The organism is Geodermatophilus sp. TF02-6 (genome assembly GCF_003319115.1).
Classification (GTDB): Bacteria; Actinomycetota; Actinomycetes; order Mycobacteriales; family Geodermatophilaceae; genus Geodermatophilus.
Genome location: NZ_QOHF01000005.1, coordinates 1 through 56,199, shown reverse-complemented (window position 1 = coordinate 56,199; position 56,199 = coordinate 1). Strand labels below are relative to the sequence as shown.

56 protein-coding genes and 1 pseudogene (1 of these 57 only partly in view) are annotated in these 56,199 nt (G+C 74.6%); 27 read left to right on the top strand and 30 right to left on the bottom strand.

What is annotated here, in order from left to right; all coding sequences use genetic code 11:
• A protein-coding gene (locus tag DQ238_RS23600; protein ID WP_233495758.1) for a hypothetical protein crosses the window boundary here: on the top strand, positions 1-361 show its 3' portion. It extends 185 nt beyond the left edge of the window; 361 of the gene's 546 nt are visible here — the last part of the coding sequence; the start codon falls outside the window, past its left edge; its stop codon occupies positions 359-361.
• A pseudogene (locus DQ238_RS06300) lies at positions 285-1,205 on the top strand (YihY/virulence factor BrkB family protein); the annotation flags it as partial. The gene DQ238_RS23600 and the pseudogene DQ238_RS06300, both read left to right, overlap by 77 nt.
• A gap of 23 nt (positions 1,206-1,228) precedes the next feature.
• Here the strand turns inward: DQ238_RS06300 and DQ238_RS06295 are convergent.
• The 5 genes from DQ238_RS06295 to DQ238_RS06275 all read right to left on the bottom strand — a co-directional run bounded on the left by DQ238_RS06295 (position 1,229) and on the right by DQ238_RS06275 (position 8,382).
• The gene (locus DQ238_RS06295; RefSeq protein ID WP_113780458.1) at positions 1,229-3,754 is read right to left on the bottom strand and encodes a transglycosylase domain-containing protein; all 2,526 of its coding nucleotides are present in this window, start codon (positions 3,752-3,754) and stop codon (positions 1,229-1,231) included.
• 245 nt (positions 3,755-3,999) lie between these two features.
• Complete coding sequence (locus DQ238_RS06290; protein WP_113780457.1) at positions 4,000-4,662, bottom strand: acVLRF1 family peptidyl-tRNA hydrolase; 663 nt, start codon at positions 4,660-4,662, stop codon at positions 4,000-4,002.
• Entirely contained in the window at positions 4,659-5,075 is a 417-nt protein-coding gene (locus DQ238_RS06285) for a rhodanese-like domain-containing protein (RefSeq protein ID WP_113780456.1), read from the bottom strand. The genes DQ238_RS06290 and DQ238_RS06285 overlap by 4 nt, the downstream gene beginning before the upstream one ends.
• 18 nt (positions 5,076-5,093) lie before the next feature.
• A complete protein-coding gene (locus tag DQ238_RS06280) occupies positions 5,094-6,308 on the bottom strand; it encodes an MFS transporter (protein ID WP_113780455.1) in 1,215 nt (404 codons plus the stop codon).
• A 259-nt stretch (positions 6,309-6,567) separates the two neighbouring features.
• Positions 6,568-8,382 (bottom strand): phosphoenolpyruvate carboxykinase (GTP), encoded by a 1,815-nt coding sequence (locus DQ238_RS06275; RefSeq protein WP_113780454.1) that lies wholly within the window; start codon positions 8,380-8,382, stop codon positions 6,568-6,570.
• A 414-nt stretch (positions 8,383-8,796) separates the two neighbouring features.
• On the opposite strand from DQ238_RS06275, the gene DQ238_RS06270 reads away from it, so the two are divergent.
• Together DQ238_RS06270 and DQ238_RS06265 are read left to right on the top strand one after the other, a co-directional pair.
• Positions 8,797-9,045, top strand: a complete 249-nt coding sequence (locus DQ238_RS06270) for a hypothetical protein (protein WP_233495757.1) — start codon at positions 8,797-8,799, stop codon at positions 9,043-9,045.
• A 78-nt stretch (positions 9,046-9,123) separates the two neighbouring features.
• Positions 9,124-9,366 (top strand): acyl carrier protein, encoded by a 243-nt coding sequence (locus DQ238_RS06265; RefSeq protein ID WP_113780452.1) that lies wholly within the window; start codon positions 9,124-9,126, stop codon positions 9,364-9,366.
• Positions 9,367-9,432: 66 nt separating this feature from the next.
• Here the strand turns inward: DQ238_RS06265 and DQ238_RS06260 are convergent, their stop codons facing one another.
• Positions 9,433-10,455, bottom strand: coding sequence for a cation diffusion facilitator family transporter (locus tag DQ238_RS06260; protein WP_113780451.1), 1,023 nt, complete (start codon positions 10,453-10,455; stop codon positions 9,433-9,435).
• Between the two features lie 56 nt (positions 10,456-10,511).
• A complete protein-coding gene (locus tag DQ238_RS06255) occupies positions 10,512-10,892 on the bottom strand; it encodes an FKBP-type peptidyl-prolyl cis-trans isomerase (protein ID WP_113780450.1) in 381 nt (126 codons plus the stop codon).
• A gap of 90 nt (positions 10,893-10,982) precedes the next feature.
• Between DQ238_RS06255 and DQ238_RS06250 the strand changes: the two genes are divergently transcribed.
• The 5 genes from DQ238_RS06250 (at position 10,983) to DQ238_RS06230 (ending at position 16,584) form a co-directional block, all read left to right on the top strand.
• Entirely contained in the window at positions 10,983-11,372 is a 390-nt protein-coding gene (locus DQ238_RS06250; protein WP_113780449.1) for a VOC family protein, read from the top strand.
• A 91-nt stretch (positions 11,373-11,463) separates the two neighbouring features.
• Positions 11,464-13,170: an alpha-glucosidase gene (locus tag DQ238_RS06245; protein WP_113780448.1), complete on the top strand. Its 1,707-nt coding sequence runs from the start codon at positions 11,464-11,466 to the stop codon at positions 13,168-13,170.
• Positions 13,171-13,274: 104 nt separating this feature from the next.
• Positions 13,275-14,684 (top strand): ABC transporter substrate-binding protein, encoded by a 1,410-nt coding sequence (locus DQ238_RS06240; protein WP_113780447.1) that lies wholly within the window; start codon positions 13,275-13,277, stop codon positions 14,682-14,684.
• A 104-nt stretch (positions 14,685-14,788) separates the two neighbouring features.
• Complete coding sequence (locus tag DQ238_RS06235; protein WP_113780446.1) at positions 14,789-15,637, top strand: carbohydrate ABC transporter permease; 849 nt, start codon at positions 14,789-14,791, stop codon at positions 15,635-15,637.
• Positions 15,637-16,584 carry a carbohydrate ABC transporter permease gene (locus tag DQ238_RS06230; RefSeq protein ID WP_113780445.1) on the top strand — a complete coding sequence of 316 codons (948 nt, stop codon included), beginning with the start codon at positions 15,637-15,639 and terminating at the stop codon, positions 16,582-16,584. The genes DQ238_RS06235 and DQ238_RS06230 overlap by 1 nt, the downstream gene beginning before the upstream one ends.
• A 10-nt stretch (positions 16,585-16,594) precedes the next feature.
• On the opposite strand, the gene DQ238_RS06225 is transcribed toward DQ238_RS06230, so the two are convergent.
• The 5 genes from DQ238_RS06225 to DQ238_RS06205 form a co-directional block, all read right to left on the bottom strand.
• Positions 16,595-16,996 (bottom strand): hypothetical protein, encoded by a 402-nt coding sequence (locus DQ238_RS06225; RefSeq protein WP_199506167.1) that lies wholly within the window; start codon positions 16,994-16,996, stop codon positions 16,595-16,597.
• Between the two features lie 27 nt (positions 16,997-17,023).
• The gene (locus DQ238_RS23595; RefSeq protein ID WP_113780444.1) at positions 17,024-18,268 is read right to left on the bottom strand and encodes an acyl-CoA dehydrogenase family protein; all 1,245 of its coding nucleotides are present in this window, start codon (positions 18,266-18,268) and stop codon (positions 17,024-17,026) included.
• Positions 18,268-19,026: an alpha/beta fold hydrolase gene (locus tag DQ238_RS06215; RefSeq protein WP_113780443.1), complete on the bottom strand. Its 759-nt coding sequence runs from the start codon at positions 19,024-19,026 to the stop codon at positions 18,268-18,270. The genes DQ238_RS23595 and DQ238_RS06215 overlap by 1 nt, the downstream gene beginning before the upstream one ends.
• 50 nt (positions 19,027-19,076) lie before the next feature.
• Positions 19,077-20,351, bottom strand: a complete 1,275-nt coding sequence (locus tag DQ238_RS06210) for a cytochrome P450 (protein WP_233495756.1) — start codon at positions 20,349-20,351, stop codon at positions 19,077-19,079.
• A 76-nt stretch (positions 20,352-20,427) separates the two neighbouring features.
• Positions 20,428-22,428 carry an acetoacetate--CoA ligase gene (locus tag DQ238_RS06205; RefSeq protein WP_113780441.1) on the bottom strand — a complete coding sequence of 667 codons (2,001 nt, stop codon included), beginning with the start codon at positions 22,426-22,428 and terminating at the stop codon, positions 20,428-20,430.
• 217 nt (positions 22,429-22,645) lie between these two features.
• Here DQ238_RS06205 and DQ238_RS06200 point away from each other — a divergent pair, with 217 nt between their 5' ends.
• Positions 22,646-23,053, top strand: coding sequence for a DUF2237 family protein (locus DQ238_RS06200; RefSeq protein WP_113780440.1), 408 nt, complete (start codon positions 22,646-22,648; stop codon positions 23,051-23,053).
• A 168-nt stretch (positions 23,054-23,221) separates the two neighbouring features.
• Entirely contained in the window at positions 23,222-23,941 is a 720-nt protein-coding gene (locus DQ238_RS06195) for a hypothetical protein (protein WP_113780439.1), read from the top strand.
• 104 nt (positions 23,942-24,045) lie between these two features.
• On the opposite strand, the gene DQ238_RS06190 is transcribed toward DQ238_RS06195, so the two are convergent.
• Together DQ238_RS06190 and DQ238_RS06185 are read right to left on the bottom strand one after the other, a co-directional pair.
• Positions 24,046-24,879, bottom strand: a complete 834-nt coding sequence (locus DQ238_RS06190; protein WP_113780438.1) for a mycofactocin-coupled SDR family oxidoreductase — start codon at positions 24,877-24,879, stop codon at positions 24,046-24,048.
• Between the two features lie 53 nt (positions 24,880-24,932).
• Positions 24,933-25,889, bottom strand: a complete 957-nt coding sequence (locus DQ238_RS06185; protein WP_113780437.1) for a DMT family transporter — start codon at positions 25,887-25,889, stop codon at positions 24,933-24,935.
• A gap of 181 nt (positions 25,890-26,070) precedes the next feature.
• Here DQ238_RS06185 and DQ238_RS06180 point away from each other — a divergent pair, with 181 nt between their 5' ends.
• From DQ238_RS06180 to DQ238_RS06140, 9 genes are all read left to right on the top strand, one after another.
• The gene (locus DQ238_RS06180; protein WP_113780436.1) at positions 26,071-26,445 is read left to right on the top strand and encodes a hypothetical protein; all 375 of its coding nucleotides are present in this window, start codon (positions 26,071-26,073) and stop codon (positions 26,443-26,445) included.
• Between the two features lie 23 nt (positions 26,446-26,468).
• A complete protein-coding gene (locus DQ238_RS06175) occupies positions 26,469-27,263 on the top strand; it encodes a thioesterase family protein (protein WP_113780435.1) in 795 nt (264 codons plus the stop codon).
• A gap of 51 nt (positions 27,264-27,314) precedes the next feature.
• Positions 27,315-28,205, top strand: a complete 891-nt coding sequence (locus DQ238_RS06170) for a mechanosensitive ion channel family protein (protein WP_113780434.1) — start codon at positions 27,315-27,317, stop codon at positions 28,203-28,205.
• The gene (locus DQ238_RS06165) at positions 28,202-28,693 is read left to right on the top strand and encodes a hypothetical protein (RefSeq protein ID WP_113780433.1); all 492 of its coding nucleotides are present in this window, start codon (positions 28,202-28,204) and stop codon (positions 28,691-28,693) included. The genes DQ238_RS06170 and DQ238_RS06165 overlap by 4 nt, the downstream gene beginning before the upstream one ends.
• A 179-nt stretch (positions 28,694-28,872) precedes the next feature.
• Positions 28,873-29,829, top strand: a complete 957-nt coding sequence (locus tag DQ238_RS06160) for an ABC transporter substrate-binding protein (protein ID WP_113780432.1) — start codon at positions 28,873-28,875, stop codon at positions 29,827-29,829.
• Between the two features lie 17 nt (positions 29,830-29,846).
• Positions 29,847-30,812: an amino acid ABC transporter permease gene (locus DQ238_RS06155; protein WP_113780431.1), complete on the top strand. Its 966-nt coding sequence runs from the start codon at positions 29,847-29,849 to the stop codon at positions 30,810-30,812.
• A 29-nt stretch (positions 30,813-30,841) separates the two neighbouring features.
• On the top strand, positions 30,842-31,594 hold the full coding sequence (locus tag DQ238_RS06150; protein WP_113780430.1) for an amino acid ABC transporter ATP-binding protein: 753 nt from the start codon (positions 30,842-30,844) through the stop codon (positions 31,592-31,594).
• A 115-nt stretch (positions 31,595-31,709) separates the two neighbouring features.
• Entirely contained in the window at positions 31,710-31,940 is a 231-nt protein-coding gene (locus tag DQ238_RS06145) for a ribbon-helix-helix domain-containing protein (protein WP_113780429.1), read from the top strand.
• Positions 31,927-32,274, top strand: coding sequence for a type II toxin-antitoxin system PemK/MazF family toxin (locus tag DQ238_RS06140; protein ID WP_113780428.1), 348 nt, complete (start codon positions 31,927-31,929; stop codon positions 32,272-32,274). The genes DQ238_RS06145 and DQ238_RS06140 overlap by 14 nt, the downstream gene beginning before the upstream one ends.
• 294 nt (positions 32,275-32,568) lie before the next feature.
• Here DQ238_RS06140 and DQ238_RS06135 read toward each other — a convergent pair whose 3' ends face one another.
• Positions 32,569-33,147 (bottom strand): gamma carbonic anhydrase family protein, encoded by a 579-nt coding sequence (locus tag DQ238_RS06135; protein WP_113780427.1) that lies wholly within the window; start codon positions 33,145-33,147, stop codon positions 32,569-32,571.
• A 62-nt stretch (positions 33,148-33,209) separates the two neighbouring features.
• Here DQ238_RS06135 and DQ238_RS06130 point away from each other — a divergent pair, with 62 nt between their 5' ends.
• Positions 33,210-34,244 (top strand): uroporphyrinogen decarboxylase family protein, encoded by a 1,035-nt coding sequence (locus DQ238_RS06130; protein ID WP_113780426.1) that lies wholly within the window; start codon positions 33,210-33,212, stop codon positions 34,242-34,244.
• A 13-nt stretch (positions 34,245-34,257) separates the two neighbouring features.
• Here the strand turns inward: DQ238_RS06130 and DQ238_RS06125 are convergent, their stop codons facing one another.
• From DQ238_RS06125 to DQ238_RS06105, 5 genes are all read right to left on the bottom strand, one after another.
• Complete coding sequence (locus DQ238_RS06125) at positions 34,258-35,283, bottom strand: C40 family peptidase (protein WP_113780425.1); 1,026 nt, start codon at positions 35,281-35,283, stop codon at positions 34,258-34,260.
• A gap of 183 nt (positions 35,284-35,466) precedes the next feature.
• Positions 35,467-35,865, bottom strand: coding sequence for a hypothetical protein (locus tag DQ238_RS06120; RefSeq protein ID WP_113780424.1), 399 nt, complete (start codon positions 35,863-35,865; stop codon positions 35,467-35,469).
• 87 nt (positions 35,866-35,952) lie between these two features.
• A complete protein-coding gene (locus DQ238_RS06115; RefSeq protein WP_113780423.1) occupies positions 35,953-36,252 on the bottom strand; it encodes a hypothetical protein in 300 nt (99 codons plus the stop codon).
• A gap of 157 nt (positions 36,253-36,409) precedes the next feature.
• Positions 36,410-37,798, bottom strand: coding sequence for a metallopeptidase TldD-related protein (locus DQ238_RS06110; protein WP_113780422.1), 1,389 nt, complete (start codon positions 37,796-37,798; stop codon positions 36,410-36,412).
• Positions 37,795-39,306: a TldD/PmbA family protein gene (locus DQ238_RS06105; RefSeq protein WP_113780421.1), complete on the bottom strand. Its 1,512-nt coding sequence runs from the start codon at positions 39,304-39,306 to the stop codon at positions 37,795-37,797. Before DQ238_RS06105 ends, DQ238_RS06110 begins: the two co-directional genes overlap by 4 nt.
• A gap of 135 nt (positions 39,307-39,441) precedes the next feature.
• Between DQ238_RS06105 and DQ238_RS06100 the strand changes: the two genes are divergently transcribed.
• The gene (locus tag DQ238_RS06100) at positions 39,442-40,257 is read left to right on the top strand and encodes an MBL fold metallo-hydrolase (protein ID WP_113780420.1); all 816 of its coding nucleotides are present in this window, start codon (positions 39,442-39,444) and stop codon (positions 40,255-40,257) included.
• 187 nt (positions 40,258-40,444) lie between these two features.
• Here DQ238_RS06100 and DQ238_RS06095 read toward each other — a convergent pair whose 3' ends face one another.
• On the bottom strand, positions 40,445-41,740 hold the full coding sequence (locus DQ238_RS06095; RefSeq protein ID WP_113780419.1) for an amidohydrolase family protein: 1,296 nt from the start codon (positions 41,738-41,740) through the stop codon (positions 40,445-40,447).
• 51 nt (positions 41,741-41,791) lie between these two features.
• Between DQ238_RS06095 and DQ238_RS06090 the strand changes: the two genes are divergently transcribed.
• The 3 genes from DQ238_RS06090 to DQ238_RS06080 are packed head-to-tail and all read left to right on the top strand — an operon-like array spanning position 41,792 to position 43,799.
• Positions 41,792-42,484, top strand: coding sequence for a DedA family protein (locus DQ238_RS06090; RefSeq protein WP_113780418.1), 693 nt, complete (start codon positions 41,792-41,794; stop codon positions 42,482-42,484).
• Complete coding sequence (locus tag DQ238_RS06085; protein ID WP_113780417.1) at positions 42,481-43,152, top strand: HAD-IA family hydrolase; 672 nt, start codon at positions 42,481-42,483, stop codon at positions 43,150-43,152. Before DQ238_RS06090 ends, DQ238_RS06085 begins: the two co-directional genes overlap by 4 nt.
• Positions 43,149-43,799: an alpha/beta family hydrolase gene (locus tag DQ238_RS06080; protein WP_113780416.1), complete on the top strand. Its 651-nt coding sequence runs from the start codon at positions 43,149-43,151 to the stop codon at positions 43,797-43,799. The genes DQ238_RS06085 and DQ238_RS06080 overlap by 4 nt, the downstream gene beginning before the upstream one ends.
• A 2-nt stretch (positions 43,800-43,801) precedes the next feature.
• Here DQ238_RS06080 and DQ238_RS06075 read toward each other — a convergent pair whose 3' ends face one another.
• The 4 genes from DQ238_RS06075 to DQ238_RS06060 all read right to left on the bottom strand — a co-directional run bounded on the left by DQ238_RS06075 (position 43,802) and on the right by DQ238_RS06060 (position 48,825).
• On the bottom strand, positions 43,802-44,815 hold the full coding sequence (locus DQ238_RS06075; RefSeq protein WP_113780415.1) for an SRPBCC family protein: 1,014 nt from the start codon (positions 44,813-44,815) through the stop codon (positions 43,802-43,804).
• 92 nt (positions 44,816-44,907) lie between these two features.
• Positions 44,908-45,765, bottom strand: a complete 858-nt coding sequence (locus tag DQ238_RS06070; protein ID WP_113780414.1) for a xanthine dehydrogenase family protein subunit M — start codon at positions 45,763-45,765, stop codon at positions 44,908-44,910.
• A 28-nt stretch (positions 45,766-45,793) separates the two neighbouring features.
• Complete coding sequence (locus DQ238_RS06065; RefSeq protein WP_113780413.1) at positions 45,794-48,286, bottom strand: xanthine dehydrogenase family protein molybdopterin-binding subunit; 2,493 nt, start codon at positions 48,284-48,286, stop codon at positions 45,794-45,796.
• On the bottom strand, positions 48,283-48,825 hold the full coding sequence (locus DQ238_RS06060) for a (2Fe-2S)-binding protein (RefSeq protein ID WP_199506166.1): 543 nt from the start codon (positions 48,823-48,825) through the stop codon (positions 48,283-48,285). Before DQ238_RS06060 ends, DQ238_RS06065 begins: the two co-directional genes overlap by 4 nt.
• A 317-nt stretch (positions 48,826-49,142) precedes the next feature.
• Here DQ238_RS06060 and DQ238_RS06055 point away from each other — a divergent pair, with 317 nt between their 5' ends.
• Complete coding sequence (locus DQ238_RS06055; protein WP_199506179.1) at positions 49,143-49,280, top strand: hypothetical protein; 138 nt, start codon at positions 49,143-49,145, stop codon at positions 49,278-49,280.
• An 80-nt stretch (positions 49,281-49,360) separates the two neighbouring features.
• Here the strand turns inward: DQ238_RS06055 and DQ238_RS06050 are convergent, their stop codons facing one another.
• The 5 genes from DQ238_RS06050 to DQ238_RS06025 form a co-directional block, all read right to left on the bottom strand.
• Entirely contained in the window at positions 49,361-50,686 is a 1,326-nt protein-coding gene (locus DQ238_RS06050) for a GAF domain-containing protein (RefSeq protein WP_113780411.1), read from the bottom strand.
• Positions 50,687-50,708: 22 nt separating this feature from the next.
• Positions 50,709-52,367 carry a mycofactocin biosynthesis glycosyltransferase MftF gene (mftF, locus tag DQ238_RS06045; protein ID WP_113780410.1) on the bottom strand — a complete coding sequence of 553 codons (1,659 nt, stop codon included), beginning with the start codon at positions 52,365-52,367 and terminating at the stop codon, positions 50,709-50,711.
• A gap of 49 nt (positions 52,368-52,416) precedes the next feature.
• Entirely contained in the window at positions 52,417-53,142 is a 726-nt protein-coding gene (gene mftE / locus DQ238_RS06040; RefSeq protein ID WP_113780580.1) for a mycofactocin biosynthesis peptidyl-dipeptidase MftE, read from the bottom strand.
• Between the two features lie 104 nt (positions 53,143-53,246).
• The gene (locus tag DQ238_RS06035) at positions 53,247-54,137 is read right to left on the bottom strand and encodes an ABC transporter permease (protein WP_113780409.1); all 891 of its coding nucleotides are present in this window, start codon (positions 54,135-54,137) and stop codon (positions 53,247-53,249) included.
• 219 nt (positions 54,138-54,356) lie between these two features.
• Positions 54,357-55,352 (bottom strand): ATP-binding cassette domain-containing protein, encoded by a 996-nt coding sequence (locus tag DQ238_RS06025; protein ID WP_113780407.1) that lies wholly within the window; start codon positions 55,350-55,352, stop codon positions 54,357-54,359.
• Positions 55,353-55,389: 37 nt separating this feature from the next.
• Between DQ238_RS06025 and DQ238_RS06020 the strand changes: the two genes are divergently transcribed.
• Entirely contained in the window at positions 55,390-56,076 is a 687-nt protein-coding gene (locus tag DQ238_RS06020; RefSeq protein ID WP_199506165.1) for a TetR/AcrR family transcriptional regulator C-terminal domain-containing protein, read from the top strand.
• The last annotated feature ends 123 nt before the right edge of the window (positions 56,077-56,199 follow it).

The following is a 56,199-nucleotide window of genomic DNA, read 5'->3' as shown; positions in this document are numbered from 1 at the left end:
GTTCCGGGACGACCCGACGGTCACCCGGGAGGAGGCGGTGCGCCGGGTGCTCGCCCAGCTCGACGCGCACCTCGAGGAGCCGCTGCGCGACTGCCTGGCCCGCGACTCCTCCGGCGAACCGTGCCTGCAGGCGGCGTCCCCGCTGGACGTCGAGGCGTCGCTGGCGATGCCGGGCGGCCACATCTTCCACGGCGACCTCTCCTGGCCGGTCGCCGCGACGCCGGAGGAGGTGGGGACGTGGGGGGTGGCCACGGCACACCCGCGCGTGGTCGCGGCGTCCTCCGGTGGCACGGTGCGCGGCGGAGCGGTCAGCGGCCTGGGCGGTCACGCCGCGGCCCGGCACCTGCTCGACCGCTGCTGACCGACCGGGGCGGACGCCGCTGGAGCGGCGGGATCCGGCCGGACCTGGTGCCATTGACGGGGTGGACCTACGGCGGGAGACCGGAACGCTGCTGCGCGGGGTGGCACGGCGGCTGCGCGGCCGGGACCTGGCGCTGATCGCGGCCGGGCTGACCTTCTACGCCGGCGTCGCCGTGGTGCCGCTGCTCCTGACGGCGATCTCGCTGACCACGCTCGTCACGTCGCCGGACACGGTCCGCGAGCTCAGCGACCGGCTCGCCGACCTGCTGCCGGCAGAGCTCGGGGCGCCCGAGGCGCTGCGCGCACTGGTCGACGCGGGGATCGGCCTGACCCCGGTGCGCTTCCTGCTGGCCCTGCTGCCGATGTCCCTCTACGGCGAGGGGTTGCGGCGGGCGCTGCTGCGGTTCACCGGGCACCGGGAGACGCTGACCAGCTGGCGGGGGCGGCTGCTGGCGCTGCCGCTGGTGGCGGCTACGCCGCTGCTGGTCTACCTGCTGCTGCAGGCGGCGTCGGCCATGGCGGAGCTGTCCGAGCGGGGCAACTGGCTGGGCAGCCTGGCCGTGGGCTACTACTCGGTGCTGTTCGCGCTGACCGTGCCGCTGCTGTGGGGCTTCGGCGTGGTCGCGGCCGGGCGGCTGCGCTGGCCGGCCCTGGTGTCGGGCGTGCTGTTCACCGCCGCTTGCCTGTCCGGCTTCCTGCAGGGCTTCGTGCTGTTCCTGTCCCTGCCCCTGCCGCTCGGGGCGCCCTTCGGTGGCCTGAGCGCGGTCGGCGCGGTGGTGGCCATCAGCTTCTGGCTGTTCCTGCTGCACCTGGTGGTGCTCGTCTGCTGGCTGCTCACCCAGTCCCTCGACGAGCGGATCCGCTCGGGTCAGCGGCCCGGCGCCCCGGGCGCCCCAGGGGCTCCGGCCCCCCCGAACCCTCCGGGAGCTCTGGGTGCCCCGGCCGGCGGCCCGGCGGGAGCCGGCGCAGGCGCCGGCTCCGGCGCGGGTTCGGGCGCGGGCGCCGGAGCGGGCTCAGGGGCGGGCTCGGGCTCAGGGGCGGGCGCCGGAGCGGGCGCGGGTTCGGGCGCGGGTTCGGGCGCCGGCGCCTCCTCCGTGCGCGGCGCGGCCGGCGGCTCCGGAGCCACCGTGGACGGCGCGGGGCGGGGCTCCGGTGCCGGTCGGGGGGTCGGCTCGACGTAGTCGGCTCCGTTGCTGACCAGGATCGACACGACCTGCCCCGGCACCGCCCGGCCACCGCTCGGCGGGCTGGTGCCCAGCAGCGTGCCGGCCGCGCGGACGCTGTCCACCCGCACGACCGAGGACTGGAAGCCGGCGTCGGAGAGCGCCGCCTGGCAGGCCCGCACCGACGAGCAGCCCGGGACGACGCGGGTGTTGCCGTTCTGCACCACCTCGTCGGCCGGGAGGAACTCGCCGCTGCCCCGCGCCTGCAGGATCGGCGCCATCGCGTCGTGCCAGACCGTGGCGGCCTTCCCGCCGCCGAAGCCGCCGACGTCCTGCTTCTCCTTGGGGTTGAGCACCATCACGCTGGCGGTGGTCTCCGGCGTGTAGCCGACGAACGCGATCGAGTCGTTGTCCTGCGCCGTCCCGGTCTTGCCGGCGATCTGGTGGCCGGGGACGAAGGCCCGGGCGCCGGTCTGGCCGGGGTTGCCGGGCTCGACGTCCTTGCGCAGCATCTGGTTGAGCGTGTTGGCGACCCCCGGGGGGATGGCCTCGGACGTGCAGCGGTCGCCGAGGGCGAGCGGTGCGCCGTCGGGGCCGACCGCCGGGTCCCCGTGCCGGTCGAGGACGGCGGTCACCGGGACGACGTCGCACCGGGTGCCGCCGGCCGCCAGCGTGGAGTAGGCGCTGGCCAGGGCCAGCGGGCTGGTCGCCTCGGCGCCGAAGGTGAACGAGCCGCGGTTCTCGTCGACGATCTGCTGCGGCAGAGCGGGGTCGCTGAACTGGAACAACCCCATCCGTTCGGCCATCCGCACCGGCTCCTCGACGCTGCCGAGCGCGTCCTCGAGGGCGAGGAAGTAGGTGTTCGACGACTGGTAGAGGGCCGTCGTGAGGTCCAGCGTCGACTGGTAGGAACCGACGTTCTCGACGTCGTAGCTCCCGGTGCCGTCGCGGTAGACCCGGGAGACGTAGGGGTCGGACGCGGTGAGCGTGTAGTAGCTGGAGTAGCCGCGGGCCAGCGCGGCGGCCGCGGTGAACACCTTGTAGGTCGACCCGGAGCCCTTGCTGGGCGCCACGTTGAGGTTGAACGACTCCTGCGCGGGGTCGTCCTTGTCGTAGCCGAAGACCCGGTTGACGCTCATCGCCAGCAGGTGGCCGGTGCCCGGCTCGACCGCGGTGAACACCGCGGCCAGGGGGTCGCCCGTCGGCAGCGTCTCGAGGACGGCGGCGTCCCCGGAGCGCTGCAGGTCGGCGTCGAGCGTGGTGCGGACGACGTAGCCGCCGGAGTCCAGCTGTTCCTGGGTCATCCCCAGCTCCTGGACCAGGTAGCGCTGGACGAAGTCGCAGACGAAGGCGCCGACGCCGGCCTCGGCGCACCCGCGCGGCGGCGCCGGGGCGGGCGCGAGGCCCAGCGGCTCGGCCTGCGCCGAGGCGGCCTGCGTCCGGTCGATGTAGCCCTGCTCGGCCATCCGGGACAGGACCTCGTTGCGCCGGGCGGTGGCCGCCTCGGGGTCGGTGAACGGGTCGTCGGCGGCCGGGCTCTGCGCCAGTCCGGCCAGCAGCGCGGCCTGCGGCAGGGTGAGGGCAGCGGCGTCGACGCCGAAGTAGGCCCGGGCGGCCGGCTGGACGCCGTAGGCGTTCTGCCCGAAGTACACGGTGTCGAGGTAGCGGGTGAGGATGTCGTCCTTGGAGTAGGCGTCCTCCAGGGCCAGGGCCAGCCGGGCCTCCCGCAGCTTGCGGCCCAGCGTCTGCTCGGTGGCCGCACGGCGCTCCTCGGGGCTGTCGGCGGTCTGCAGCAGGGTCTGCTTGACCAGCTGCTGGGTGAGCGTCGACCCGCCCTCCTCCACGCCGCCGGCGGCGATGTTGGTGACCAGCGCCCGCAGGGTGCCCTGCAGGTCCAGGCCGTGGTGCCGGTAGAAGCGGGCGTCCTCGATCGCGACCATCGCCTGCTTCACGACCTCGGCGATCTGGTCGGAGCGGACCGGCTGGCGGTTCTCGTCGTAGAAGTACGTGATCGGCTCGCCGCCCGCGGTCAGCAGCACGGTGTTGGCCGGGGGCGGGTCGGCGGTCAGCTCGGTGGGCAGGTCACCGAGCAGGCCGGTCGACCGCTGCGCGGCCACCGCGGGGCCGCCGACCCAGGGGAGCAGGAGCGCGGCGAGGAGCGCTCCGGCTGCCACGACCGTGGCAGCGAGCTTGAGCAGCGTCGCGACCCGTGCGTCGTTGCGCAGGTCCATGGGCCCCCTTCCGTGGAGGCCCCCCACTGGAACAGACGACGTCACCGTCCACAACACCCTGCACCGGACCCCCCGCCGACCGGTGCACGAGCGTGATCACCCGGCCACCACGGGTCGCCGGAGGACGCAGACCGCCTCACGACCAGTGGCTGACCGTCGTCCCGATCGACGGGGCCGGAGGCCTCGCCGAGGAGGGACGGGACAGGCCGCTCAGCGCCATCGGGCAGGGCACGCGGCCGCGGTCGTCATCGGTCGGCGGGCTCCACGACGTGGACCCGCACGGCGCGGAACTGCTGCGGGGTGGCCTGCAGGGCCGCCTTCGTCGGCTCCCCGACCTCCAGGGCCGGCTCCCGGCGCAGCGCGGCCAGCGCCCGCAGCCGGGGGTCGGCCAGGACCGCGTCCACCAGCCCGCGGTCCCCGCCGGGAAACAGCGCCTCGACGCCGCCGCCGTGCGGCAGCAGCACCCGGACGGCGGTCTGCGCGGCCGCGGCCACGACGGCGTCGGTCTGCGCGGCGCGGCGGCGGGCGAAGCGCTGCTGGCTCCAGCCGCCGGCGGCGGTCCGGCCCTGCACGAGCCGGGTGTCGACCTTGGAGACGACGAGGTCGACACCGGCGAAGACCCCGACGGCCCAGCGGCCGCGGCGCACCAGCAGGACGGCGGCGCGGTGCGGGCGGCGCGCCGCGGCGGTGAACGAGGCCAGCAGCGGCGGGCCGGGCCGCCAGTCGAACGGTGCCCGGAGGGTGACCTCGGTGGTGTCCGGGCAGGTGATCCGCAGGGCGCCGTCGGCGAGCTCGACCCGGGTGAAGGCGCCGTGACGCGCGGCGACGCCGTCCAGCCAGCGGCCCAGCCGTTCCGGCGCCACCCCGAGCCGCCTGCCGCCGCCGGCGGCGGGTCGGGCTCGGGTCACCCGTCGCGGGTCGTCGGCAGCCCGGCCGCGGCCCAGGCCCGGTAGCCGCCGACGACGTCGGTGGCGCGGTGCAGGCCGAGGGCCCGCAGCGAGTCGGCGGCCAGGCTGGAGGCGTAGCCCTCGTTGCAGAGGACGATCACCTCGACGTCGTAGCCGGTCGCCTGGGGCAGCCGCGCGTCGCTGGCCGGGTCGAACCGCCACTCGAGGACGTTGCGCTCGACGACGAGGGCCCCGGGCACCTCCCCGTCGGCCTCGCGCTGGGCGGCCGGGCGGGTGTCGACGAGGACGGCGCCGGCGGCCACCCGCACCGCGGCCTCCGCCGGCTCCAGCCGGTCGAGCCGGCCGCGCACCTCGGCGAGCACCTCGTCGATGCTGCGGGGAGCGGGCGGCCGCCCGCCCTCGGGAGTGCTCACCGGGCCGTCACCGGGCCGTCACCGGGCCATCGCCGGGACGGCGGCGTGCTCGGCGGGCACGTGCAGCACCCGCTGGCCGGCCGCGACGACGACCGCGGCCGCCGCGGCGGCGAGGGTGGCCACGAGGAAGGCGGAGTTGGCCCCGACCGCGTCGACCACCCGGCCGGCGACCGAGGCGCCGATGGCCACGCCGAGGCCCAGTGCGGTGCCGATCCAGGTGAACGCCTCGGTGACCGCCGACCGCGGGACGAGCACCTCGGCCAGGGTGAAGGAGCTGATCAGCGACGGGGAGACGGCGACACCGGCCACCACCACGAACGGGATCATCACCCAGATCTCGTGGACGAACAGCAAGGGCGTGCTCAGCACGGTCAGCAGCACCAGGACGACGGCCAGCCGGTGCCGCAGCGGCTGGCGCCAGTGCACCGTCCCCCAGCCGATCCCGCTGGCCATCGAGCCCACGGCGAGCGCGGCGATGAGGACGCCGGACAGCCCCTTGGCGTCCACCTCGTCGGCGAACGCGACCAGCGCGATCTCCAGCGTGCCCAGCACGGCGCCGACCGCGGCGCCGACCACGAACAGCACCCGCAGCCCCGGGCTGCGGATGGCCGAGGGCCCGCTGCGGGCCGCGTGCCCGTGCGGCGGCGGCTCGGTGCGCGACTGCGCGGCGAACAGCAGGCTGCCCACCACGGCGAGGGTGAAGGCGGTGACCACGCCGCTGGTGGCGTGCCCGGTGGTGGACAGGAAGGTGACCAGCACCGGTCCGACGATGAAGACGAACTCGTCGACCACCGACTCCATGGCCAGCGCGGTCGGCAGCCGGTGCGTGCCGCGCAGCAGGTGGGTCCAGCGGACCCGGATCATCGAGGACACCGGCGGGATGCACGCGCCGGCCAGGCCGGCGGAGGCGAAGAGGATCCAGCGCGGCCAGTCCTCCTTGACCGCGGGCAGGAACAGGCAGCCGGCCGCGACGAAGACGGCCAGCACCGGTAGGAGCGTGCGGCGCTGGCCGTGGGTGTCGGCCCAGCGGCCGATGAGCGGGCCGGCGACGGCGGTGGTGACCGCCCCGGTCGCCGCGACCGCGCCGCCGAGGCCGTACGAGCCGGTCTCCGAGGCGATCAGCAGGACCGAGCCCAGCCCGACCATCGACAGGGGCAGCCGCCCGATGAACGCGGCCAGCACCATGGGCAGGGCGTGCGGTGTGCGCAGCACGGACAGGTAGGGGTTGGGCACGGAAGTGGACCCGTCGTCTCAGGTGGGTGTCGGCTCCGGTACGTCGGGTCACGCTAACCGATGTCCCTGCCACCGGCCCGGCAACACCCGCAGCCTCCCGGTGACGAGGCGAGGAGGACGGCGCAGGGACCCCGCACCGGTCGCCGTTGGAGAAGGACCACCCTTCCCCCGCCTCGCAGGCTCAGGCGGAGGGCCCCTGAAGGGCGGCCGATCCTGAATCTCGCCGACGATGGACGAGAACCGGGTCCGGCCGCCCCGCTCAGGTGAGTCGGTGCTCGAGGATGGCCAGTTCGTCCCAGAGCGTGCTGGGGAGCTTGTCGCCGAACCGCTCGAACCACTCGGTGATCTGCGGGACCTCGGCGCGCCACTCGTCCCGGTCGACGGCGAGGGCCCTCTCCACCTGCTCACGGGTCGTGTCCAGGCCGGAGACGTCGAGCGAGTCCGGCGTCGGGACGTGGCCGATCGGGGTCTCCTCGGCGGCCGCGGTGCCTTCCAGCCGCTCGACGACCCACTTGAGGACCCGGCTGTTCTCGCCGAAGCCCGGCCACAGGAAGCCGCCGTCGGCGTCCCGGCGGAACCAGTTCACGTAGAAGATCCGCGGCAGCTTGGTGGCGTCGTGGGCCTTGCCGGTCTCCACCCAGTGCCGGAAGTAGTCGCCGGCGTGGTAGCCGATGAACGGCAGCATGGCGAACGGGTCGCGGCGGACGACGCCGACCGCGCCGGTGGCCGCCGCCGTCGTCTCCGAGGAGAGCGTGGCGCCCATGAACACGCCGTGGTTCCAGTCCCGCGCCTCGGTGACCAGCGGGATGGTGGTCTTGCGGCGACCGCCGAAGAGGATCGCCGAGATCGGCACGCCCTTCGGATCGGCGTACTCCGGCGCCAGGATCGGGCACTGGGTGATCGGCGTGCAGAACCGGCTGTTGGGGTGGCTGGAGGGCTCGTCGGACCCCGGCGTCCAGTCCTGGTGCTTCCAGCTGGTCAGGTGCGCGGGCGGCTCCTCGGTCATCCCCTCCCACCAGACGTCGCCGTCGTCGGTCAGGGAGACGTTGGTGAAGACCGAGTTGCCGCGTCCGATGGTGCGCATCGCGTTGGGGTTGGTCTGCCAGCCGGTGCCCGGGGCGACGCCGAACAGGCCGTACTCGGGGTTGAGCGCGTAGAGCCGGCCGTCCTCGCCGAAGCGCATCCAGGCGATGTCGTCGCCGAGGGTCTCGACCTCCCAGCCCGGGATGGTGGGCTCGAGCATCGCCAGGTTGGTCTTGCCGCAGGCCGACGGGAAGGCGGCGGCGATGTAGTAGACCTTCTGCTGCGGGCTGGTCAGCTTGAGGATCAGCATGTGCTCGGCCAGCCACCCCTCGTCGCGGGCCATCACCGAGGCGATCCGCAGCGAGAAGCACTTCTTGCCCAGCAGGGCGTTGCCGCCGTAGCCCGAGCCGTAGGACCAGATGGCCCGCTCCTCGGGGAAGTGCGAGATGTACTTGGTGGTGCTGCACGGCCAGGGCACGTCCTCCTGGCCCGGTTCGAGCGGGGCGCCGAGGGAGTGCATCGCCGGCACGAACGGGCGGTCGTCGCCCATGGCCTCGAGGATCGCGCTGCCGATGCGGGCCATGACGCGCATGGAGACGACGACGTACTCGGAGTCGGTCAGCTCGACGCCGAACATGGGGTCCTCGGCCTCGACCGGGCCCATGCAGAACGGGATGACGTACATCGTCCGGCCGCGCATGCACTCGCGGTACAGCTCGGTCATGATCGACTTCATCTCGTTCGGGTCCATCCAGTTGTTGGTGGGACCCGCGTCGGCCTCGTCGACCGAGCAGATGAACGTCCGGTCCTCGACCCGCGCGACGTCACTCGGGTCGGAGGCGCACCAGAAGGAGTTGGGCTTCTTCTCCAGCCGGGTGAAGGTGCCCGCGTCGACCAGCTGCTGGGTGAGCCGCGCCCACTCCTCGTCGCTCCCGTCCACCCAGACCACCTGGTCGGGGGTGGTCAGCTCGGCCATCTCCCGCACCCAGGCCAGCAGCCTGGGGTGCGTGGTGGGGGCATTGTCGAGACCGGGGGTGGCCAGGAAAGTCACGGCGTCTCCATCCTCTGGGTACACCGGGGATGACCCACCGGCGCTGGGGCTCGTCCTTCGTGTCCGACGTCCGGACCGCCCGGTGCCGCCGGCGCCGGGCGGGGAGTCCGGAGTCCGGTCAGCCTACAAGCGCGGAACGCCGCTGTAACCGTGAGAGATGTTACGTATAGGACGTCTACCCAATGGGTCGGAAGACCCTGGTGGAGCGCGGATCCCTCCGGTCCGGTGAACGCCGCACCCCTGGACCGACCCGGTGCCGGTGGTGGGGGCACCGGACGCGGGGACGCCCCGGGAGCCCGGTCGCGGCTGCCAGCCCGCGGGGGCACGGCCGTAGAGCGGGCCGACCTCGGCCCAGAACGGGTCCCCCTCCCCCGGCCCGTCGGTCCCGGCGACCTCGGCGTCGAGCCCGTCGAGGTGTCAGTGCCAGCCGCCGGCGAGCTCCCCCGCGGCGAGCTCGCCCCGCGCGAGCAGGCCGACCCCGGTGCCTACGGGCAGGGCGAGGACCTCGCCTCCACCGCGGACGACCCCTCGGTCACCGGCGAGGAGGAGCTGACCACCGGACGGGACGCCGCCGACGACGCCGGGGGTGGCGACCTGACCGGCGGCGGCGTGGACGGACCCGGCGTGGTCGGCGGCGCCTTCTCCGAGGCCCCGGTCGACTGACACGCGCCGGTCGGTTTCAGGACGTGGCAGCCGGGCAACTGTGAGGACCCCCACAGCCGATCAACGAGGAGGTCAGTCATGGCCACCGGTGAGACCGGGTTCGAGGACGTCTTCTACGACCTGATCTCGGTGCAGTACCACTCCCTCAAGGCCGGGCACGACTACGGCCAGTACGTCCGTGACGCCGAGAACGCCGGGCTCGACGACATCGCCAGCTTCTTCCGCGAGGTCATGGAGCAGGACTCCGCACGTGCCAAGCGCTGCCACGAGTTCCTCGGCAAGCTGCAGGGCACCGAGCACGGCGGCCCCGCCACCCAGTAGCAGAAGGCCGTACACGACGGCCGCCTCCCTCTCGGGGAGGCGGCCGTCCGCACGTGTGGGACCGGGTCATCCCGGCCGGTGCGCCTCCGCCCGGGCGCGCCCGTCGCCGGTGGTGGGGTCGAGGAAGACGTAGCGGACGCCGGGGTGACGGGCGACCAGTCGCCGCTCGGCCTCGTCGGAGGTGCGCTCGATGTCGCCGGCGGTCACGTCGTCGGCGAAGTCGACCTTGGCCGCCACGGCCAGCTGCCCCGGCCCGATCACCGACGTGAGCAGGAACGGCACGTCCTCGACGTGCTCCAGCGCGGCGATCTCCTGCCGCAGCTCCTCCTCGATGCGCGGCGAGGCCGCCTGGCCGATGAGCAGGGAGACGTTGGCCCGGGCGAGGACGCCGGCCACCACGAGCAGCAGCACGCCGATGGCGATCGCCGCGACACCGTCCCACAGCGGGTCGCCGGTGACGTGCTCGAGGAACAGGCCCAGGGCGGCCAGCACGAGGCCGACCAGGGCGGCGCTGTCCTCGAAGGTCACCGCCTTGACCGTGGTGTCGGTGGTGGCCGACAGGTAGCGCCCCGGGCTGACCCGCCACCTGCGGGCCGCGCCGCGCACCTGGCGGACCGCCCTGAGCCAGGAGGCGCCCTCGAGGACGAAGGAGACGGCCAGCACGACGTAGGAGACGAACGGGTTGCCCTGCTCCTCGCCCTCGATGATGGTCGTGACGCCCTGCCAGACGGAGAACCCGGCGCCCAGCGCGAAGGTGGCCAGCGACGCCAGAAAGGCCCAGAAGTAGGTCTCCCGGCCGTAGCCGAACGGGTGCCGGTCGTCGGCCGGCCGGTTGCCCCGCTTGAGCGCGACGAACAGCAGCACCTCGGTGATCGTGTCCGCGACCGAGTGCGCGGCCTCCGACAGCATCGCCGAGGAGTGGCTGATCAGGCCGCCGACCAGCTTGGCGATCGCGATCCCGAGGTTGGCCAGCCCCGCGACGACGACGGTGACGGTCGACTCCTCGCCACCGCCGTGCTCGGGGCTGCCGATCTCACCCTGCGCGGACAGCGGGGTGGACGGCTGGCGGGCGGTCCCCGGCTGTGTCATGCGCCGACCCGTGCCCCGCGGCCACGGCGTCCAACCGCGGGGAGCGTCCCGGGCGGCTACCGCACGCCGACCAGGTCGACGACGAAGACCAGGGTGGCGCCGGGCTCGATGACCCCGCCGGCACCGCGGTCGCCGTAGGCCTTGTGCGCCGGGATGGTCAGTCGGCGGCGGCCGCCGACCCGCATGCCGACGATCCCCTCGTCCCAGCCCTGGATGACCATGCCGACGCCGAGCCGGAACTCCAGCGGGTCGCCGCGGTCCCAGGAGGCGTCGAACTGCTCGCCGCCCTCGTGGGTGACGCCGACGTAGTGGGCGCTCACCAGGTCGCCGGCCTCGGCCTCGGGGCCGTCGCCGACGACGAGGTCCTCGATGACCAGATCGTCGGGGGCCGGGCCGGTGGGCGGGTCGACGTCGGGGCGGCTCAGCGGCTGGGCCATCGGTTCTCCTCGGGGTCGCGGGTGCCGGGGGGGGCGCCCTCATCCAAACAGCGGTTCCCCGGGGTCGCCGCCCCGGCTACGGTCCGGCGCGTGATCGACCACCTGGCGCTGCAGGTCACGGACGTCGCCGCCTCGGAGGCCTTCTACACCAGGGTCTTCGCACCCCTCGACGTCCGGACGGTGATGCGCTACGAGACCCCGGGGGGCCTCGTCGTGGGCCTGGCCGGCCCCGAACGCTTCCCGCGGCTGTGGCTCGGCGCGCTGGTGGACGACGGGGTGCGGCCGGTGCACCTGGCCCTGCAGGCGCACTCCCGCGCGGCCGTCGACGAGGTGTACGCGCTGGCCCGGGAGGCCGGCGCGGAGATCCTGCACGAGCCGCGGGTCTGGCCGGAGTACCACGCGGGCTACTACGGCACCTTCTTCCGCGACCCCGACGGGAACAACGTCGAGGCGGTGCACCACACCTGGCACTCCTCCTGAGGAAGGACCCCCTTGCCCCACCGGAGGTCGTGCCGCGGACGGCGCCGCCTGACCGGGTGCGGGGCCGCCGCGCCCGTGCTGGGCTGGGGACGTGCCCGACCAGCCGGCATGGTGGACCCGCGCGGTCGTCTACCAGGTCTACCCGCGCTCGTTCCAGGACTCCGACGGCGACGGCGTCGGCGACCTCGGCGGGGTCCTGCAGCGGCTGGACCACCTGGCCGACCTGGGCGTCGACGTCGTCTGGCTCTCGCCGGTCTACCCCTCGCCGCAGGCGGACAACGGCTACGACATCAGCGACTACGAGGGCGTCGACCCGACGTTCGGCTCGCTGACGCAGCTGGACGAGCTGATCGCCGCGCTGCACGACCGCGGGATGAGGCTGGTCATGGACCTGGTGGTCAACCACACCAGCGACGAGCACCCGTGGTTCGTCGAGGCGCGGTCGTCGCGCGACTCGTCCACGCGGGACTGGTACTGGTGGCGGCCGCCGCGGGAGCACATGGCTGCGGGGCAGCCGGGCGCCGAGCCGACCAACTGGCACTCGTTCTTCTCCGGCCCGACCTGGACGCTGGACGAGGCCAGCGGCGAGTACTACCTGCACCTGTTCTCCCGCAAGCAGCCGGACCTGAACTGGGAGAACCCGCAGGTCCGGCAGGCGGTGTACGCGATGATGCGGTGGTGGCTCGACCGCGGGGTCGACGGCTTCCGCATGGACGTCATCAACATGATCAGCAAGGAGGTCGCCCCGGACGGGCACCTGCACGACGGCCCACCGTTGCCGGGACTGCCCTACGGCGACGGGTCGGCGTCCTTCCTGTGCGGGCCGCGGATCCACGAGTTCCTGCAGGAGATGCACCGCGAGGTGTTCGCCGGACGACCGGACCGGCTGCTCACGGTCGGGGAGATGCCCGGGGTGACGATCGAGCAGGCGCGGCTGTTCACCGACCCGGCGCGGGCCGAGGTGGACATGGTGTTCCAGTTCGAGCACGTGGGGCTGGACTTCGACGAGTCCAAGTGGCACCCGCGGCCGCTGCGCATGCGCGACCTCAAGGCCTCCTTCGGCCGCTGGCAGGCCGGCCTGGCCGACGTCGGCTGGAACTCCCTCTACTGGGACAACCACGACCAGCCGCGGGCGGTGTCGCGCTTCGGCGACGACTCCCCCCGGTTCCGGCGGGACTCGGCGACCTGCCTGGCCACGCTGCTGCACCTGCACCGGGGGACGCCCTACGTCTACCAGGGCGAGGAGCTGGGGATGGCCAACTTCCCGTTCACCTCGCTCGAGCAGTTCCGGGACGTCGAGTCGCTCAACCACCACGTGCAGGCGGTGGCGCACGGAGCCGACCCCGGCGAGGTGCTCGCCGCGCTGCGGCGGATGAGCCGGGACAACGCCAGGACGCCGGTGCAGTGGGACACCTCGACGAACGCCGGGTTCACCACCGGCACGCCGTGGATCGCGGTCAACCCCGACCACCTCGAGTGGAACGCCGAGGCCCAGCGGGCCGACCCCACCTCGGTGTTCGCCCACCACCGGCGCCTGATCGCGCTGCGGCACGAGGATCCGGTCGTGGCGCTGGGCGACTTCACCATGCTGCTGCCCGAGCACGAGGACGTGTACGCGTTCACCCGCAGCCTGGACGGCGAGACGCTGCTCGTCGTCTGCAACGTGAGCGGGCACGAGCAGGCCCTCGCCGAGCTGCTGCCGCAGGCGGGAGCCGCCGAGCTGGTGCTGGGCAACCTGCCCGAGGACGACCCGGCGCTGCTGCGCCCGTGGGAGGCGCGGGTCCTGCGGGTGCGCTGACCGCCGGGCCGGCCCGCGCCTGCCGCGGCCGGGACGCGCGCCGGGTGCCCACCGGCTACTGTCCGGGTCCGGCAGGGGCGCCGGTCGACTCCGAGGAGAGCACAATGCGAGCAGCGAAGCGACGGGTTCGCGTCTCGGTGGCGGCGGTCGGAGCGACGGCTCTGCTCGCCGCCTGTGGTTCCGACGACTCCGGAGGAGGGGGTGGCGGCGACGACGCCGGCGGCCCGCTGGTCGTCTGGACCCTGGAGAACCTCCCCGACCGCGTCGCCGCCCAGGAGCAGATCGCGGCCGCCTTCACCCAGAGCAGCGGGATCGACGTCGACCTCGTCGCCATCGACGAGAACCAGTTCAACCAGCTGCTCACGTCCTCGGCGGCCGCCGGCGAGCTGCCCGACGTCGTCGGCGCCCTGCCGCTGGCCGGCGTCCAGGCGCTGGCGGCCAACGAGCTCCTCGACCCGGACGCGGCCGCAGCCGTGGTGGACGACCTGGGCGCCGACACGTTCTCCGAGCGGGCGCTGGAGCTGACCAGCGACGACGACACGCAGCTCGCCGTCCCCAGCGACGGGTGGGCGCAGCTGCTCCTGTACCGCAAGGACCTCTTCGACGCCGCGGGGCTCCCGGCTCCGGCGACCTACGACGACATCCTGGCGGCGGCGCAGAAGCTGGACACCCCGCAGCTGGCCGGCTTCACCGGGGCGACCGTGCCGAACGACGCCTTCACCCAGCAGACCTTCGAGCACCTCGCCCTGGGCAACGGGTGCCAGATGGTGGACGACGGCGGCGACGTCACCCTCGACAGCGACCAGTGCGTGGCCGCGTTCGACTTCTACGACCGGCTGATCAGCGACTACTCGGTGTCGGGGGCGCAGGACGTGGACACCACCCGCGCCGCCTACTTCGCCGGCCAGTCGGCCATGGTGGTGTGGTCGTCGTTCATCCTCGACGAGATGGCCGGCCTGCGGGCCGACGCGAAGCCGACCTGCCCGGAGTGCGCGGCCGACCCGGCCTTCCTCGCGAAGAACAGCGGCGTGGTGACCGCCATCTCCGGCCCGGACGGGGACGAGCCGGCGCAGTTCGGCGAGATCGTCTCCTGGGCCGTGACCGCCGACGCCCAGACCGACGCGGCGACCCGGTTCGTCCAGTACATGATGAGCGACGGGTACGAGCAGTGGATCGGCTTCTCGCCCGAGGGCAAGGTGCCGACCCGCACGGGCACCGCCGACGAGCCGACGCGCTTCATCGACGCCTGGGCCACCCTGCCCGCGGGCGTGGACACCAAGGCGCCGCTGGCCGACTTCTACTCCGCCGACGTCCTCGACGCCCTGCGCACCAGCCCGGACACCATCTCCCCGTGGGGCATCCCGCAGGGGCAGGGCGCCCTGGTCGGGGCCTCCCTCGGTGAGCTGCCCGTGCCGCAGGCCATCGCCTCGATGACGGCGGGCGAGCTCGACCCGAGCGCGGCGGCGAAGCAGGCAGCCGACGCGCTGCGCGAGATCGCCTCGTCCCTGGACTGACCGGGGCCCCGGTGCTGTCCACACGTCGTCGGGACCGCGGCCGCGAGCCGGGAGCTCGCGGCCGCGGGACCCTGCAGTGGCGCGAGGCGCGAGCCGGGCTCGCGATGATCTCACCGACCGTGGTGATCGTCGTGGTCCTGGTGGTGCTGCCCATCCTGTGGACGGTGGTGCTCGCCTTCCAGGACCTGCGGCTGATCCGGCTGCGCACCGCCGGGCTGCTGGGGGACTACACCCTCGACAACTTCGTCCAGGTCTTCAGCTCCTCCGGGTTCTGGAGCGCGCTGGTCACCACGCTGGTCTACTCCGTCTGCGGCACGGCGGCGGCCATCGGGCTGGGCCTGGTCGCGGCCCTGGCGCTGCGCGGTGGCTTCCGCGGTCGCACGTTCGTCCGGGCGTCCCTGCTGCTGCCGTACGTGGCGCCGATCGTGGCGGCCACGTTCGTGTGGGGCGTCATGCTCAACCCCCAGTTCGGCATCGTGAACGAGGTCGGCACGCGGCTGCTCGGCTGGGACGAGCCGATCGCCTTCCTGTCCCAGCGCCCGACCGCGCTGATCACCGTCATCGTCTTCGAGATGTGGCGCTCGTTCCCCTTCGCCTTCCTCTTCCTCACCGCCCGCCTGCAGGCCGCACCGGCCACGCTGGAGGAGGCCGCCAAGGTCGACGGCGCGACCCCGACCCAGGTGTTCCGGCACATCCTGCTGCCGCAGCTGATGCCCACGATCGCGGTGCTGGCGCTGCTGCGCTTCATCTGGACCTTCAACAACTTCGACGACATCTTCCTGCTCACCGGCGGAGGGGCCGGCACCCAGGTGATCAGCGTGCGGGTGTTCGACTACCTGGTCAGCCGCGGGGACATCGGCGCGGCGTCGGCGCAGGCGCTGGTCCTCTCCACGGTGCTGCTGGTGCTGGTCACGGTGTACTACCGGTTCGCGGCGAAGGACGAGGTGGCCTGATGGCGGACGTCGTGACGGCGGCGGCGGACGCACCGGCCGCCCCCACCGCGCAGCGGAGAGGCCCGACGGCGGGGCGGCGCTGGTCTCGCTACCGGGTCGAGGTGCGGGTGCTCGGCGTCCTGCGCTGGGTCGTGATCGTGGGGCTGATGCTGTTCACGCTCTTCCCCTTCTACTACATGGTGCTGCTCTCGGTCCGCGACCTCTCCGCGCTGCTGCAGGACCCGGCACGGCTGTGGCCGGCGCTCTCGGAGTTCACGGTCAGCACCTACCGCGAGGTGCTGACCTCCACCGGGTCCGGCGGGCAGGGGTTCCTGCGCTTCATCGCCAACAGCGGCCTGATCGCGCTGGGCACGGTCGCGGTGACGCTGGCCTTCGCCATCTCGGGGGCGTACGCCATCGCGCGGCTGCGGTTCCCCGGACGGCGCAACATCAGCGTGCTGTTCCTCGCGGTCTACCTGTTCCCCAGCATCCTGCTCGCCGTCCCGCTGTTCGTGTTCTTCACCCGCATCGGGCTGCGCGGCTCCCTGGCCGCGCTCGTGCTGGTGTACGTGTCGCAGACGGTCGCGGTGGCGATCTACATGCTCCGCAACTACTTCCAGACCGTGCCGGCCAGCATCGAGGAGGCCGCGGCGGTCGACGGCGCCGGGCGGTTCACGATCCTGCGTCGGATCACCCTGCCGCTGGCGATGCCGGCGATCCTGTCCAACGCGCTGTTCGTCTTCATGATCGCGTGGAACGAGTTCCTGTTCGCGCTGCTGTTCCTGGTCGAGGACCGGTCGCGGTGGACGGTCTCGCTGGGGTTGTCGCAGCTCGCCGGCAGCATCGAGATCCCCACCACCGTGCTGATGGCGGGCTCGGTGATCCTCACCCTGCCGATCGTCGTCCTGTTCTTCGCCACCGAGCGGCTGCTCACCGGCGGCCTGACCGCCGGGGCGGAGAAGGGCTGAGGGACCGGGCTCAGGAGGCGGAGAGCGCGTTCACCGGCTCGGCCGGGGCCCGCTCGAGCGGGTGGGCGCGCTCGTCGGTCGGCAGCCCCGCGGCGAGGACGGCGACCACCGCGAGCACCGGCGGAACGAGACCGGCGACCAGGAAGGTCGCGGTCACCCCGAGCAGCTCGCTGACCGTGCCGGCCAGCGCCATCGACACCGGCATGGAGCTCAGCGAGACGAAGAAGTCCAGGCTGGCCACCCGGCCGAGCAGCGCGGGCGGCACCCGGCGCTGCAGCAGCGTGCCCCAGATGACGTTGGCGGCCTGGAAGGTGGCACCCATGGCCGCAGCCAGCACGACCGTCAGCCACAGCGCGGGAGCCGCGCCGAACAACGCCAGTGACATGCAGCCGCCGCCCCACAGGACGTTCATCAGCGTCAGCCAACGGACGGATCGCGATCAGGCCAGCGGGGACCTCGGCAGGAGGCGGTCGCTGATGATCCGCTTCTGGATCTCGCTGGTGCCCTCGAAGATCGTGGTCAGCCGCGCGTCGCGCCAGTGCCGCTCGACCTGCCGTTCGGTGGTGTAGCCGTTGCCGCCGTGCAGCTGCATGGCCTGGTTGGTCGCCCGCACCGCCATCTCGGTGGCCTCGAGCTTCACCATCGCCGCCTCGCGCTCGCAGGGCACGCCGAGGTCGAGCAGATGGGCGACCTGGCGGTAGAAGGCGCGGGACTGCTCGATCTGCGCGGCCATCTCGGCGACGGCGAAGCGCAGTGCCTGGAAGTCGCCGATCGGGTGGCCGAACTGCTTGCGCTCCTGCAGGTAGCGGACGGAGTCCTCCAGGGCGGCGCGGGCCAGCCCGACGGCGCGGGCGGCGGTGTGCACGCGGGCGGTGTTGAGGAAGCGCTGGGCCTCGGCGAACCCGGCGCGCGCGCCCTCCTCGCCCGCTCCGTCGGTCGCGTCGGCCTCGTCGAGCACGTTCTCCGCGGGAATGCGGACGCCATCGAAGGTGAGGTCCCAGGTGAGGAAGCCGTGGTAGCCGACCTTGTCGATCGGGTAGCCGGTCAGGCCCGCGGGGAACTCGCCCCGCTCCTTCTGCAGCAGCAGGTTGACCAGGCCGGCCGAGCGGGGCTCCCCCGGCTCGGGGTCGCGCTCGCGGACGAGCACCTGGATGAAGTCGGCGGCCTTCGCGTTGCCGCACCAGCGCTTGCGGCCGGTGACCACCCACTCGTCGCCGTCCAGGACGGCGCGGGTGGAGACGCCGGCCAGGTCGGAGCCGGCGTCGGGCTCGGAGAGCGCGATGGCGCCGATCCACTCGCCGCGGGCGCTGCGCCGGAGCAGCTCGGCGCGGCGGCCGGCGTCGGCGAGCGCCGTCCCGAGGCCCTGGGACCGGGCCAGGATGCTGGCCGTCGACATCCACGCGCGGGCCAGCTCCTCGCTGACCATGCAGTACTCGAAGACCCCGAGGCCCAGCCCGCCGTACTCGGCCGGGACGGTGATGCCGAAGTACCCGAGCCCGGCGATCCGGGCCAGCAGGGACGCCGGGATCTCGCCCTTCTGCGGATCGAGCTCGTTGGCCACCGGCAACACCTCCTCCATGGCGAACCGGCGGGCCTGCAGCTGCAGCGCCTCCCGCTCGGGGGTGTGCCAGGGCGGCAACAGGGCCGGCGGCTGCGGCTGCACCGTCTCGGTCGGGGTCGTCATCAGCGACCCAGGAACTCCTCGATCGCGGCGACGAGCGCCGCCGGGGTCTCGAACATCGCGTAGTGGCCCGCGTTGGCCAGGACGACGAGGTCGGCGTCGGGGTGGGTCTGCAGCCAGGTCGCGCGCATCGTCTCGGCGCCGAGCGCCGGGTCGTGCTCTCCGACGATGCACCGCACCGGCACCCGCCCGGCCACGTCGGCACAGGCCTCGGAGATGTCGGTCTTCGCCCAGGCGGTGAGGTAGTCGGCGAAGGCGTCGGCGTCGGAGGCGTCGAGGGAGTGCTGGACCAGCGCTTCGACGAACGAGGGCGTCAGCCGGTTGCCGGTGGTCAGGTCGATGATCGCGTACCGGTTGCCCCGGTCACCGGGCGCGCCGGAGAACAGCCCCCACCCCTGGTCGTCGAACGGGGTGGGCCCGGCCGCGACACCGCTGACCGCGACCAGCCGCCGCACCCGGCCCGGGGCGTCGACCAGCACCTGCTGGGCGTACTTGGCGCCCATCGAGTGGCCCACCAGGGAGAACCGGTCCCAGCCGAGGCGGTCGGCGAGGGCGAGGGTGTCGGCCGCGACCTCGGCCACCGTGTGCTCGCCGGGCTCGTCCCGGCGGGTGCCGTAGCCGCGCTGGTCGGGAAAGACCCAGGTGTAGGCCTCCCGGTCGACGTAGTCGGGCAGCTGGCCCCAGCCCTGCGCCGAGCCGAACCACCCGTGCAGGGCGAGCACCCGGTGCGGCCCCGACCCGACGGTGCGGACGTCGTCCATCTCGCGCTCCTCCGCGCTCGAAGAGGCGGCCAAGGTGGCCACGATGGCCGTCAGCGGTACCGGTAGGTGATCGGCAGCCGCTTGATGCCGTTCTGGAAGTTCGACCGCAGCCGGACGACGTCCCCCGCGAGCTCGACGTCGTGCAGCCGGTCGAGCAGCTCGCCGAAGAGCGCGGTCATCTGCAGCCGGGCCAGGCCCGTGCCGAGGCAGAAGTGCGGGCCGACGCCGAAGCTCAGGTGGTCGTTGGGAGTGCGGGCGACGTCGAAGACGTCGGGCCGGTCGAAGACCGCCTCGTCACGGTTGGCCGAGGCGTAGTAGACGACGACCTTGTCACCGGCGGCGATGCGCTGGCCGGCGAGCTCGGTGTCGCGGGTCGCCGTCCGGCGGAACTGGGTGACGGGGGTGACCCAGCGGAGCATCTCGTCGACGGCGTTCGGCAGCAGGCTCCGGTCGGCGCGCAGGCGGGCCAGCTGGTCGGGGTGCTCGAGGAGGGCGAGCATGCCGCCGGGGATGGCGTTGCGCAGCGTCTCGTTGCCGGCGACCGACAGCAGGAAGAAGAAGTTCTCGAACTCCTCGTCGGTGAGCGGCTGCCCCTCGACGCCGGCCAGCAGCATGCTGATCAGGTCGTCGCCCGGGTGCGCGCGCTTGTGCGCGGCGAGCTGGTGGGCGTAGTCGAACATGTCCTGCAGGCTGGCGCGCGACCGCGGGTCGACCGGGCGGCCGCCGTCCCCGGTCGTGGCGTAGTCCTCGTCGTGGACGCCGATCACCCGGTTGGCCCACCCGAGGAGCAGGTGCCGGTCCTCCCGGGGGACGCCCATGATCTCGGCGAGGGTGAGCAGCGGCAGGTCGCGGCCGACGTCCTGGGCGAAGTCGCACGCCGCCGTCCCGGCCAGGGCGCCGACGATCTCGCGGGCGCGGTCGTGCACCCAGCCGCTCATCCGGGCGACGGCGCGCGGGGTGAAGGCGCGGTTGACGGTGCGGCGCAGCACGGAGTGCTCGGGCGGGTCGAGGTTGAGCAGCATCCGCCGCTGGAAGACCAGGTCGTCGGGCGCGGGGTCGTGGATCTGGGTGGCGCCGAGCTGGGAGCTGAACACGTCGGGGTGCGTGTTCACCGTGCGGACGTCGGCGTGCCGGAACACGCCCCAGTAGCCCGGGCCCTGCGGCCAGCCGAGGACGGCGACCTCGTCGATCCAGGCGACGGGCGCCTCGGCGCGGAGGGCGGCGAAGGCCTCGGTCGGCTGACCCCGGGCGGCCCACAGCTGCGGGTCGAAGAGCTCGACGTCGACGACCTGACCAGCCTGCCGGCGGTCGACGGCTGAGGTCACGGCGGTGATCGTGTGCATCCGGTTCGAGTCTGTCAACGCTGGTACACGTGGGACCTCCTGCTGGGACCTCCTGCGCTCAGCGGGGGCCGCGCTCCCGGGCCAGGGCGACGTAGTGCTCGACCGCGGCGGGGTCGTCGACGGCGCCGACGTTGAGCGCCCTGGCCGGGTCGACGCCCTGGAACAGCCGCTTGAGCGGCACCTCCAGGCGCTTGCCGGTGCGGGTGTGCGGGACGGCGGGCACCGCGAGGACCTCGTCGGGCACGTGGCGGGGGCTGGCCTGGCGGCGGATCGCCTCCCTGATCCGCGCCTGCAGCTCGTCGGTGAGCTCCTCCCCCGGCGCGAGCTGGACGAACAGCGGCATCCAGTAGCCGCCGTCGCGCTGCTCGACGCCGAGGACGACGCAGTCGAGCACCTCGGGGACCGACTCGACGGCGGCGTAGATGTCCGCCGTCCCCATGCGCACGCCGCCGCGGTTGAGCGTGGAGTCCGACCGGCCGGTGATGATGCAGGTGCCGCGCTCGGTGACCTCCATCCAGTCGCCGTGCCGCCACACGCCGGGCCAGGGCTCGAAGTAGGTCTCGCGGTAGCGGGCGCCGTCGGGGTCGTTCCAGAAGTACAGGGGCATGGTCGGCATGGGTTCGGTGACCACCAGCTCGCCCAGCTCGCCGACGACCGGCCGGCCCTGCTCGTCCCAGGCGGCCGCGGCGACGGCGAGCATGGGCCGCTGCAGCTCGCCGGCGGTCACCGGCAGCAGCAGCGAACTGCCGATGAAGCCGGTGGCGACGTCGGTGCCGCCGGACAGCGAGCCGAGGAAGACGTCGGCCTCCACCGCGTCGTACACCCACTCGAAAGCGGACGCCGGCAGCGGTGACCCGGTCGAGCCGATGGACCGCAGCGCCGAGAGGTCGTGGGTCTCGCCCGGCCTCGCGGCGGCCTTCTCACAGGTCGTCAGGTAGCCGGCGCTGGTGCCGAGGTAGGTCAGCCGGGTCTGCGCGGCGATGGCGAACTGGGCGTCGACCGACGGGTACGTCGGCGCGCCGTCGTGCACGACCACGGTGGCGCCGCACAGCAGCGCCGAGGTGGCGATGTTCCACATGATCCAGGCGGTGGAGGCGTACCAGTAGAAGCGGTCGCCGGGGCGGACGTCGCCGTGCAGGGCCAGCTGCTTGTGCTGCTCGACGGTGATCCCGCCGTGGCCGTGCACGATGCCCTTGGGCAGACCGGTGGTGCCCGAGGAGTAGACGATCCACAGCGGGGAGTCGAACGGGAGCTGCTCGAACTGCGGCTCCTGCTCGTCGGCGACCGCCTCGCCCCAGGGCAGCGCGCCGTCGGGGACCTCGTCGGGGTGCAGCCGGGGGACGGCGATCGTCGTCCGCACGCTGGTCAGCGCGGCGCGCAGCTCGGCGACGACGTCGCGCCGGTCGTACTCCCTGCCGCCCCAGCGGTACCCGTCGACGGCGACCAGCACTGTCGGCTCGATCTGGGCGAAGCGGTCGAGGACCGCGCGGGTGCCGAAGTCGGGGGCGCAGGAGGACCACACGGCTCCGACGGCCGCCGTGCCGAGGAAGGCGACGACCGCCTCCGGGACGTTGGGGAGGTAACCGGCCACCCGGTCGCCGCGCCGGACGCCGAGCCGGCGCAGCGTGGCGGCGAAGGCGCCGACCTGCGCGCGCAGCGTCGCCCAGCTGACCTCGGTGGGCTCGGCGTCCTCGGCGACGGCGACGAGCGCGGGCGAGTCGGCCGGGACGGTGCCGTCGGCGGCGTGCCGCAGCGCCTGCTCGGCGTAGTTGAGCGTGGCGTCGGGGAACCACTCGGCGCCGGGCATCTCGCGCCGGGTCAGGACGCGGTCGTCGGGGACGCCGGGCAGCACGCCGGACCAGGCGGCGACGTCGGCCCAGAACTGGTCGAGGTGCTCGACCGACCACCGCCAGATCGCGTCGTAGTCCGGCGGGTCGCCGAAGTCGAGACCGCGCCGCCCGGCGACCCAGCCGGCGAACTCGGCGAGTCGGGTGGCGCGCATCGACTCGGGGGTCGGGCGCCAGAGGACCGCAGGCTCCGCAGACGTGTCAGCGCTCACATCCTCACCTTGCCACCCCGTCGCCCCCCGTACGTCCGGCTGTGGACGAACGCGGCCGGACGTCCGCGGGACAGCCCGGCATCGGCGAGGTGACCGCGCGGATGGCAAGCGGCCCGGGCGACGAGGAGCGCCTCCCCGGCGGGAGCGGGAGGATGCCCCCGATGAGCAGAGCCACGAACAGGTGCCACGGCGTCCGGCGCGCCGACCGGGGGCGGCCGTGAGCGAGCCGCGCGGCGACGTCGAGCGCAACGTCCTCGGCGGACCGCTGGAGCCGTGCAGCACCGACCCGCTGACCGGCTTCTACCGCACCGGCTCGTGCAGCAGCGGGCCGGACGACCTGGGCAGCCACACCGTCTGCACCGTGGTCTCGGCGGACTTCCTCGCCCTGCAGCGGGACCTGGGCAACGACCTGGCCACCCCGCGGCCGGAGTACGGCTTCCCCGGTCTGCGGCCCGGAGACCGGTGGTGCGTCGTCGCCGTGCGGTGGTTGCAGGCCTACCAGGCGGGTGCGGCCGCGGGCGTCGTCCTCGCGGCCACCAACGCCCGCGCGCTGGAGGTCGTCCCGCTCGAGGCACTGCGCCAGCACGCGGTCGACGTCCCCGACGACCTGAGCGGCCTGGACTGATGAAGGACCCCGTCCTCCCTGGAAGGACCCCCCTGCCCCCCACCACTCGCAGGCTCGCGGGCCCCGTCCCGGGTCCCGCCCTGAGCCTGCGAAGGGTGGGGAGGACGGGGTCCTTCGGCTGCAGGGGGGCCGGTCGAAGCCCGCGGCGGGTCCCTGCAAGGAGGCCACATGAGCGACGCCGACCTGTCCTTCTGGTTCGACCCGGTCTGCCCGTTCGCCTGGCTGACCAGCAAGTGGGTGCGGATGGTCGCCGAGCAGCGCGAGTACCGCGTCGAGTGGCGGCTCATCTCCCTGCGGCTGCTCAACAGGGACGTCGACTACGCCGCCCGGTTCCCACCCGAGTACGAGGCCGGGCACACCGCGGGGCTCGAGCTGCTGCGGGTCGCCGCCCGCGCCCGCGCCGAGCACGGCCCGGCCGCCCTCGACCCGCTCTACGCGGCGCTCGGCCGGCACGTCTTCGAGGACCCGGCCGGCCAGCCACCGCCGGAGCGCGCCACCAGCCGGCCGTTCGTCGAGCAGGTCCTCACCGAGGCCGGCCTGCCCACCGCACTGGCCAGCGCCGTCGACGACGACGCGGAGGACGCCGCGATCCAGGCCGAGACCGACGCGGCCCTGGCGCTGACCGGCAAGGACGTCGGGACGCCGGTCCTGCACTTCCACCCACCCGACGGTGCGGCGTTCTTCGGCCCGGTGATCAGCCGGCTGCCCGGTCCGGAGGACGCCGTGGCGCTGTGGGACCACGTCGTCGCGCTCGCCGGCTTCCCGGGGTTCGCCGAGCTCAAGCGCAGCCTGCGCGAGCGCCCGCAGCTGCCGGCCTTCGGCGTCTCCCCGGGCGAGGTGGGCACCGAGGAGGACTGGCACGGGGGCAGCCGCCGCCAGAACCGGTGACCCGAGGGCGCGACCTGCCCCACGGCGACCGATGACCAGCCGGGCGGAGTGGGCCCGTGCGGCTCACCCGCACGGGCCCCACTCCGCTCACTCGGCCGGGAAGCTCACTTGACCAGGCAGCCGGCGTCCACCGGCAGCGCGACGCCGGTGATGTAGCGGGCGTCGTCGCTGGCCAGGAACACCAGGGCCCGGCTGATGTCGATCGGCTCGACCCAGGGGATCGGCAGCGCGTTCATCTGCTGCGACGCCTCGGCGAACTGCTCCATCGTCGGCTCGGCGACGTCGGGCATGAACACCCGCATGGTGACCGAGTTCATGATCATCGGGGTGTCGACCTGGGTGGGGTGGATGCTGTTGACCCGGATCCGGTCGGGCGCGTACTCGACGGCGAGGGTCCGCATCAGGCCGACGACGCCGTGCTTGGCCGAGACGTAGTGGGCGATGTTGGCGTAGGCCTGCAGCCCGGCCGCCGAGCTGGTCAGCACCATGGCGCCGCCGTTCCCGCCGGCCAGCAGGTGCGGCAGCGCCGCCTTGCAGGTGTGCCAGACCCCGGTCAGGTTGACGTCCAGCATCTGCTGCCAGATGTCGCCGGGGATCTCGTGCGCGCGGTGCGGGCTCGAGCCGATGCCGGCATTGGCCGCGACGACGTCCAGCCGGCCCAGCTCGGCCACCCCGGCGTCCACGGCCCCGCGCAGCGCGTCGAAGTCGGCCACGTCGGCCTTGTACGCGACGATCCGCCGGTCGAGCGCCTCGACCTCGCCCACCGTCTCCTGCAGCTTCTCCCAGGTGCCCGTCTCGTACGGCATGTTGGGGACCTGCTCGCAGACGTCCACGGCGATGACGTCGGCGCCCTCGCGGGCCAGCTCCACCGCGTGACTGCGTCCCTGCCCCTGCGCCGCACCGGTCACCAGCGCGACCTTGCCCTCGACCCGGCCCATGACGCCCTCCTCACCCGGTGGTGGTGCGCGTTCCACCGTAGGACGGCGTCCGGTCAGGAGGACAGCGGTGCGGGCGTCTCCGGCACGGACGCCGGTGCCGCCGGAGCGCGGGCGGTCTGCGCCAGCCCGATCCCCACCAGGACGACGGCGCCGCCGAGCACCTGCCAGCCCGACAGCACCTGCTCCACCCACAGCCAGGCGACGACCGAGGCGAACACCGGCTCGACCGTCGCCACGAGCCCGGCCGTCGTCGGGGGCAGGTGCCGCAGCGCCGCCACCGACAGGCAGAACGGCACGATCGCGCCGAGGACGACGATCCAGCCGACCAGCACCCACAGCGGCAGGCGCAGCGAGCCGATCGACACCGGCACCGACGTGCCGAGGAGGGCGGCGTCGAAGTCCGACCACGGCGCCGCGATCGACCAGAACAGCCCGGCCGCCACGAAGCTCCAGCAGGTCAGCGCCAGCGGGTCGCGGGTCGTCGTCCCCCGCTCGCCCAGCAGGAAGTAGGCGGCCAGGCACAGCGCCGCGCCGAGGGCGGCGGCCACCCCGAGCGGGTCCAGCGACCCGCCGCCCCGCCAGATCTCGGCCACGAGGACCAGGCCGGACAGCGACAGCAGCAGCGCCGCCCACAGCCGGCCGCGCACCCGCTCCCCGCGCACCAGCCACACGTGGAGCGCGATGAACACCGGCGCGGTCATCTCGAAGACCAGCGCGATGCCGACTGGCAACCGGCCGATGGCGACGTAGTAGAGGAACTGGGTGAGCGCGACGCCGACCACGCCGAAGGCGGCGAGGAGCGGCACCTCGCGCCAGGACAGCCGCAGCGACCGCGGCGACGTGACCGCCAGGACGGCGAGCAGCCCGACGGCGGCGCCGACGCAGCGCAGCGCGGTCAGCCGGGTGGGCGGGAGGCCGGCCTGCAGCGCCAGCGTGGAGACGGTGCCGTTGACCGCGAAAAGCCCCGCGGCGGCGACGGTGGCGGCGTGTCCGAGGACGGGTCGGGGCACCCCGACAACGTAGTCCCCGAAACGTCCCGTGCCCCCTACCGGGTCGAGGTCCCGTCACGGGGAGGGCGGCGCCTGCCGATGAGGTCGTCGGCAGGCGCCCACCACCCCGCGGCGCACGGGGTGCACCCTCGTACCCGGGGGACCGCCCGGCCCGGACGACCCGACGGAGGAGGACCGCCCCGTGACCCAGCCACGCCCGCCCTGGTCGGCCCGCCGCCGGCGGCTCCTGGCGGTGCTGGCGGTGGGCGCCGTCCTCGGCGCGCTCGGCGCGGTGGGCCTGCCCGCCCAGTACGGCGTCACGGCGGCCTTCCTCGCCGCGCTGTGCGGCTTCCTGCTCGTCGTGGCGCTCGTGGTGTTCGTCGCCGTCCCCGGCCCGGACACCCTGGGCACGCTGCTGCGCACGCCCCCGCTGGCCGGCGCGGTGTCCGTGGTCGCCGTGCTGCTCGTGCTGGCCAACCCCGCCGGGTCGCTGCGCTGGCTGTGGGTGGTCGCCGCGCTCGCCGCCGCGCTGTGGACCGCGTTCGCCGTCTGGGAGACCCGCCGCTCCGGCGGCTGACGCCGGCGGCAGACTGCCACGACATGAGCCCGGCTCCGGACCTGCCCGCCGCCCTGTACACCCCGACCGACGGCGGCTTCCTCGCCACCGACCTGACCATCGGGCCGTGGGACCCGGGTCTGCAGCACGCCGGCCCGCCCGCGGCGCTGCTGGCGCGGGAGGCGGAGCGGGCCGGCCGGATCCCCGGCGGCCAGACCGTCCGGCTGACCTACGACATCCTCGGCCCCGTGCCGGTGGGCCCGCTCCAGGTGCACGCCCGCGTGCTGCGGCCCGGGCAGCGGGTCGAGCTGGTGGAGGCCACCCTGAGCGCCGAGAGCGACCGGCCGCTGATGCGGCTGACCGCCTGGCGGATGCGCACCCGCGCGGCCGAGGGCACGCCGGAACCGGGGCTGCCGCTGCCCGGCCCGGAGGACAGCCGCCCGGAGTCCGCGGACTTCTTCACCACCGACGTCGCCTACCACCGGGCGCTGGAGTGGCGGTTCGCGCACGGCACCTTCAACGGTCCCGGCCCGGCCGCGGCCTGGACGCGGCCGCTGTGCACCCTGGTGGACGGCGAGCCGATCACCCCGCTGCAGCACCTGCTGGTGATGACCGACGCGGCCAGCGGGATCTCCGCCGTCCTGGACTGGACCCGCGCGACGTTCGCCAACGTCGACCTGACCGTCGCGCTGACCCGTCCCCCGACCGGGGAGTGGCTCGGCGTGGACGCCGCCACCACGATCGGCCCGACCGGCGCCGGCCAGTGCTTCGCCGACCTGTACGACGCCACCGGCCGGGTCGGCCGCTCGGCGCAGGCGCTGTTCGTCGAGCCGCGCTGAGCGCCGGGCGCGGTTGCCCTCCCGCCGTCCCGACGGCCAGGCTGGAGCCCGATGACACCCTTCGACACCCTGCTCACCTGGCTCGCCGGCCGCGGGCTGGAGATCGTCCTCATCGTCCTGGGCTCGGTGCTGCTGGCCCGGTTCGTCGCCTGGGTCGGAGCGAAGATCACCACCCGCATCGACGCCCGGGCGACCGGGGGCGACGCGCTGGTCCGCTCGGAGGCGGCCAAGCACCGGCACTCGCTGACCCAGGTGCTCACCTGGACGCTGGTCGTGCTGATCTACACGATCGCGGCCTTCTTCGTCCTCGACCGGGCCGGCATCCCCATCGGCGGGCTCGTGGCGCCGGCCACCGTGCTCGGCGTCGGCCTCGGCTTCGGCGCGCAGCGGATCGTCGGCGACGTGCTGGCCGGCTTCTTCATCATCACCGAGCGCCAGTACGGCTTCGGCGACGTCGTCTCCATCCAGGTGTCCGGCGGCGGGGACGAGGCCCAGGGGACGATCGAGGACGTCACGCTGCGGATCACCCGGCTGCGCTCGTCCAACGGCGAGGTGGTCACCGTGCCCAACGGGCAGATCGTCAAGGTCACCAACCTCTCCCGCGACTGGGCCCGCGCCGTCGTCGACGTCCCCGTGCCGACCACCGTGGACGTCAACCGGGTCAACGAGATCCTCCGGGAGGTCGGCGCCGAGGCCTTCCGCGACCAGCGGCTGCGCCCGCTGCTGCTCGACCCGCCCAGCGTCATGGGGGTGGAGACGATCGACCTGGAGCAGGTCAACGTGCGCATGGTCGCCCGCACGCTGCCCGGCAAGCAGTTCGAGGTCGGCCGCGACCTGCGTGCCCGCGTCGTCCTGGCCTTCCGCCGGGAGGGCCTCAACGTGCCGACGCCGAGCGCACCCGCCGCCGAACTGTCCGCGACCGCGCGGGACGGCGCCCGGTGACCGGCCCGCTCGACGGCGACCACCCGACCCGCGAGCTCCCCTCCCAGCCGCCGGGCGGTGCCGCACCGCCGACCGGCCTGCGCCGCCTGTGGTCGAGGGTCCCGCACCACCTGGGTCGCGTCCGCACCTCGACGGTCGTGCTCGCCGTGCTCTTCCTCGCGATCGGCACGCTGTACCTCTACGTCCGCCCGGACGTGCCCTCCACCGGCACCGCCGTCGCCCCGACGGGCAGGACCACCGCCCCCGCGACCACCGCTCCGGCGACCACCGCTCCCCGGGAGCCGACGGAGACCTCCGAGCCGACCGCCCCCACGACGCCGCGGACCACCTCCCCCGACGGCACGACCACGAGCGCCCCGGAGGGGACCCCGACCGAGCAGGCGCCGACCGAGACGCCGGAACGGACGACCCGGCAGACCCCCGAGGAGACGACGACCGAGGCCCCGACGCCCTCCGCCCCGCCGGACACCGGCACCCCGACGCCGTGACCCCGCCGTGACCCGCGTCACCACCGCGTGCGCCCGCGGCCCCTCGGCGTGTCCCGGCGGCGTCGAGACGGCAGGATCGACTCCTCGCACTTCGGACCGCCCCCGCACTTCGGACCGCCCCCGCACCGCTGACCGACCCCGCACCTCTGCACGATGAGGCGCCTGTGGAGGGAGAACCCGTGGCCAACCGACCCCTGACCCGGCGTGGACGGGCCGCCCTCGCTGCCGCCGCCGGCCTCACCCTCGCCCTCACCGGCTGCGGAGGCGGCTCCGGCGACACGTCGAGCAGCGGCGGGGGCAGCGCCGGGGGGACGGGCGGCGCGGCCGCCACCGGCTCGCCGCTGCCCAGCGTCGCGGCCGACCAGGCGCTCACCGCCCGGGTCCCCACAGCGGTCGCCGAGGACGGGGTGATCACGGTCGGCACCGACAGCACCTACGCGCCGAACGAGTTCCTCGCCGAGGACGGGCAGACGATCGTCGGTTTCGACGTCGACCTGTTCACGCTGGTCGCGCAGAAGCTGGGCCTCGAGGCCCAGTTCGAGACCGCGCCGTTCGACTCGATCATCGCCGGCGTCGGCTCGGGCCGGTACGAGGTGGGTGTCTCCTCGTTCACCATCAACCCCGACCGGCTGCAACAGGCCAACATGGTCAGCTACTTCAACGCCGGCACCCAGTGGGCCACCCGGGCCGGCAACCCCGACGGCGTCGACCCGGACAACGCCTGCGGCCTGTCGATCGCCGTGCAGCGGGGCACCGTGCAGGTCGACGACATCACCGCCCGCTCCGACGCCTGCACCGCCGCGGGGAACGAGGCGATCACCATCGACCAGTTCGACGCGCAGAGCGACGCCACGGCCGCGGTCGCCTCCGGCCGCGACGCCGCCGTCCTGGCCGACTCCCCGGTGGTCGCCTACGCCGTCCAGCAGACGAACGGCCAGCTGGAGCTGCTCGGTGACATCTACGACTCGGCGCCCTACGGCTACGTCGTCCCGCAGGACCAGGCCGACTTCGCCGGCGCCGTCCGGGACGCCGTCCAGGCGCTGATCGACGACGGCAGCTACGCCGAGGTCCTCCAGCGGTGGGGCCTGGAGGAGGGCGCCATCGACGACCCGACGGTGAACCCCACCGTCGGCTGACCGAGGGCTCACCCACCATGGCCGCCGAGGCTCCCGACACGACGGCCCGGCCGGCACCGCCCGAGCAGATCCGGGCGGTGCCGGTCCGGCACCCGGGCCGCTGGATCGCCGCCGCCGTCATCGCGGTGCTGGCGGCGATGTTCGTCCACATGCTGGTCACCAACCCGGTGTTCCAGTGGGACTTCATGCTCGACAACATGTTCAGCCCGCCCGTGCTCCGGGGTGCGCGGACGGCGCTGGTCATGACCGTGCTCGCCATGGTCCTCGGCGTGCTGCTCGGCGTCGTCCTGGCCGTCATGCGGCTCTCGACCAACCCGGTCGTCTCCGGCGCGGCCTGGGCCTACATCTGGTTCTTCCGCGCCGTCCCCCGCTACGTGCTGCTGTTCTTCATCGCCAACCTCGGCGCGCTCTACGCCACCTACGAACTGGGCATCCCGTTCGACCGGCAGCTGATGGGCCTGTTCGGGTTCGAGGGCGACTGGCGCTTCCTCGGCTTCGACGGCAACCAGATCTTCACCGGCTTCTTCGCCGGGCTGCTCGGGCTGGCGCTGTCCGAGGGCGCCTACATGGCCGAGATCGTGCGGGCCGGCATCCAGTCGGTCGACCCCGGCCAGGCCGAGGCGGCGCACGCGCTGGGCATGAGCCGCGGCCGGACGATGCGCCGGGTCGTGCTCCCGCAGGCGATGCGGGTGATCATCCCGCCGACGGGCAACGAGACCATCGCGATGCTCAAGGACACCTCGCTGCTCATCGCCGTCCCGGTGACCACCGAGCTGAACTTCCAGCTGCGCGCCATCGGGGCCCGGACCTTCCAGATCATCCCGATGGCCGTCGCCTCGATCCTCTGGTACCTGGCGCTGACCAGCCTGCTCATGATCGGCCAGTACTTCCTCGAGCGACGGTTCAGCCGCGGCTTCGGCGCGCGGGAGACCCGCGCCCAGCGGGCCGCCCGCCGGGCCGCCGACGTGGGGGGGTCGCATTGAGCGCCGCATCCGGGGTCGCCCCGTCGTCGATGGTGCGGGCCGAGGGGGTGCACAAGTCGTTCGGCTCCGTGCAGGTGCTGAAGGGCGTCGACCTGGAGGTCGCCCCGGGCGAGGTGGTCTGCGTCATCGGCCCGTCGGGCTCGGGCAAGTCCACCTTCCTGCGCTGCGTCAACCACCTGGAGAAGATCGACGCCGGCCGGCTCTGGGTCGACGGCCACCTGGTCGGCTACCGCGAGCGGGGCGGCAAGCTGCACGAGCTGCGGGACAGGGAGGTCGCCGCGCAGCGGCGGGACATCGGCATGGTGTTCCAGCGGTTCAACCTCTTCCCGCACATGACCGCCCTGGAGAACGTCGTCGAGGCGCCGACCGGGGTGAAGGGGCTGCGCAAGGACGCCGCCCGCACCCGCGGCGTCGAGCTGCTCGAGCGGGTGGGCCTGGGCGAGCGGGTGCACAACTACCCCAACCAGCTCTCCGGCGGCCAGCAGCAGCGGGTGGCGATCGCCCGGGCGCTGGCGATGGAGCCCAAGCTCATGCTGTTCGACGAGCCGACCTCGGCGCTCGACCCCGAGCTGGTCGGCGAGGTCCTCGACGTCATGCGCGAGCTCGCCGAGTCGGGGATGACGATGGTCGTCGTCACCCACGAGATGGGCTTCGCCCGCGAGGTCGGCGACACCGTCGTCTTCATGGACGACGGCGTGGTCGTCGAGGCCGGCGACCCGCGCCGGGTGCTCACCGACCCGCAGCACCCCCGCACCCGGGCGTTCCTGTCGAAGGTGCTCTGACCCGGGAGGCACCACTGCAGTGCGCGGACGGGCGGGGACGGGGGCCGGGAAGACCCGCGTCCGTCCCGGCCCCCGGCGTTCTACCACCCTGGTGCTACGCGGGTAGCATGGGGGTGTGAAGCTCAGTGTCAGCCTGTCCGAGGAGGACGTCGCCGCCCTCGACGAGTACATCCGCACCGCTGGGCTGCGGTCCCGCTCGGCCGCCCTGCAGCACGCCATCCGCCTGCTCCGCCACCCCGACCTGGAGCAGGACTACGCCGCCGCGTGGGACGAGTGGGAGTCCTCCGGCGAGGCAGCCGCCTGGGAGGCAGCCACCGCGGACGGGCTGACCGGTGCTCCGAGGTGAGGTCCGGCTGACCGACCTGGAACCCACCCGCGGCAGCGAGGCGAACAAGCGTCGACCGGCGGTCGTCGTGAGCAACGACCGCGCCAACGCGGCCGCCGCACGATCGAGCCGGGGTGTGGTCACCGTCGTCCCGGTGACCAGCAACACCGAGCGCATCTTCCCGTTCCAGACCCTGCTGCGAGCCGACGAGACCGGTCTCCGCCTCGACTCCAAGGCCCAGGCGGAGCAGGTGCGGTCGGTGGCCGTCGAGCGCGTCGGTCCGGTCCTGGGTCGGCTGCCGGCGCGCGTCATGGCCGAGCTCGACGACGCGCTGCGGCTGCACCTGCAGCTCTAGGGTCGCTGGACGCGTCCTCGCTGACCGTGCCCGGCGGGCGGCCGGCGACGGGCTGCGCACCCGGGTCGGCCCGCTGCCCGAGCGGCAGGGGGTGTGGGCGGGGGTGTGGCGGCCGGTCGCCGGCGTCCCGTCGTCCGGGGGCGCGGCCGCGCCGGAGACGGTCTGGTTCGCCGCCGGCTGACCCGGCCCCCTTCCAGGGCACCGCCCCGAGCTTGCGAGGGGTGGGGAGGAAGGGCGCCCCCCTGCAGGGTCCCGACGCGAGCTTGCGAGCGGCGGGGGGCAGGGGGTCCTTCCTCAGTCCATCGCGTCGCCGGCGATCTGACCGGCCGGCGGCAGGGGGGAGCGGACCACCGGGCGCACCCGGCGCGCCGAGGCCAGCCGGTCGGTGTAGCTGGCCGCGTTGCCGCGGATGTGCGCCAGGTCGTCGTCGGTGGCCTGGCGGACCACCCGGGCCGGGACGCCGGCCACGAGCGAACCCGGCGGCACCCGCGTGCCCGGGGGGACGACCGCGCCCGCGGCGACGATCGAGCCGGACCCGATGTGCGCGCCGTTCATCACCACGCTGCCCATGCCGACCAGCACGTCGTCGTCCACCCGGGCCCCGTGCAGGACCACCCGGTGGCCGACCGTGACCCCCCGCCCGACGACCAGCGGGAACCCGGGGTCGGAGTGCAGGGTGCTCCCGTCCTGGACGTTGGAGCCCTCGCCGATCTCGATGACCTCCGAGTCGGCCCGCGCGACCGCGCCGTACCAGATGCTCGACCGCGGCCCCATCGTCACGGCGCCGACGACGACCGCCGTCGGCGCGACGAACGCCTCGTCGTCGATCTTCGGCGCTCCGAACGGCAACTCGGCGATGTAGTTCTCGGCCACGAGGTCAGCACAGCACAGGGCCGTCGGGCACGCACCCACCCCTTGCACGGCAGACTCGCCGCATGCCCGCACCCCTGCCCCTGCTGCCCACCGCGATCGTCGGCAGCCTCCCCCAGCCCGGCTGGCTGATCGACCGGGAGCGGCTGGCCCACCAGTTCCCGCCGCGGGTGCGGGCGCGCGAGCTGTGGCGGGTCGCTCCCGAGCTGCTCGAGGAGGCCCAGGACGACGCGACGCTGCTGGCCGTCCGGGCGCAGGAGGACGCCGGGCTCGACGTCCTCACCGACGGCGAACAGCGCCGCGAGTCCTACTCCAACCACTTCGCCACCGCCCTCGACGGCGTCGACCTCGACACCCCGGGCACCGTGCTCAACCGCTCCGGCACGCCGATCCCCGTCCCGCGGGTCGTCGGCGAGATCCGCCGGCGCGGACCGGTCCAGGTCCGCGACGTGCGGTTCCTGCGCGAGCACACCGACCGCACCGTCAAGGTCACGCTGCCCGGGCCGTTCACGATGGCCCAGCAGGCGCAGGACGACCACTACCGCGACGACCGCGCCCTGGCGCTGGCCTACGCCGACGTCGTCCGGGCGGAGATCGCCGACCTGTTCGCCGCCGGCGCCGACGTGGTCCAGATCGACGAGCCGTGGCTGCAGGCGCGCCCGGAGGTCGCCCGGCGGTACGGCGCGGAGGTGGTGTCCCGGGCGCTGGAGGACGCGGCCGGGCCGACGGTGCTGCACGTGTGCTTCGGCTACGCGGCGATGGTCGCCGAGCGGCCGGAGGGCTACTCCTTCCTGCCCGAGCTGGCCGACACCCCCGTCGGCACGGTCTCGGTGGAGACCGCGCAGTCGCACCTCGACCCCGCCGAGCTGCGGCCGCTGCGCGGCAAGGGCATCGCCCTCGGCGTCCTCGACCTGTCCACGCCCGAGGTGGAGGCGCCGGAGGTGGTGGCCGACCGGGTGCGGCGCGCGCTGGACGACGTGGACGTCGAGAAGCTGGTGCTCTCCAGCGACTGCGGCCTGAAGTACCTGCCGCGGGCCTCGGCCGAGGGCAAGATGCGCTCGCTCGCGCAGGCCGCGGAGCTCCTGCGCGCCGAGGTGTGAGGCGCCGCCGCGGTCACCGGACGCGGCGCGCCCCGGCGTAGCCCGCCATGTCCACGCTGGTCACCGCCACCGGGACGCCGAAGGTGCGGGCGTGCACCATCTGGCCGTCGCCGAGGTAGATGCCGACGTGGCTGACCGGCGAGTAGAAGTACACGATGTCGCCGGGCTGCAGCGCCGAGCGGGCGACCGGGACCCCCAGCTGCGACTGGGCGCGGCTGGAGTGCGGCAGCGTGATGCCCGCCGCGGCGTAGGCGAAGCTGGTCAGCCCCGAGCAGTCGAAGCCGTCGGGCCCGGACGAGCCCCACACGTACGGCTTGCCCACCTGGGCCAGCGCCGCCTCGACGACCGCGCCCACGGCGTCGCTGGGCGCGGCGGCCACGACCGACGCGGGATCCGGCGGCGGCAGCGCCGGCCCGGCCAGCGTGGTGGTGACGACGGCCTGCTCGGCGGCCGACAACCGGGAGAAGTCGGCCTGGTAGGCGTCGGCGCGGGTCTGCACCTCGTCCTGCTGGCGCTCGAGCTCGGCGAGCGCGGTGGCGGCCTGGGCAGCGGCGGCGTCCGCGTCGGCCTGCGCCTGCTCGGCCGCCCGCTGGGCCGCCGACACCTCGGCGAGCAGCCCCTCGGTGTGGGCGGCGATGAGGTCCAGCGTCGTCATCTGCGCGACGACGTCGGCCGCCGAGCCGGAGGTGAGGAAGGCGGCCAGCCGCGACTGCGACGTCCCGGAGGTCTGCGCGATCGCCCGCAGCTGCGGCGCGTAGACGGCCAGCGCGGCCCGGGCCCGGTCGGCGGCCTGCGCGGCGGCGGCCGCGGCCTGCTGCTGCTCGGCGACGGTCAGCTGTGCCTGGTGGACCTGCTCGTCGAGGTCGGTGAGCTGCTGACCGGTGTCGGCCACCAGCCGGGCGGCCTCGTCCGCGGACGACGGGGTCGCGCTCGCCGGCGCCGGCGCCAGGACCACGGCGGCCAGGACCACGGCGAGCACGGCAGCGACGGCGAGCGCGGCACCGGGCCCGCGCCGGTTCGTCGTCCGCCCGTGCTGCATCGCCGCCCCCCTCGCCGCGCCGCACCCGGTGCTCCGGACGCGTCTTCCCGCAACGTAGGGATGCCGAGCCTCCGGGTACGGGTCGGCGCGCGGACCTCGGCCGGTCGGGAGGGTGCACCCGTCACACCGGTCCCAGCGGCCTCCGGCGCCCCGCTCGACGCCGGTCCGCGTCGGCCCCGTCGATCAGCGGCGGGGCGGCGCCGACCCCGACGGCGTGCGGTCGGGGGCCAGCGGCACGAGGAGGTCGGCGACGACGCCGGTGACGAAGGCGTACCCGGCCTTCCAGCCGACGTCGACGACCTGGTCGCGGCGGGACCAGGTCCACGGCGGCGCGCCGGTGCCGGTGGCGTTCTCCAGCGTCTGGTCGGTGGCCAGCCGCACCGAGGTGTGCCAGGCCGAGGCGCGCCAGCCCCGCAACCCGCTGGCCGACCACACGCCGCGCAGCGACCCGACCAGCGCCCCGGTGCCCCAGTGCACGAGGCGGTTGCGCACCGGTGGGCGCGCGGACCCCGGCAGCCGGCGTCGGGTCGTCAGCGCGGTCAGGGTTCGGGCCGGCACGTAGGAGCTCGGCCGGTGCGTCACCGACTGCTCGACCCCGTCCCCGAGCCCTCGGCCCCGTCCCGGGTCCCGCCCCGAGCCTGCGAGCGGTGGGGAGGACGGGGTCCTTCCTCAGCCGGCCAGGGGCTCCGGGGCGTCGAGCCCGGAGAGGCGCTCGAGGTCGCGGACGACGGCGCCGAGCTCGGCGGCGGTCCACGGCTGGCAGCAGTCGCAGCCGTCGCGGTGGGTCACCAGGCCGAGCAGCCCCTCGGCCTGGTCCTCGGCGAGGGCCAGGGAACCGGTGGCCGGATCGCGGTGGCAGACGCAGCCGGAGGCGCACGGCCCCAGGCCCCAGCCGGACACCACGACCGCGTTCCCGTCCTCGCGGACCTGGCCCACCTGGAAGATCGACGGCCTGCGACCTCTGGTCACGGGAGTCCTCCCTCTCACGGACCTCGGCAGCGCTCCGAGGCGGCTGCGACCAAGAGTAGGGGCTCATGTGCGGGTGGTCACTGCTCAGGATCCGGTCGAGCCCCACCCGGCTCAGCCGGCACACGCGCCCCGCGACCGGTCGGTGCTCCCGGCGGCGTCAGCTGGCCGGCGACACCGAGCTCATGTTGAAGTCCGGCACCCGCACCGGCGGCATCGCCGCTCGGGTGAACCAGTCGTTCCACTCCCGCGGCAGCGTCCGCTCGGTCCGGCCGGCCTCGGTGATCCGGGCCAGCAGGTCGACCGGCGACTCGTTGAACCGGAAGTTGTTCACCGCGCCGGTCACCTCGCCGCCCTCGACGAGGAAGACGCCGTCGCGGGTCAGCCCGGTGAGCAGCAGCGTCTGCGGGTCGACCTCGCGGATGTACCAGAGCGTGGTCAGCAGCAGCCCGCGGTCGGTGGCGGCCACCATCCCGTCCTGGGTGGCGGTGGCCCCGGGCAGCTCGAGGACCAGGTTGTCCACGGCGGCCACCGCCGGCGCCGACGTCCTGGCCGCCCACGCCCGGGGCCGGACCAGGTTGGCGAGCACGCCGTCGCGGATCCAGTCGACCGCCGGCGTGGCCATGCCGTTGTCGAACACCGAGGCCGCTCCGGAGGACCTGCTCACCACCTGGAACGGGTGCGCCTCCAGGCCGGGCGCGAACGGGTCGCTGCGCAGGGTCAGCGGCAGGCCGGCCAGGCGCTCGCCGATCCGGTTGCCACCCCCGGGCTTGGCGTAGACGTTGCGGCCCTCGTCGGCGTCGCGGGCCTCCATCGTCCAGTACGCGTAGATCAGCAGGTCGCTGACCGCGGACGGCGGCAGCAGCGTCTCGTACCGGCCGGCGGGCAGCTCCACCCGGCGCTGCGACCAGCCCAGCTTGCGCTCGACCTCGGCGGCGAGCCGGTCGACGTCCACGTCTGTGAAGTCGCGGGTGCCGACGCCGGCCCACACCGAGCGGCTGTAGTCGGTGCTCTTGCCGTTGAGCTCCACCCGGCCGCTCGGCTGGTCGTGGCGCAGCCGCAGCCCGGTCGACGTCCCGAGGTAGGTCGACTCCATCGCGTGCTCGGCGTAGCCGAACAGCAGCTCGTCCCGGCCGCGGGCCGCGCGAAAGGCCTCCCCGAGGGCGGGGGCGAAGTCGGCGAAGACGGCGATCGAGGTCTCCGCGGGGTCGCCGTCCCAGTCGCCGGCGCCCGGGGGCGCCTCGCTGACCAGCGGCATCGCGTCCTCGGCGGGGCCGGCGTCGCGGGCGGCCTGCTCACTGGCGGCGACCAGCTCCTCGACGTCGGGGTTGCCGGAGCGCGCCACGGTGCCCGCCGCCGTGCCGGTCCCGCCGTCGACGAACGAGACGACGACGACCTGCCGGGAGCGCATCGCCCCGTTGGTGGTCAGGCTGTTGTTCGCCCAGCGCAGGTTGGCCTGCGAGCCCTCCACGACGAAGGCGACCTGCCCGTCGGCCGTGGAGGCGGCGAGCGCCTTCTCCACGAGCTCCTGTGGCTTGAGCTGGGTCATCGCCCGGCCTCCTGCACCGTGTTGAGGATGTTCACGTTCTCGAACACCGCCACCGGGCAGCCGTGGCTGACCGGGGCGACCTGCCCGGGCTGCCCCTTGCCGCAGTTGAACGCCCCGCCGAGCACGTAGGTCTGCGGCCCGCCCACCACGGCCATCGAACCCCAGAAGTCCGTCGTCGTCGCCTGGTAGGCCACGTCGCGCAGCTGCCCGGCCAGCCGGCCGTTCTCGACCCTGTAGAACCGCTGGCCGGTGAACTGGAAGTTGTAGCGCTGCATGTCGATCGACCAGCTCTTGTCGCCGACGACGTAGATGCCGCGCTCGACCCCGCCGAGCACCTCCTCGACCGAGGGGCCCCCGGGCGCCGGCTGCAGCGAGACGTTCGCCATCCGCTGGATCGGCACGTGCAGCGGCGAGTCGGCGAACGCGCAGCCGTTGGACCGCGGCAGCCCGCGCAGGTGCGCCATGTGCCGGTCGACCTGGTAGCCGACGAGCACGCCGTCGCGCACGAGGTCCCACCGCTGGCCGGCGACGCCCTCGTCGTCCCACCCGACCGTGGACAGCCCGTGCGGGGCGGTGCGGTCGCCGGTGACCTGCATGAGCTCGGACCCGTAGCGGAGCGTGCCCAGCTTGTCCACGGTGGCGAACGAGGTGCCGGCGTAGGCCGCCTCGTAGCCCAGCGCGCGGTCGAGCTCGGTGGCGTGCCCGATGGACTCGTGGATGGTCAGCCACAGGTTCGACGGGTGGACGACGAGGTCGTAGCGGCCGGGCTGCACCGACGGCGCCTTGGTCTTCTCGCGCAGCAGCTCGGGGATCTCGGCCAGCTCGCCGCGCCAGTCCCAGCCGGTGCCGGTCAGGTACTCCCAGCCGCGGCCGGCCGGCGGGGCGAGGGTGCGCATGCTCTCGAACGCGCCGGTGGTGCGGTCGACGGTGAGCGCGGTCAGGTCGGCCTGGACGCGGACCCGCTGCTGCCGGGTGCGGGTGCCCGCGGTGTCGGCGTAGTACTTCTGCTCCTTGACCGCCGTGCAGCCGGTCTGCACGTGCTCCACGCCGTCGGCGGCGAGCAGCTGCTCGGACAGCTCGGTGAGCAGCGCGGTCTTGTCCGCGTCGGGGACGTCGAAGGGGTCGACGTCGTAGTCGGAGACCCAGGCCGCGTCGGGGTACGCCGGCTCGGGGGCGAGCTCGACGCGGTCGCTGTTCACCGCCGCGGACACCTGGGCGACCGCGACCGCCTCCTCGGCCAGCCGGACCGCCTCGGCGGCGGTGAGGACGACGCCGGCGGCGAACCCCCAGGTGCCCTCGGCGAGCACCCGCACGGACAGCCCGAGGTCCTCGCCGTCGGCCAGCGACTCCAGCCGGGCGTCGCGCAGGCTGATCGTCTGGGTGCGGATCCGCTCCACCCGCAGGTCGGCGTGCTCGCAGCCCAGGTCGACGGCGCGGGTGAGCGCCGCGTCGGCCAGCGCCGAGAGCGGGAGGGCGAGGAAGGAGGCGTCGACGTCGCGGGGAGCCACCCGCCCTGTCTACCAGCAGGCGGTGTCGGGACAGGGCGGCCGCAGGCATGGGAAGCGATCCCCCCGTCCTGGGTGGGCCGGACGCAGGGATCGCTTCCCATGCCTGGGGTGTGGCTGGCCGGGTATCGCCGCCCCATGCCCTCGTCCCCGCCGTCCCCCGCCGACGACGTCACCCTCACCTTCGGCGGGAACGCCACCATGCTGCTGCGGATCGGCGGGTTCACCCTGCTCACCGACCCGAACTTCCTGCACCGCGGTCAGCGGGCCTACCTCGGCAAGGGGCTGTGGGCCAAGCGGCTCACCGAGCCCGCGCTGCAGCCCACCCAGCTGCCGACGCTCGACGCGATCGTGCTGTCGCACCTCCACGCCGACCACTGGGACCGCATCGCCACCCGCACCCTCGATCGGGACACCCCGGTGGTGACCACCCGGGCCGCGGCCAAGGCGCTCGACCGGCGCGGGTTCCGGGAGACCCTCGACCTCACCCCCTGGCAGCGGCACGAGATGAGCCGGGAGGGCGAGACGCTGCGGATCACCTCGGTGCCGGGCGTGCACGGGCCCGGCCCCATGGCCAAGCTGCTGCCGCCGGTGATGGGCAGCGTCCTGGAGCTGGTCCGGGACGGCGAGGTGTCGTGGCGGGGCTACGTCAGCGGCGACACGATCTTCCGGCCGTGGCTGGGCGAGGTACTGCAGCGTTGCGGTCCCCTCGACGTCCTCATCCCGCACCTGGGCGGCACCAAGGCCCTCGGTGTCACGGTCACCATGGACGGCCGGCAGGGCGCCGACCTGGTCGAGCTGCTCAAGCCGCCGGTGACCGTGCCGGTGCACTTCGACGACTACGACCGGTTCGCCTCCCCGCTGGGCGACTTCGTCCGCGAGGTGGCCGAGCGCCGGGCCCCGGGCGAGATCCGCCCGGTGGTGCGCGGCGAGACGATCTCCCTGCGGCCGTGACACCGCGATCCTCCGGATCGCACCGCGATGACATCGCGATCCTCCGGATCGCACCGCGATGACATGGCCGTCCTACGGACGGCACCACGGCCAGGTGCCTGGAAGGACCCCCTTCTCCCACCCCTCGCACGCTCGGGGCGGGACCCGGAAGGGGGCCTGCGTCGACCTCTCGGGCGGCTCGCCGTGGTCACCCGGCCAGGCGGGCGGCCCGTTCGGCGACGTCGGCCCGCAGCGCCTCGGCGTCCACGGTCGTGCAGACGCCGTCGCGCACCACCTGCCGCCCGCCCACCCAGGTGTCACGCACCAGCCGGGAGGTGCCCGACCACACCAGGTGGGTGAGCAGGTCGGCCGGGCCGAGCACCGGCTCGAAGGCCAGGTCGCCGGTGTCGACGTGCACCAGGTCGGCGCGGCGGCCGGCGGCGACCTGCCCGAGGTCGGGCCGGCCGATGGCGTCGGCGGCGCCGCCGGTGGCCAGCCAGAACGCCTCGCCCGCGGTCAGCGCGGTGGCCGAGGACTCCCGCAGCCGGGCCAGCTGCGCGGCGAGACGGACGTCGGCGAGCAGGTCCAGCCCGTCGTTGGACGCCGGCCCGTCGGTGCCCAGGCCGACCCGGACGCCCCGGTCGAGCAGAGCCCGCACCGGCGCGATCCCGCTGGCCAGCTTGGCGTTGCTGGCCGGGCAGTGGGCGACCGCGACGTCGTACTCGCGCCACAGCTCGAGGTCGCCGTCGTCGAGGTGCACGCAGTGCGCGGCCAGCACCCGCGCGCCGAGGACGTCGTGCGCGGCCAGCAGCGCCGGCGCCGACAGCCCGTGGGTGGCCAGCAGGTCGGCGTCCTCGGCGACCGTCTCGGCCACGTGCAGGTGCAGCAGCAGGCCGTGCTCGCGGGCGGCGGCCGCGGCGTCGCGGAGCACCGGCAGCGGGAGGGTGTAGGCCGCGTGCGGGCCGATCCCGTACTCGACCGTGCCGTCGCCGGGGGCCCGTCGCGCCAAGGCGACGGCGTCGGCCAGCTGCTCGGCCAACGGCGGCATCCCCGGCAGCGGCAGCAGCGGGCTGGCGACGACGGCCCGGGCGCCGGTGCGGCCGACGGCGGCGCCGATCCGCTCGGGGGAGAAGTACATCTCCACGCTGGTGGTCACCCCGCCGCACAGCATCTCCGCCGACGCCGCGGTCATCGCCGCCTCGACGTCCGACGGCGTCAGCCGCGCCTCCCGCGGCCAGATCACCTCGCGCAGCCACCGGGCCAGCGGCAGCCCGTCGGCCTGCCCGCGGAACAGCACCATCGGCGCGTGCGAGTGGGTGTTGACCAGCCCCGGCACGAGCACCCCCGTGACGGCGACCACCTCGGCGTCCCCGGGCAGCGGGGCGTCGGCGGCGGGGCCGACCCAGTCGATCGCGCCGTCGGTGACGTCGACCGCGGCGTCGGGGACGACCGTGCCGGCACGGTCGCCGACGACGACGGCCCGGGCGGTGAAGCGCTGGCGCATGCCCGGGCAACCTACCCGCGGCGGCGTGACCTCCCCGTTACCGTGGAGCGCATGTCACTGCTCGCCGCCGCTGCCTCCTCCGACTCCGGCGGCATCACCGGCTTCCTGCTCGACCTGGTCGACGAGCTGGGCGCGGTGGGCGTGGGGTTGGCCATCCTCCTGGAGACGGTGGTCCCGCCGATCCCCAGCGAGGCGGTGCTCGGCCTGGCCGGGGTGCTCATCAACGACGGCCGGATGTCGATCGTCCCGGTGGTCCTGTGCGCCACGCTCGGGTCGGTCCTCGGCGCGGTCTTCTTCTACTACGTCGGCCGGGCGCTGGGCCCGCGCCGCTCGCACGCCTTCCTCGACCGGCTGCCCCTGGTGGACACCGCCGACGTCGACCGCACCTTCGCCTGGTTCGAGCGGCACGGGCGCTCGGCGGTGTTCCTCGGCCGCATGGTGCCGATCGTGCGCAGCTTCATCTCCGTGCCCGCCGGCGTGGTGCGCATGCCGTTCGGCCAGTTCCTGCTGTTCTCCGCGGCGGGCAGCCTGATCTGGAACAGCGTGCTCATCGGCCTGGGGGTGGCGGCCGGCGACTTCCTGCAGCAGAACCTGCACTACCTGGACTACGCCGTGGTCGCGGCGTTCGTGATCGGCGTCGGGTACCTGGTCGTCAAGCGGGTCAGGGACATCCGGCGGCACCGGCGCGACCGGGCCACCCCGCAGCCCGAGGACGACGTCGACGCCGAGCGGCGGCCGGCGTGACCGCGCGCCGTCCCGAGGTGGTCGCCTTCGACGTCAACGAGACCCTGCTCGACCTCGCCCCGGTGCGCGCCGCCCTGGTCGAGCTCGGCCAGCCCGCCGACCTGCTGTCCACCGTCTTCGCCCGCACCCTGCTCACCGGCTCCGCGGGTACCGTCACGGGCACCTGGTGCCGGTTCCGCGAGGCCTTCGACGCCGCCCTCGCCCAGGTCAGCGACCTGGGCGAGGCCGACCGGTCGCGGGTCGCCGAGGCGTTCTTCGAGCTGGCACCGCACCCCGACGTGGAGCCTGCGCTGCGCCGGCTGGTCGAGGCCGGCGTCCGCGTCGTCACGCTGTCCCACGGCTCCCCCGGCGTCGCCGAGGCGGGGCTGGAGCGCGGCGGTGTCGCCCCCCTGGTGGAGCGGTCGCTGTCCAGCGAGGTGATCCGGGCGTGGAAGCCGGCCCGCGAGGTCTACCTGTGGGCGGCCGGCGTCTGCGGCGTCGCCCCCGAGCGCACGGCGCTGGTCGCGGCCCACGGCTGGGACGTGCACGGAGCGCTGCGGGCCGGCCTGACCGCCGCCTGGTTCCCGCGCAGCGAGCGGGTCTACCCCGGCGTGTTCGACCCGTCGGCGCTGGTCGCCGGCGACCTGGCCGGCGCGGTCGACGGGCTGCTGGCGCTCCCCGCCGCGTGACGGAGCCCGCCACCCCGCTGGGCCCGGCGCGGGTCACCGCCACCGGGCCGGCGGACGGCGTCGTCGGCACGCTCGTGCTCGGGCACGGCGCCGGCGGCGGCATCGACTCGGCCGACCTGCTCGCCGTCACCGCGGCCGCCGCGGCGGCCGGGTGGCGGGTGCTGCGCGTGGAGCAGCCGTGGCGGGTGGCCGGCCGGCGGATCGCGCCGGCCCCGGCGCAGCTGGACCGGGCGTGGGCGGCGGTGCTCGACGCCCTGCGGAACGGCGGAGAGCTGACCGGTCCGCTCGTGCTGGGCGGGCGCAGCGCGGGCGCCCGCGTGGCGTGCCGCTCCGCGGTCGGGCAGCAGGCCGCGGCGGTGCTGTGCCTGGCCTTTCCCCTCCACCCGCCGGGCCGGCCGGAGCGCAGCCGCGCGGCCGAGCTCACCGCGGTACCGGTGTCGCTGGTCGTGGTGCAGGGCGAGCGCGACGCCTCCGGCCGTCCCGAGGAGCTCGCCGCCGTGCTGTCCGGCCGGGCCGGGGCCTCCCTCTACGGCGTCCCCGGCGACCACGCGCTCACCGCCGCACCGGACGTCGTCGCCGTCGCGGCGGTGGACGGGCTCGGCGGGGTCGCCCGACGACGGGTGCCGTCCCCGAGCGGCCCCGCCTGACCTCAGCGGCGCAGCCGACGCACGACGAACGCGATGACCAGCAGCAGCGCGGCGACCCCCGCCAGCGGCGGCGCGTACCGGGTCAGCGCGGCGCCGCCGGCGACCTCGAGCAGGTCGATCGGCTCGGGCTCGGCCGCCGGCGCCGGCCGGGACGGCATCGCCGCCGGAGTGGTGGGGGCCGTCGGCGTGGCCGGCGCGGGCGCACCGAACTCCGCCGCCGGAGCCGTGCCGGTCGCCGCCGGGGCGGTCTCGGCCGGGGTGACGTCGGCCGGGGCGGTCTCGGCCGGGGTGACGTCGGTCGGCGCCGGCGCCGTGCCGGTGGACGCCGGGGTCTGCGTGGCCGGGGCCTGCGCGGCCGCGCTCTCCGGCGCCGGGGCGGTCCCGGTCGAGGCCCGGTCCGCCGCGGCCGCGGCCGTCTTCTTCGCCGACGCCGCCGTCTTGCGGGCCTTCTTCGCGACGGCGTTGTCCCCCGGCACCTGCTCGACCGAGGCGGCGACCTCCTCGACCGCGCCGGCGGCGGCTGCCGCCGCCTTCTTCGCGGGCGCGGCGGTCTGCGGCGCCGCCTCGGTCGCGCCGCCGCCCAGCTGGGCGGCCAGCTTGTCGGCGAACTGGCCGAGCAGCTTGTTGCCGACGTCGGTCATGACCCCGCGGCCGAACTGGGCCGGCCGGCCGGTGATGTTCAGGTCGGTCAGGACGTCGACCCGGGTGTTCGACCCCTCGGACGCGAGGTTGGCGGTGATGACGGCGGCGGCGGTGCCGTTGCCGCGCTGGTCCTTGCCCTTGGCGTCGATGACCGCCCGGTGGGCCGCCTCGTCCTTCTCCACGAACGAGCCCTTGCCCTGGTAGGTCAGGTTGATCGGGCCCAGCTTGACCTTGACCCGGCCGGTGAACGAGTCGCCCTCGACCGAGTCGAGCGCGGCGCCGGGCATGCAGGGTGCGATCTGCTCGACGTCGAGGAGCACCCGCCAGGCCTCGTCGACGGGGAGGGGAACGGTGAACGAGTTCTCCAACTGCACGGACGACCTCCAGCGCTCCAGCGATCCGCCTTGGCCCCGTCCAGGGGCCCGCCCCGAGCGCGCGAGGGGTGGGGGGGACGGGGTCCTTCAAGCTACAGCCCTGCGGCGGCGCTCACCGCGCGGCGGGTCAGCACCTGGGCCAGGTGCTGGCGGTAGTCGGCCTGGGCGTTCAAGTCGCTGCTCGGGCTGGTGCCCTCGGCGGCCGACCGCGCCGCGGCGGCGATCGCGTCCGGGCTGGCCGCGGCGCCGGCCAGCGCGGCCTCGGCCGCCGAGGCCCGCAGCGGCGTGGGGCCCATGTTGGTCAGCCCGATGCGCGCCTCGGCGATGTGCCCGTCCTCCCGGCGCACTGCCGCGGCCACCGCCACGATCGACCACGCCTGGGCCACCCGGTTGAACTTCTCGTAGCGCATCCCCCAGTCCCCGGCCAGCTCCGGGATCCGCACCTCCACGAGCAGCTCCCCCTCCTCCAGGGCGGTGGTGAGGTAGTCGACGAAGAACTCCGCCGCGGGCACGGTGCGTCGTCCCTCCGGGCCGGCGATGACGAACTCCGCGTCCAGGGCCAGGGCCACCGCCGGCAGGTCACCGGCCGGGTCGGCGTGGGCCAGCGCGCCGCCGAACGTGCCGCGGGCGCGGACCTGCCGGTCGGCCACGGTCTCGGTCGCCTCGGCGACCAGCGGCGCGTACTGCTGCACGAGCGGGTCGCGGATCACGTCGGAGTGGGTCGTCATGGCCCCGACGACGATCGCGTCCCCGTCGTCCCGGACGCCGCGCAGCTCCGCGACCCGGCCGAGGTCGACCACCGTCTCCGGCGCGGCCAGGCGCAGCCGCATGACCGGGATCAGCGACTGCCCCCCGGCGAGGATCTTGACGTCGTCCCCGCCGTCGGCGATGGCCTGCAGCGCCTCCTCGACCGTGGTGGGGCGGGCGTACTGGAACGGAGCGGGGATCATGGCTCGACTCCTTCGTCGTCTCGGCGGATCACCGGTCACCTCCGAGGGCGGACTGGGGGGTGGACACGCCGGCGGTGGACTCGGTCTGCGCCCCGCCGTAGGCGTTGGTGCCGGCGGTGGCGCGGTCCCCGCCGTCCCCGCCCTCGTGGACCGCCCGCCACACCCGCTCCGGGGTCAGCGGCATGCGGATGTCGCCCACCCCCAGGTGGCGGACGGCGTCGAGCGCGGCGTTGACCACCGCCGGGGTGCTGGCGATCGTGCCGGCCTCGCCGACGCCCTTGGCGCCGATCGGGTTGCCCGGCGCGACGTGGACGGTGTTGTCGGTCTCGAAGTGCGGCAGGTCGGCCGCCGAGGGGACGAGGTAGTCGACGAAGCTGCCGGTGGTCAGGTTGCCGTCGGCGTCGTAGACTGCCTCCTCGTACAGCGCCTGGGCGATGCCCTGGGCCAGGCCGCCGTGGATCTGCCCCTCGACGATGAGCGGGTTGACGATCGTGCCGACGTCGTCCACGCACGCGTACTTCCGGATGCGCACCATGCCGGTCTCGGTGTCGACCTCCATCGCGCACACGTGCGTGCCGTGCGGGAAGGAGAAGTTGACCGGGTCGAAGGTGGCGTCGGCGTCGATGGAGGGCTCGACGTCCTCCGGGTAGTCGTGCGCCGCGAAGACCGCCAGGGCGATCTCCTGGATGCCGAGCTCGGCGCCCGGCGTCCCGCGGACGGTGAACTTCCCGCCGGAGAACTCCAGGTCGTCCTCGCTGGCCTCGAGCAGGTGCGCGGCGACCTTCCGGGCCTTGGCGACGACCTTCTCCGCGGCCTTGACCACGGCCGTGCCGCCGACGACCAGCGAGCGCGAGCCGTAGGTGTCCATGCCCTTGGGCGCCACGGCGGTGTCGCCGTGCAGCACCTCGACGTCCTCGAACGGGACGCCGAGCTGATCGGCGACCAACTGGCTCCACGCGGTCTCGTGGCCCTGCCCGTGCGGGGTGGAGCCGGTGACCACCTCGACCTTGCCGGTAGGCAGCATCCGGATGGACGCCGACTCCCAGCCGCCGGCGCCGTAGGACAGCGAGCCGAGCACCCGGGACGGCGCCAGGCCGCACATCTCGGTGAAGGTGGAGAAGCCGATCCCCAGCTGCACCGGGTCGTCCGACTCCCGGCGGCGCCGCTGCTCCTCGCGCAGCTCCTCGTAGCCGATCAACTCCAGCGCCCGCTGCGTGGCGGCCTCGTAGTCGCCGCTGTCGTACTCGAGGCCGGCGACGGTGGTGAACGGGAACTCGTCAGCCCGGATCCAGTTCCTCCGCCGCACCTCGAGCGGGTCCAACCCGAGCTCGACGGCGAGCTCGTCCATGATCCGCTCGATCGCGAAGGTGGCCTCCGGGCGGCCGGCGCCGCGGTAGGCGTCGGTCGGCGTCTTGTTGGTGAAGACGCCGTCGCACTCGAACCGGTAGGCCGGGAACTTGTAGATCCCGGGGAACATGAACGCGCCGAGAGCGGGCACGCCGGGAGTGATCAGCCGCAGGTAGGCGCCCATGTCGGCGAGCAGCCGCACCTTCAGGCCGCGCACCGTGCCGTCGCGGTCGGCGGCGACGTCGACGTACTGGATCTGGTCGCGGCCGTGGTGGGCGCTCATCAGCGACTCGCTGCGGGTCTCGGTCCACTTGACCGGCTTGCCCAGGCGCCGGGCCACCAGGAGGGCGAGCACCTCCTCGGGGTTGACCTGCAGCTTGCCGCCGAAGCCGCCGCCGACGTCGGGGGCGACGACGCGCAGCTTGTGCTCGGGGATGGCGGTGATCATCGCCAGCATCACCCGCAGGACGTGCGGGATCTGGGTCGCCGACCACATCGTGTAGTTGTCGCCCTGGGGCGAGACGACGACCGAGCGCGGCTCCATGAACGCGGGGATGAGCCGCTGCTGGACGAACCGGCGGCTGACCACGACGTCCGCGTCGGAGAAGGCCGCGTCCGTGTCGGCCCCGGTGCCCGCCTCGCCGGCGTCGAAGACGAAGTGGTAGCTGGTGTTGGACTCGATGTGGTCGTGGCACAGGTCGGCGTCCTGCGCGACCGCCTGCTCCATGTCCAGCACCGGCGGCAGCGGGTCGTAGTCGACGTCGACCAGCTCGACGGCGTCGGCCGCGGCGGTCCGGCTGCGGGCGACGATGACGGCGACCGCCTCGCCGACGTGGTTGACCTCCTCGACCGCGATCGAGGGGTGGCCGGGGTTGACCATCTCCGGCGTCACCGGCCACGCGCAGGGGATCGAGCCCTGCTCCTCGGCGAGGTCCCGGCCGGTGAGGACGGTGACCACCCCGGGGGCCTGCTGCGCCGCGCTGACGTCGATGCCGGTGATCTTGGCGTGGGCGACCGGGCTGCGGACGAAGGACAGGTACAGCATCCCGGGCAGGACCGTGTTGTCGGTCCAGGTGGTCCGGCCGGTGATCAGCCGGGCGTCCTCCTTGCGGCGGCGGGCCCGGCCGACCTCCTTGGCCGGAGCGAGGTCGGCGGCGTCCTCGGTGATGGTCATGCCTGCGCTCCCGCGGTCTGGGTGGCGGTGGTCTCGGTGGCGGTGGTCTCGGTGGCGGTGGTCTCGGTGGTGGTGCCGGCCATCTGGCCGGCGGCGTGCTGCACGGCCCGGACGATGTTCTGGTAGCCGGTGCAGCGGCAGAGGTTGCCCTCGATGCCCTCGCGGACCTCGTCCTCGCTGGGGTCCGGGTTCTCCCTCAACAGGTCGATCGAGGCCATGATCATCCCGGGCGTGCAGAAGCCGCACTGCAGGCCGTGCATCTCGTGGAAGGCCTTCTGCACCGGGTGCAGCTCGCCGTCCTGGGCGATGCCCTCGATGGTGGTGACCTCGCCGCCGTCGGCCTGCACGGCCAGCACGGTGCAGGACTTCACGGCCGCGCCGTCGAGGTGGACGGTGCAGGCGCCGCAGTTGCTGGTGTCGCAGCCGACGACCGTGCCCACCTTGCCCAGCTGCTCTCTCAGGTAGTGGACCAGCAGGGTCCGGGGTTCGACGTCGTCGGTGTAGGACACCCCGTCCACCCGCACGTTGATCTGGGTCACCGGTCCGCCTCTCTGCAGGGTTCGTGTGGCTCGGGACACAGGGCCACCTGCGCGGAGTGTGTCAACGGGATCGCAGCCCAGTCCACGCCAACCCACACGGCGACGGCGGCCCGATCCGCGTCTGCACCACCGGGTCGGGAAGGGTCTCCGCATCCGCGGAGGGCTGTTCGGAGTTGCGTCCGGGGCTGCGTCGGGCGGCAACGTTGCAGCGGCGTTGCAGCGGCGTTGCAGCCTCGCCGGTGGCGCGGGGCAGGGCCTGCTGGAGGGCCCGCGTCGGGTGAGTAGTCAGGTGAGCCTCAGAGGAGCAGCCGACCCGCGTGGTCGCCCTCGGCTGGGACGACGCCGAGACGGCGCTGGAGGACCAGATCCTGATCAGCGCCTTCTCCAGCGGGTCGGCGCTGGGCATCGGGTACGCCCTGGACGACGCCGTCCCGCTGTTCGCCGACGCGCTGTGACCCTCGCGGCCCCGTCCTCCTCGCCGCTCGCAGGCTCGCGGCGGTGCCCGGGAGGGGGCCGGGAGCAGGAGGGTCCTCTCTCAGTGCACGCGCAGCGGCGCGCGGGGGGTGCGGCGCAGCCGGTGCAGGTGGGCGGCGACCGCGGGCCGGCTGGGTGCGCCCGGCGGCAGCAGGTCCAGGCAGACCGCCCAGACCGCGACGTCGTCGCGGGCCTCGGGCAGCCGGCTGTAGCGCAGCAGCAGCTCCGGACGCCGGCTACCCAGCACCGCCCACCGCAGCGAGGCGGCCAGGCGCTCCCGGGCGGCGACCACGCCCGGCGCGGTGGAGCGGGGCAGCACCGCCCCGGCGTAGCGCTCGAGCGCCGGCCCGACCGCGCCGCGGGCGAGCAGCCGCCGCACCTGTTCGAGGTCGGTGTCCAGCCGGCCGGTCAGCCGGTAGGGGCGGGAGCCGACGAGGTCGGCGCCGAGCAGGCGGCGCAGGCGGGACAGCTCGGCGCGGACGGTGACGGCCGCGGCGTCACCGGCGTGGCACTCGGCGGCCAGCTGCTCGGCGGTGCGCCCGCTGCCGGTGGCGGCCGCCTCGGCCAGGAGCAGCAGCAGTTCCGAGTGGCGCAGGGAGAGCTCGAGCGGGCCGGCCGGCAGCACCAGCCGGGCCCGCTCCCGACCGAGGACCTCCAGCCGGGGGGCCGGGCGCGGGGCGGGCGGCGGGCTCCCCGACCGGCCCGTCGTCTCGCGGTGCAGCCAGCGCAGCTCGGACTCCACGGCCGCGACCGTGGCCCGGACGAGGGTGAGCACCTGCGGGCTGGCCACGTGGTCGCCGCCGGTGACGTCGATGGCGCCGAGCAGCTCCCCGGTGACCGGGTGGTGCACCGGCGCGGCCGAGCAGCTCCACGGCTGCACCGACCGGCGGTAGTGCTCGCTGCCGTAGATCTGGACGGCGTGGTCGAGGGCCAGCGCGGTCCCCGGGGCGTTAGTGCCGGCGACCTCCTCGGCCCACCGGGCGCCCTCGACGAAGTGCATCGCCTCGGCCCGCGCGCGCAGCCGCCGGTCACCCTCCACCCACAGCATCCGGCCGGCCGCGTCGCTGACCGCGACGATCATCCGGTCGGCCTCGGCGTCCTCGACCAGCAGCCGGCGGATCACCGGGACCACCGGGGCCAGCGGGTGCGCGGCGCGGTAGGCGAGCAGGTCGTCGTCCAGCAGGTCGACGGGGGGCGCGCTGCCGTCGGGGTCGACGCCGCTGCCGAGGCTGCGCCGCCAGGAGTCCCAGACGACGGCGCGCACCTGGCCGCGCGCCGGCCGCCCGCCGCGGGTCACCAGCGCCTCGTGGGCGGCGCGCAGCCGGCGGGTGAGCGCCGCGTCCGGTCGGCCGTCGGGCAGCGCGAGCCACGGGTTCGGCGCGGTCACGGCGTCGTCCGCGGGCTCGGGCTCATGGCCAGCACATCGTGACCGCTGTTCCCCGTTTCCACCAGCGAACGGTCCGCCCGTCGACGATCGGCTCAGCCGGTCGCGCGGCGTCCGAGCTCACCGCGGGACGTGGGCCGGGACGCCTCCGGGGGCCCGGGCGGCGGGCCGGCCCGACCGGGGGCGGCGCGGCGGGCAGCAGCGCCCGCGGGTCCCGCGCGCGCAGCGCCCCCCACCACAGCCCGGCGCCGTAGCCGAGGTCCTCCAGCCGCCGGGCGACGGCGAAGCGCAGCGGCCCGACCCGCCGGCGGTGCGGCCACCAGGCGAGGACGGCGTCGGCGACGGCGGCCGCGGCGATCCGGCGACGGGCCCGGCGGGAGACGACGGCGGCGACCAGCGCGAGCGGCCAGTGGTGCCGGGTGGCGCTGCGGGCCAGGGTGCGCCCGGCGGCGGCGCTGCCCCGCAGCACGAGGACGACGGCCAGCCCCACCGGCGGCGGCTGCCCCGGGCGGGCCAGCCGCCGGGCCAGCCGGGCACTGGCGGCGGCGAGCACACCGGCGGCGGCGACCGCCCCGGCGCGCCGTCCGGTCAGCGCCAGCGCCCAGGCCGCCGCCGACCAGGGCGAGACGACCACCGGGGCGACCGCGGAGCCGTGCCGGGCGGCCAGCAGGGCGGCGCCGGTGCCGTAGAAGACGCGGCGGCGCAGCCACGCGGCGGTGGTCGTCGGGTGCTCGTGGGCGACCGCGGCGGCCGGTTCGTAGCGCACCCGCCAGCCGGCCGCGGTCAGCCGCCAGACCAGGTCGACGTCCTCGGCGACCCGCATCGCCTCGTCGAACCCGCCGCCCAGCGCCCGGCGGCGGGCCAGCAGCGCGGCGCTGGGCAGGTAGGACACCGCCGTGCCGGGGGCGACCGGCGCCGGCGATGGGCCCATGTCCAGCGCGCTGACCGCCGCCTCGTAGCGGTCCACCCACCCCTTGAGGGGCCTTCGTGGCCACTTCGGCCCCTGGCGGGGCGGGCGAAGTGGCCACGAAGGCCGCTCCCCGGTCTCGAGGGCGGTGATCCGGGGCGCGACCACGGCCAGGCGCGGGTCGGCGGTGTGGCGGGCCAGCACCGTCGTCCAGCCGGGCCGGGGCACGCAGTCGGAGTCGAGGAAGGCGACCAGCTCGGTGGCGGCCGCCCGGAGCCCGGCGTTGCGGGCGGCGGCGGGGCCCCGGCTGACCCCGTGCCGCACCACCCGCGCGCCGTGCCGCGCGGCGGTCGCCGTCACCGCGGCCGGGTCGGCCGAGCCGTCGTCGACCACGACCACCGGCACGGTCGCGGTCGCCGGGTCGGCCCGCAGCGCCGCCAGCAGCCGCGCCAGCCCGGCGGGGCGGTCCTTGACCGGGACGACGACGGTGAGGTCCGCGGGTCGGTCGTCGACGAGCTGGGGGGAGGCCAGGCCGGCGTCGAGCAGCCGGGCGGCCAGCGCCGCGGTGGCCGTGTTGGTGACGACGAGCCGGTCGCCGGTCAGCAGGTCGCGGGCGCGGGGCAGCAGGCGCAGCAGCCGCAGCGGGGAGCCGCCGAGCAGCGCCGTCCCGCCGTCCCGGCGCCGGGTGCGGGGGTCCAGCCGGACGGTGAAGCCGTCGGGCAGCCGGTCCGGCGGCGGCGGAGCCACCGGCGCTCGCCCGCCCGCCCCGGAGCTCATCCCGCGGCGAGCACCTCGGCCGTCCCCATGCCGGCGACAGTAACCGCGCTCAACCCCGCAGCCGGCCGGCGGGGTCGACGTCCCACGCCAGGACGGCGTCGGCCAGCCGCTGCGCCATCCCGGCCAGCAGCTCGGCCCCCTCCTCGGCCGAGGCGCCGGTCGGGTCGCCGAGCACGCCGGTGGGGCTGACCGCGCGCACCCCCTCGGCGCGCAGCCGGGGCAGCAGGCCGGCGATCGGTGTGGTCTCCCCGGCGACCGCCCGGTCGGAGCGGACGAGCGTCGGTTCCACGTGCAACGCCAGGGAGGTCTCGGTGCGCCCGGCGTGCGCGTCGGCGCCGGCGACCCCGCAGGGGAACCAGGCGACCTCCCGCCCCTCGGCGCGCAGGCACGCACCGGCCGTGCGCAGGGCGTCGAGGTTGCCGCCGTGCCCGTTGACCAGCACCAGCCGGTCGGCCCAGCGGCAGGCCGAGCGGCCGTACTCGACCAGCAGGCCGGTCAGCGCGTCGGTGCCGATCGAGACGGTGCCGGGGAAGTCCTCGTGCTCGCCGCTGGCGCCGTAGGCCAGCGCCGGGGCCAGCAGCACGCCGTCCGGGACCCTGCCGTCCGGGACCCTGCTGTCCAGGACGTCGACGGCGGCCTCGGCGACGGCGCAGGCCACGGTGGTGTCGGTGCCCAGCGGCAGGTGGTGTCCGTGCTGCTCGACCGCGCCGAGGGGGACCAGCAGCAGTGGGCGTCCGGTCAGGTCGGGCCAGACGGCACCCGCCAGCGAGCTCACCGGCCCCACCCTAGTGAGACCCCGGTGAGGACCCCGTCCCCCCACCCCTCGCAGGCTCGGGTCGGTGCCCGGACGGGGCCGAGCCTCGGGACGGGGTCCTCGTACTACTCCGTCGTCCGGAAGACCCGCGCCGCCAGGGTGACCAGGCCGAGGGTGATGACGGCGACGGCGAGCAGCTGCACGCCGACCGGCACCGGCCAGCCGAACCACGTGACGACCGGCAGCAGCCGCTCACGCTCGGCGGCCGACAGGTCCAGGTGGTCGAGGGTGAGGTGGCGCATCGGCTGGACGACGTAGGTGAGCGGGTTGAGCCGGGTCAGGACCGCCAGCCAGCCGGGCAGTCCCGAGATGGGGAACAGCGAGCCCGACAGGAACATCATCGGCATGATCAGCAGCTGGCTGACCGGCATCGCCGTCTGGATGCTGGAGATGCGGGTGGACAGCAGCACGCCCAGGGCGGTGAGCAGCATCGCGCCGAGGAACAGGCAGCCGATCAGCTCCAGCAGCAGCACCGGGTCGTAGGGGATGCCGACGGTGCCGGCCAGGGCCAGCAGGACCAGGCTCTGCCCGGTGGCGACGACGGCGCCGCCCAGGCACTTGCCCCAGATGATCGAGGCGCGCGAGATGGGGGCGACCATCATCTCGCGGAGGAACCCGAACTCGCGGTCCCACACCAGGGAGATCCCGGCGAACGCGGCGGTGAACAGCACCGACGTGGCCAGCACGCCGGGGAAGAGGAAGGTGCGGAAGCTGGTGCCGCCGCCGGTGTCGACGATGCTGCCCAGCCCGGTGCCCATCACGAAGACGAACAGGATCGGCTGCAGCAGCATCGTCACCATGCGGGCCCGGTCCTGCTTGAAGCGCAGCAGCTCCCGCCGCGTGACGACCCAGGTGGCGCGCAGCTCGTGCGCCAGGTCGCTGCGGACCTCGGGCAGCCGGCCGCGCGCCGGGGCGGGCGGGACGGCGGTTTCGCGGGCGGTGTCGCGGATGGTCATGTCTGGTCCTCTCCGGCGCAGCCGGTCATGTCATCGCTCCCGGCGGAGCCGGCCACGTCATCGCTCCCGGCGCAGCCGGCCACGTCATCGCTCCCGGCGCAGCCGGCCACGTCATCGCTCCCGGCGCAGCCGGCCACGTCATCGCTCCCGGCGCAGCCGGCCACGTCATCGCTCCCGGCGGAGCCGGCCACGTCATCGCTCCCGGCGGAGCCGGCCACGTCATCGCCTCCCGGCGAACGGGGGCGTGCGCGTGTGCTGCGGACCCTCGGAGTCGCGGATGGTGCGGCCGGTGTAGGTCAGGAAGACGTCGTCGAGGCTGGGCCGGGTGACGGTGACCGACCGGATGCCCACGTCGAGCTCGGTGAACAGCCGGGGGACGACCTGCGCGCCGTCCGCCGCCGCCAGGGTCACCTGCCCTTCGTGGACGCCGGCCTCGATGCCGAGTCGTTCGCGCACGCGGGCGATCGCCAGCTCGTCGTCGTCGGTGCGCAGCGCGATCCGGTCGGTGCCGACGCTGGACTTCAGCGCCTCCGGGGTGTCCTCGACGACGATCTCGCCGTGGTCCATGATCGCGATGCGGTCGCAGTGCTCGGCCTCGTCCATGTAGTGCGTGGTGACGAAGACGGTGATCTCCGTCGTGCGGCGCAGTTGGTGGAGGTAGTCCCAGATGGCGGCGCGGGTCTGCGGGTCCAGCCCGATGGTGGGCTCGTCGAGGAAGAGCACCTGCGGGGCGTGCACGAGGCCGCGGGCGATCTCCAGTCGGCGCTTCATGCCGCCGGAGAACTTGGCCACCGTGTCGCGACGGCGGTCGGCGAGCGCGACCATGTCGAGCACCTCGGCGATGCGGCGCTCGGCCTCGGCCCGGGAGAGCCCGTAGAGCTCGGCGTGGAAGCGCAGGTTCTGCTCGGCGGACAGCTGCAGGTCGAGCGTCTGCTGCTGGAAGACCAGGCCGATCCGCCGGCGCACCTCCTCCCGCTGGCGGACGACGTCGTACCCGGCGACCCGCGCGGTGCCCGAGGTGGGGTTGCGGATGGTGCACAGCATCTCGATGGTCGTCGACTTGCCCGCGCCGTTGGGCCCGAGGAAGCCGTAGGTCTGGCCGGCCTCGACGCGCAGGTCGATGCCCTTGACCGCCTCTACCACGGTGGAGCCGTTCGGATAGCTCTTGGTCAGCCCGGCGACCTCGATCGCCGGTCCTGTCCCGGTGTACGGCACGGGACAAGGCTTCTCTAACACCGTTAGAGTGTCAAGCGTGACGGTGACGGGCGCGGCGGCGGCGGAACGGACCCGGGTGACCCGCGCGGCGGTCGTGGACGCCGCGCTCGCCCTGCTCGCCGAGGGCGGCCTGGAGGCGGTGTCGTTCCGGCGGGTCGCCGCCCGCCTCGGCGTCGCCGGGCCGACGCTGTACTGGCACGTGGACAACAAGCGCCAGCTCATGGACCTCATGGCCGAGGAGCTGCTGCGCCGGGCGGGCGTCGACCACGCCGGCCCGGCGCCGGACCAGCCGTGGTGGGAGTGGCTGCGCGACGACGCCACCCGCATGTTCTCCGCGCTGGTCGCGACCCGGGACGCCCCGCGGGTGCTCGCGGGCAACCGGCCGAGCCGGGACAGCTTCGCCCAGCTGGAGCGCTCGCTGGCGGTGCTGGTCGGGGCCGGCCTGCGCCCGGTCGACGCCCAGCGGGTCCTGTTCACGATCGGCTCGTACGTCATCGGCGCCGCGACCGAGTGGCAGGCGGAGGCCGAGCGCAGCCGCACCGCACCGACGCCGGTCGCCCACGACGGGCGGGAGGCGGCCCGGCGGCAGCGGGCGCTGGCCGACCAGCCGCTGCTGCTGTCGGCGATCACCGACCTGGTGCGGCTGCCGCACACCGCGACCTTCGAGTTCGGCCTGGACCTCCTGGTCGAGGGGCTGCGCGCCCGATTCGCACCCGTCGGCTAGTACTACAGGGCTACAACCTGGAGCCTGAGTCGTCGTCGGAAGTGATGGCGGCGTGCGTCGGCTTGGTGCTCGCGACGATAGGTCGACCATCGTAGAGCCGTGTGGATCCGCCGTTTTCGCTGG

Excerpts from the sequence above, each read along its gene's own strand:
- DQ238_RS06100 (WP_113780420.1), top strand. The coding sequence starts at position 39,442 with ATGCCCTCGTCCCCGCCGTCCCCCGCCGACGACGTCACCCTCACCTTC.
- DQ238_RS06150 (WP_113780430.1), top strand. The coding sequence starts at position 30,842 with ATGGTGCGGGCCGAGGGGGTGCACAAGTCGTTCGGCTCCGTGCAGGTG.
- DQ238_RS06070 (WP_113780414.1), bottom strand. The coding sequence starts at position 45,765 with ATGATCCCCGCTCCGTTCCAGTACGCCCGCCCCACCACGGTCGAGGAG.
- DQ238_RS06065 (WP_113780413.1), bottom strand. The coding sequence starts at position 48,286 with ATGACCATCACCGAGGACGCCGCCGACCTCGCTCCGGCCAAGGAGGTC.
- DQ238_RS06255 (WP_113780450.1), bottom strand. The coding sequence starts at position 10,892 with ATGGCCCAGCCGCTGAGCCGCCCCGACGTCGACCCGCCCACCGGCCCG.
- DQ238_RS06170 (WP_113780434.1), top strand. The coding sequence starts at position 27,315 with ATGACACCCTTCGACACCCTGCTCACCTGGCTCGCCGGCCGCGGGCTG.
- DQ238_RS06195 (WP_113780439.1), top strand. The coding sequence starts at position 23,222 with ATGAGCGACGCCGACCTGTCCTTCTGGTTCGACCCGGTCTGCCCGTTC.
- DQ238_RS23595 (WP_113780444.1), bottom strand. The coding sequence starts at position 18,268 with ATGACGACCCCGACCGAGACGGTGCAGCCGCAGCCGCCGGCCCTGTTG.
- mftF (WP_113780410.1), bottom strand. The coding sequence starts at position 52,367 with ATGAGCTCCGGGGCGGGCGGGCGAGCGCCGGTGGCTCCGCCGCCGCCG.
- DQ238_RS06175 (WP_113780435.1), top strand. The coding sequence starts at position 26,469 with ATGAGCCCGGCTCCGGACCTGCCCGCCGCCCTGTACACCCCGACCGAC.
- DQ238_RS06130 (WP_113780426.1), top strand. The coding sequence starts at position 33,210 with ATGCCCGCACCCCTGCCCCTGCTGCCCACCGCGATCGTCGGCAGCCTC.
- DQ238_RS06295 (WP_113780458.1), bottom strand. The coding sequence starts at position 3,754 with ATGGACCTGCGCAACGACGCACGGGTCGCGACGCTGCTCAAGCTCGCT.
- DQ238_RS06230 (WP_113780445.1), top strand. The coding sequence starts at position 15,637 with ATGGCGGACGTCGTGACGGCGGCGGCGGACGCACCGGCCGCCCCCACC.
- DQ238_RS06265 (WP_113780452.1), top strand. The coding sequence starts at position 9,124 with ATGGCCACCGGTGAGACCGGGTTCGAGGACGTCTTCTACGACCTGATC.
- DQ238_RS06125 (WP_113780425.1), bottom strand. The coding sequence starts at position 35,283 with ATGCAGCACGGGCGGACGACGAACCGGCGCGGGCCCGGTGCCGCGCTC.
- DQ238_RS06090 (WP_113780418.1), top strand. The coding sequence starts at position 41,792 with ATGTCACTGCTCGCCGCCGCTGCCTCCTCCGACTCCGGCGGCATCACC.
- DQ238_RS06215 (WP_113780443.1), bottom strand. The coding sequence starts at position 19,026 with ATGGACGACGTCCGCACCGTCGGGTCGGGGCCGCACCGGGTGCTCGCC.
- DQ238_RS06110 (WP_113780422.1), bottom strand. The coding sequence starts at position 37,798 with ATGACCCAGCTCAAGCCACAGGAGCTCGTGGAGAAGGCGCTCGCCGCC.
- DQ238_RS06260 (WP_113780451.1), bottom strand. The coding sequence starts at position 10,455 with ATGACACAGCCGGGGACCGCCCGCCAGCCGTCCACCCCGCTGTCCGCG.
- DQ238_RS06035 (WP_113780409.1), bottom strand. The coding sequence starts at position 54,137 with ATGACCATCCGCGACACCGCCCGCGAAACCGCCGTCCCGCCCGCCCCG.
- DQ238_RS06095 (WP_113780419.1), bottom strand. The coding sequence starts at position 41,740 with ATGCGCCAGCGCTTCACCGCCCGGGCCGTCGTCGTCGGCGACCGTGCC.
- DQ238_RS06240 (WP_113780447.1), top strand. The coding sequence starts at position 13,275 with ATGCGAGCAGCGAAGCGACGGGTTCGCGTCTCGGTGGCGGCGGTCGGA.
- DQ238_RS06155 (WP_113780431.1), top strand. The coding sequence starts at position 29,847 with ATGGCCGCCGAGGCTCCCGACACGACGGCCCGGCCGGCACCGCCCGAG.
- DQ238_RS06225 (WP_199506167.1), bottom strand. The coding sequence starts at position 16,996 with ATGAACGTCCTGTGGGGCGGCGGCTGCATGTCACTGGCGTTGTTCGGC.
- DQ238_RS06235 (WP_113780446.1), top strand. The coding sequence starts at position 14,789 with ATGATCTCACCGACCGTGGTGATCGTCGTGGTCCTGGTGGTGCTGCCC.
- DQ238_RS06190 (WP_113780438.1), bottom strand. The coding sequence starts at position 24,879 with ATGGGCCGGGTCGAGGGCAAGGTCGCGCTGGTGACCGGTGCGGCGCAG.